We start from the raw sequence: 56,181 nt of genomic DNA on the forward strand, positions 1-56,181 counted from the left end.
CAGCCGCTCCAACAGCAGCGTGTTCGCCCGCTTGTCACCGGCCGCGCCGAGCGCCTTGGGGTCGTCGAACCCGATCTCGGCACGCACCTGCAACAACAGCTGTCCGGCGTCGTGGGCAAGTTCTGCGGCAAGTGCGGCATCGGAAAGAGTCACCCGGTCAGTATTACCCGATCAGGATTTGTCACACCCCGTCGGCATACTCGCGCCCATGACCGCCTGCATCCAATACGGAATCGTCCTGACAACGGGAGACGCCGCCGACGTCGCCGAGCTGGCGCCCCTCGCCGAAGAAGCGGGGTGGGATGCGATCTTCGGCTGGGAACCGGTCTGGGGTGTCGACGCCTGGGTCGCACTGACCGCCGCGGCCATGCGCACCAACCGGATCAAGCTCGGCACCATGCTTACTCCCCTGTCGCGCCGCAAACCGTGGGATCTGGCATCGACCACCGCGACGCTGGACCGACTCTCCGGCGGACGAGTCATCCTGTCCGTGGGAATGGGTGCACTGCATGACAATTGGCTGGCCTTCGAGCGCGACCAGGGCCGCACGACCCGTGCCGAGCTACTCGACGAGGGCCTCGACGTCCTGTTCGGGTTGTGGGAAGGCCAACCCTTCAGCTACCAGGGCAAGCACTACCAGGTCACCCCGACGACGCATCTGGTACCAGATCCCCCGGCACAGCGGCCACGCATCACCACCTGGTGTGTGGGTCTGCTCGGAGCGGATAGGTCCATGGCCCGCGCCGCCCGCTGCGACGGACTGCTGCCCAACATCACCACCGCCGACGGACAATTCGACTTCCATCCACCAGTGGACCGCTGGCTCGACGCCGCACGCGAAATTCATTCGCTGCGAGGCGAATTGGGGTACGACAACAACTACGACGTGGTGTACGAGACGACCACCGACTGGAACGATCTCGAGGTCACCCGCGAGAAGGTCGCGACCCTACGCGATGTCGGCTACACCTGGTACCTGGACTCGGATTGGCACGCCGAACACCAGAATCCACTGGCCGCGTTGCGCGCCCGCATCGAGAGCGGACCACCGCGCTAGACGTCAGTGTTTGACGTCAGGGCACAGGGTTTTCGGGGCGATATCCACAATTGAGGCCACTTCCCATCGAGCCTGAATGCCCGGAAACACAGTGGCGGCGGCAATCGCGTCGTCTTTGGACGCCCCCGACCTCAACGCATCACACGCCCGGTAGCCGCTGGCCAGGTATCGGGCAGAGGCACCGCCAAAGATCGCGGTACCCGGCGTGGTGTCGTTCAACATCTGCAGAAACTCAACCTCGCCGTCGGCGTGCGCCGGTGCGGCAAGGCCGATCCCCGCCACGACCGAAGCAGCAAGAAAACCGGCAGCCGAAAGCCGGCGGAAATGTGTGATCATGATGTCCCCTCTGATGAGGAGACGATTTTATGGTCTCGTTCTCCCTGGTGGGAAGCGATTTCCCTAGAGTCGACTGATCCCAGATTCCAAGATCACGGCGCGAATTCGCCCGTACAGATCGCCATCGGCGGATCAGGGAACGCGAAGGAATGAACAACACCGGGCTTGCCCTTGCATTGCGCCGCTTCCTTCGTCCCCTGGATCACGAACAACACCGGGAAAGCCTTCGGTGACTGGCAGGAATCGGCCGCCACGAACACGGTGCTTCCCATCACCACAGCCGTCTGATAGCAGGAGCCGACCCGCAGTTGCGGGGCAATGCAGTAGGAGAAATCACCAGCGGTAAATCCCGTGTACGTCGCTCGGCATTTGCCGCCCGGAACCACTTCGATCACGCGCCATGCCGCCTTGGGGTCGGTACACGCCACCGCCTTGTAGTCCGAGGGGGCAGCCAGCGCGATGCAGTCACCGACGGCGGCCACCTGCCCGGCAGCCTTGGGCGGGCCCGTCGGTGCCGGAGGCGGGACGGGCATCGGCGCGGCAGGCGGCTGCACGGGCGGCGTCAGATATGTCGGCGCGCCACCGGCTGTCGGTAATTCGGGGTTCGCATACGAAACCGTGGTGCTGGTCGGCGAGCTGGCCGACTGCCTCGGATCGCTATCCCTACTCATGATCAGCACCAGGACCAACGCCAGCACGACGACGACGGCGCCCGCGATCGAGGCGATCAGAATCCATGGTTTGGACTGTTTCTGCTGCCCATAGGGGTCCTGCCCAGGAAGTCCCGGATACATCGGCGGAACCGGATACCCCTGCGGGACCCCGTCGTACAGACGGCCGATCGAATCATCCGGGTAGTCCGCGGGTGCGTGGCCGAACTGTTGCTGCGCATATCCGAACTGGTCCGGCGGCGGCGCTGCCTGCCAGTGGTCCTGAGTCGGCTGCTCGGGCGCGCCCCACTGTGCCGCTCCCCCGTACTGGTACGGGTCGTTCGGTCCTGTCATGTCTGCACCCCCGCTAACCCGATCCGCACCGACGCGGTGCGCGCTGTGCCGACCAGGCTAGACGATCGGCAATCAAAAGGCGGGCCACGGTATGGGCCTGTTGCGATCGGGCATCGGCATCGTCGGTTCATCCAGCATCATCGCAGCGCGTTGCCGCAAAGCGGTCACTTCGTCCACAGTGACGTGGGCCGCCAGGGCAGCACCGAATTCCCCGCGCAATACCTCCTCGAGGCGAACCACATCGGCGAGTAACTCGGGTTCGACCGGCTTGCCCGCCCAACCCCACAGGACGGTCCGGAGCTTGTCCTCGGCATGCAGGCAGATGCCGTGATCGACGCCGTAGACGCCGCCGTCGGCGCCCCGCAAGACGTGACCGCCCTTGCGGTCGGCGTTGTTCACCAAGGTGTCGAACACCGCCATCCGGCGCAGCAGCGCGTCATCGGCGTGCACCAACACGATTTCGGCACCATCGGCATCCAGCGCCCGCAAGATCGGCAGGTAGCCCGGCGGCAGGGTATCGGGCAGACAGATGTCGACCAGGTCCGGAACACCGTCGGGCAACTCCGGCTCGTGGATCCACCGCTGCACCATGCCAACCCCGGCCGGGCCGTCGCGAAATACCGTGTACGGCACCACATTCCAGCCCAATTCGGCCGAGATCAAATATGCCGCAACCTCGCGGCCGGCCAGGGTGCCGTCCGGGAAGTCCCAGAGCGGCTGCTCCCCCCGGACCGGTTTGTAGACACAGTGCACGCTGTCCCCCGACTGGGACTGCGTCTCGCACAGAAACGTGGCGTTACTCGCCGACCGGATGCGCCCGATGACGGTGAGCTCACCGTCACGGATCGCGGCGTAATACTCAGGACTCGGTGTCATCTGTCGCCCCGGGCACCGTTCCGCGGCGGTAACCATTGGTACGCACGCAGATGTGTCCGGCCGGATCGAGCGGCTCCTCGCACAGTGGGCACGGGGGCCGGCCCGCGGAAACCACCCTGGTGGAGCGGGTTGCGAACTGTCGTGCCGCTTCCAGCGACAGGAACACCCGAACGGCGTCCGGGCCGTCCTCGGAGTCGTCCAGCACCACTGAGGCATCAAATTCCTGCTCGCTGACGGCAAGCAGTTCGACAACCACCGAATTGGCCTCGGCGTCCCAGCCCAGTCCCATGGTGCCGACCCGGAACTCCGCGTCCACTGGCATCACCAGTGGATTGAGGTCATCAACCACCTCCGGTTCCGGCGGAATCGGGGTTCCGAATCGGCGATTAACCTCCGATAGCAGCGTTCCGATGCGTTCGGCGAGCACCGACACCTGTTGCTTCTCCAGCATCACGCTGACGATCCGGGTTTCGTGGACAGCCTGCAGGTAGAACGTACGGTTCCCCGGCTCCCCGACTGTTCCGGCGACGAAACGGTCCGGGCTGCGGAATACGTGAATCGATCGCGGCATGATGCCTCCAAAAATACCGCTAGTCGGTGGTACCGCCGACTGTCGCGTCGGAGGCCCCCCCGGCGGGCTTCTCGGGCGGCCGGGCGCCCAGCGCGCTGGACAGGTCTTGACCGGTGTGGTTCATGTGCACGACGAAGGGCCGCAGCTCGGTGTAGCGCACCACACTCATCGATGCCGGATCGGCCACGATGCGCTGGAAGGCGTCCAAGTGGGTGCCGAGCGCATCGGCCAACACCGACTTGATGACATCTCCGTGAGTGCACGCCACCCAGACGCAGTCGCCGCCACGTTCCTCGGACAGCTTCCGGTCGTGCTCGCGCACGGCGGCCACCGCCCGCGCCTGAACCTCCGCGAGGCCCTCACCGTCCGGGAACCGCGCCGCGCTGGGCTGCTGCTGGACCACCTTCCACAGGGGTTCGGACAGCAACTCGGCGATCTGGCGGCCCGTCCACTGCCCGTAGTCCACTTCCGCGAGCCGGTCCTCGACGATCGGTGTCAGGTGCAACGCCGCCGCCAGCGGCGCCACGGTCTGCTCGCACCGCAGCAGGGGCGACGTGACGATCGCCTGGACCGTCACCGCGCCCAGGCGCTCGACCACGCCACGGGCCTGGATCTGCCCCTTCTCGTCGAGCTCGACACCGGGACTTCGGCCGGCCAGAGTGTGGGCGACATTCGAGGTGGATCGGCCATGGCGCAACAGGATTACCGTCATGACGCGCTCACCACACCGGTAGCCAGCAGGCCCATCACCGTCAGACCCAGGACCACGCGGTATCCCACGAACCAGTACATGCTGTGGTTACTGATGAACCTCAGTAACCAGGCGACGGCCGCGTAGCCGATGACGAATGCGATCAGTGTGGCCACCAGCAACTGCGGGCCCGTCGCGCTCATGCCCTCGGTGACCGGATGGAAGGCGTCGGGTAGCGAGAACAGACCGGAAGCCAGCACCGCGGGAATCGCCAGCAGAAATCCAAATCGGGCGGAGGCGGCGCGATCCAGGCCGAGGAACAGCCCCGCGCTAATGGTGGCGCCCGACCGGGACACGCCCGGAATGAGCGCCAAAGCCTGTGCGCTGCCGACAATCACAGCGTCCTTCATGGTCAGCTGTTCGGTGTGGCGCACCTGACGCCCGTAGTACTCGGCGGCAGCGATGACCAGCGCGAAGATAACGAGAGAGGCCGAGATCAACCACAAATTCCTTGCACCGGAACGGATTTGATCTTTGAACGCCAGACCCAGAATCCCGATAGGCAGGGTGCCGACAATGACGTACCAACCCATCCAGTAGTCAAAGTTTCTGTGCGCCTTGACGAAAAGCCCGTCAAACCAGGCACGGAGGATGCGCCAAATATCCTTGGCAAAATAGAGCAACACCGCCGCCTCGGTACCCAGTTGACTGACCGCGGTGAAGGACGCACCGGCATCCTCGTGGAAGAACAACCGCGACACGATGGCCAGGTGACCGGACGACGAGACCGGCAGGAACTCGGTGAGCCCCTGGACCACCGCCAGCACGATCACCTGCAACCAGGACATTGCCGCTACAGCCGAATCCACGACAGCGACCGTACTGGACGCGCCGGCAGATCGCCCTAGCCGGCCAGCAGCCGGGCGACCCGGCTGGTGCTCACCGGCTGCGCGTCGGCAACCAGATCGCGCACCGCGGCAACAACGCTGCGTTCATCGGTGACGTCGATATCGGTGATCGGCCGGGTTCCCACCGCCACCACATCGCTGTCGTCGGGAACCAGCTCGGTAAGGAAGGCTCGGTAGATCTCGACACGCAGCAACGAGTCCTCGATGCGGAAAGCGAAGCTACGACCATCGCCTACCTCACCAAACCCATTCGCGTGCACGCCCGTTACCAGGACCTCAACGGTGAAGACCGGACTGTCGGCAAGCGTCATGGTCCTTACGATAGCCCTCAGCTACCGATTGCTAGCACCGAACGCGCCGAGAAAGTCATCTCCTGCTCGGCAATCCCAGGTCAATTGCAATGATGGACACGATGAACCGTTTACGGGGCCGCGATGTGCGCGGTATAAGGGGCACAGTCGTCGCGTTAGCAGCCGTCATGTCGGTGGCCTCGGGCGCCCTATCGGGGTGCTCATCCGGCAGCGATAGCGAAAATTCCACCGATCCGCGCGTCATCACCCCGGCCTCGGCGGCACAGTCACCTCCGGTGACCACAGTTCCGGCCGGGACAGTGCACCGATTCGCCGGCTCAGCCGGCGCCGTGTTGTTCGACACCTCGACCCGCGGGGTGTCGATTCTGACCCATGACGGCCACACAGTGACGCTGTTCACGCGAGAGAACCTGGATGTGCCACGTCACACCGTCGCGCTGCCCTCGCCGGCCACCGCGGCCATCGACGACGGTCGCGGCACGCTGTATCTGTCCACGAAGGGTGGCTACTACACCCTCGATATCGCCTCCGGGCGCGCCGACAAGGTCAACATCTCGGGCCATGAACAGAGCGAATTCTCGGCCATCGCCCGTCGCCCGGACGGCCGAATCGTGTTGGGAGGCGGCGACGGATCCGTCTTCACCCTCGACGCCCAGAACCAGGTCACCGCGCACGCCACAGGTTTCGCGCATGTTGATTCCCTTGCCTACCAAGGGAGTACCGTCGCCGCCCTGGATCGCGCCCAGAGCTCGGTGACCACGCTGACGAACGCCGGTGACGGCACCGCGCACGCGTTGCGGGCCGGCGACGGCGCCACCACGATGCTCGCCGATGACAAGGGGCGTCTGCTGGTGGCCGATACCCGCGGCGGCGCCCTGCTGGTCTTCGGGCTCGCGGATTCACTCATCCTGCGCCAGCGTTACCCCGTGCCCGGCGCCCCGTACGGGCTCGCGTACTCGACCGCGCTGATCTGGGTGTCACAGACGGCGTCAAACACAGTTATTGGCTACGATTTGTCTACCGGCATCCCCGAGGAAAGGGCTCGATTCGCAACTGTGCGGCAACCTAATTCACTGGTCAGCGACGGATCCACGTTGTTTGTGGCGTCCGGCGCGGGTGACGGGATACAGGCGATCGACATCAGGGGCATCGGATGAGCCGCGCCGCGCGTAGTAGCTTTCCGGCGGGCTGGGAAAGCGAATCCGATGATGACTACGACTATTACCCGTTGCGGCTGCCACCGGAAATCACCCGGATCACGGCCTCGTTGCGGTTGTCGATTCAGGCCGAGTTCGGCGGCTGGGAACTCACCCGCGTCCGGCTCTACACCGATGGTAGTCGCCGGGTTCTGTTGCGCCGCAAGAAGTTACGTGGCGCCCTGGCCGGCGCTCCGATGACGGCGCCGGTGTTGTGATGCTGTACACCATCCTGCTGCGGCTGCTCTTTCTGGTGCCGCCCGAACGCGTGCACACCCTGACCTTCGCGGTGCTGCGCGCCGCTGCCGCCTTCGCACCGACCCGGTGGCTGATGGATCGGCTGTGTGCCCCGACCGATCCCATCTTGGCCAGCGAGGTGTTCGGGGTGCCCTTCCCCGCCCCGCTGGGACTGGCCGCCGGATTCGACAAGAACGGCGAAGGCTTGAAGGTGTGGGGCCCACTGGGATTCGGCTATGCCGAGGTGGGCACGGTGACGGCCATCGCCCAACCCGGTAACCCGAAACCTCGGCTGTTCCGGCTCAAGGCCGACCGCGGCCTGCTCAACCGGATGGGCTTCAACAACCACGGCGCGGCGGCGCTGGCACCCCGGCTGGCGGCACGCAAGGTCACGGTGCCCATCGGGGCCAACATCGGCAAGTCGAAGATCGTCGAAGCTGCCTTCGCCTCGTCGGACTACCGGGTGAGCGCCCGGCTGGTGGGGCCCACCGCCGACTTCTTGGTCGTCAACGTGAGCTCCCCCAACACCCCCGGCCTACGCGATCTACAAGCCATCGGGGAACTACGCAAGATCCTCTCCGCGGTTTTGGAGGAGACCACCGCGCCAGTGCTGGTGAAGATCGCCCCGGATCTCTCCGACGCCGATATCGACGAGATCGCGGATTTGGCAGCAGAACTCGGCCTTGCGGGCATCGTCGCCACCAACACCACCATCAGCCGCGCCGGACTGAAGACGCCGGATGTGGCAGACCTAGGCGCGGGAGGGGTTTCCGGAGCGCCGGTGGCCGCACGCTCGCTGGAGGTGCTGCAACGGCTGTACCGCCGAGTGGGAGATCGCCTGGTGCTCATCAGCGTCGGCGGCATCGAGGACGCCGACGATGCGTGGGCACGGATCACCGCCGGGGCATCACTGCTGCAGGGTTACACCGGCTTCATCTATCGGGGTGGCTTCTACGCCAAGCGAATTCACGACGGTATCGCCCAGCGGCTGCGCGCGAACGGATTCCGCAGCCTTCAGGAAGCCGTCGGCACGGCCTCCTGAAGGCGCGAACACCTCAGTGCTGCTCGTAGGTGCCGACGATGACGGCGCGGGCGATCGCGTGCCCGAGCAGGTTGAAATTCAGGAATGCCGGAGTGGCGTTTTCGGGAATCTCCAGCTTGGGGACGTCGACGGCATGCACGGCGATGTAGTAGCGGTGCGGGCCGTGCCCGGCCGGCGGGGCGGCGCCGAGGAAACGCTTGAGGCTGGCGTCATTGGCCAAGGTGATTGCGTCACCGGGCAATCCACTGCCATCTCCGACTCCCGCGGGCAGCTGCGTCGTCGTCGCGGGCAGGTTCACCACCGCCCAGTGCCAGAAACCGGAGACGGTCGGCGCATCCGGGTCATACACCGTGACGGCGAAGCTTTGGGTCTCCTCCGGGAATCCGGACCAGCTGAGCTCGGGTGATTCGTCCTGGCCGCCGGCGCCGAAGATTCCGCTGACCTGAGCATTCGCCAGTGGCTGTCCATCGGTGACACTCTCGGAGGTCAGGGTGAAGGTCGGCAGCGGTGGCAGGGCATCGTACGGAGAGGGCATGGGGATCCTTTCGGGGCGTGATCAGTGATTGAGCAGGAAATGCTGGAGAACCTTGGTGCCGAACGTCAACGCGTCGACCGGCACCCGCTCGTCCACGCCATGGAACAGCGAGGCGAAATCGAGCTCCGGCGGCAACTTCAGCGGCGCGAAGCCGAAGCAACGAATACCCAATCGGGCGAACGCTTTTGCGTCGGTGCCGCCGGAAAGCATGTACGGCACCGTGCGCGCCTCGGGATCGAATTCGAGTACCGCGGCGTTCATCGCGTCGACCAGATCGCCGTCGAACGTGGTCTCGTAGGCCGGGAGCAGCTGCACCCATTCCCGTTCGACATCGGGTCCGATGATCTCGTCGACCTCACGCTCGAAGGCCGCCAACCGGCCGGGCAGCACGCGACAGTCGATGACGGCCTCGGCGGTCGCCGGAATGACGTTGGCCTTGTATCCGGCCTTGAGCATGGTGGGGTTGGCGGTATCGCGCAGGGTGGCACCGACAATCTTGCCGATCGAGCCCAGCTTGGCGACCGTGCCTTCCAAATCCGGTGAGTCCGCGTCGAAGTCGTAGCCCGTCTCCTCGGCCACCGCGGTCAGGAATTGGGTGACCGCCTCCGTCAATACCAGCGGGAACTTGTGCCGGCCCAGCTTGGCGACGGCTTCGGCGACGGCGGTGACGGCGTTGTCCTCATGCACCATCGAGCCGTGACCGGCCCGGGCCTTGGCGGTCAGTCTCATCCACGCAATGCCCTTCTCCGCCGTCTCGAGCAGATACAGGCGCCGTTCTCCGCCCTCCTTGCGAGGCACGGTGAGCGAGAAGCCACCCACCTCACCGATCGCCTCGGTGACACCCTCGAACAGGTCGGGCCGGTTGTCCACGAGCCACTGAGAGCCCCACTTGCCGCCGTTCTCCTCGTCGGAAACGAACGCCCAGACGAGATCGCGGGGCGGGACCGTCCCCGATCGCTTGAAGTGCCGGGCGATGGCGACCATCATGCCGACCATGTCCTTCATGTCGACGGCGCCGCGGCCCCACACGTAGCCGTCGGTGACCGCCCCCGAGAAGGGATTCACGCTCCAATCGGCGGCCTCGGCGGGGACTACATCCAGATGGCCGTGGATGAGCAGGGCACCGCGGTCCGCGTTCGCCCCGGGCAGCCGCGCGAAGAGATTTCCACGCCCGGGCGCACCCGCCTCGACGTACTCACACGTGTATCCAACCTCCTCCAGCTGCTGCTGGATCCACCGTGCGCATTCGGCTTCGCCCTTGGTGGTCTCCAGCTCTCCGGTGTTGGAGGTATCGAAACGGATCAGCGTGCTGACCAGATCGACGACCTCATCCTCGGGCGCCGGGTTCACAGAAGTCACAACTACCTTTCCTACCATCGTCGATAGCGACGCACCGGGCTCCGACGACCGGTTTGGGCTCTGTGCGGGGTTTCCGCTAGCCTATGACGGCGACCACGGGCCATAGTGCCCGCACTTGTCCGAGTGGCGGAATGGCAGACGCGCTAGCTTGAGGTGCTAGTGCCCTATTAACGGGCGTGGGGGTTCAAGTCCCCCCTCGGACACAACACTGAGGCGAGCGAATCGAACTCTCGTGTTCATTTCCGAACCCATGGAGTGTGTTGAGCGGCGAAGCCGCGATCACACCGATCCGTGGCACGCTGCCATCGGCAGCCGTAGACCATCTCAGCTTGCTTTCTGGCTGAACGCGAGAAGCACGAGAAACGAAAGCCGGATGCGTCACCGCGCCGACGTCGTCCTCAGCGCATGCATCATCTGGACACGCCAAATGGGGTCATCAACTCTCGTTCTATGTTTTGGTTGGGTCGCTGTTGCCGATGGTGGTGCCGTTTTTGTCGAGGGCTTGGATTTGGAAATAGGTGCCTGCGGTGGGTGTTGTGGCCGGTATGGGGATGGGTGTGTTGAGTCCGTTCCAGGGGGCAGTTAGCAGGGGTTTGAGCGCATCAGGGGTGGGCCCGGTGAGGACTTTCCAGTGAGTGACTTCGGTGGCGCCGTTCCAGACCGCGTGCAAGGTGGGCCGGGCATTGCTGCTGGTTATGGCCAGTTCTGGTTTCTGGGTGGGGTGTCCGGTCCAGGGCTGCAAGAACGCGCGGTAGGTTCCTACCCCACCACTTCCCACGTTGCCCTCTAGTTTTTGTGGAGCATTTTCGGGTTGGCTGGCGCTCCATACGACTCGGCCGTCGGCGGCGAATTCGGTAATCCGGTTCGCATCACCCCAGCCGGTGAACGTGTTGCCACTAGGAAGGCTTTGCACGCTGCCTTGGGTGAACGTTCCCAGGCTGTCCGGCTGGGTCCACTCGCGGACCAGGGTCGCCGTCCGGGCCTGGTGGTCGAGCCGGATCCATTTGATACTGGACGGGCCGTGACGGGTCCCACCGAGGTCCACGTTGTTGTTGAACAACGTGATCGTGTTTGCGTCCACGAATTGTGGATCGTGCTGGCCTGCGAAGTCCGCCCCAGGGCCGAGCGTGAAGGTCGAGTCTTTCCCGCCGAGTTTCCATTTGACGGCGCCGGTGTGTGCGTCGACGGCGACCAGCTCGTTGGCCGCGCGCACCGATACCAACAGATCACCGTCGGGGTCCAGGGCCACCGAATTGATGTGCAGGGGAGCCACCGCAGCTTGCCCTGGAATGTTGGACAGATCACGGTAACTGAGTGCGCTATCGGTCACCGGGAGATGCTGTGCCGAATCCCATTCCAGCACAGTGTCACCGGATGCGATGTCGACGACATTGACGATGCTGTTGTTGATCTTCCCGTTCTTGGGTCCGCCGATGCCCGTGAGATCAGCATCAATGGTCTTCACTGACGTGATCAACGCCCGCCCGTCAGGGGTGATGCGGAACTCGTGAAAGTCCGACGGCGTACCGTGCGGAGTGATCTTCTTGATGATCTTGTAGTTGGTATCCGCGATGTAATCGGCACCAGCGAGTTTGGTGCCCTGGAACCAGGTCAGAACAGGCTTACCCTGATACGTCTGGACCTGAAAGTTCCCCGCGTCCTGGTCATTCGGGATCTGCAGGAACCAGACCGGCCGGCCTTTCTTGTCCAGAATCTGCGGGCCGGACGCGATTTCGGGGATCCCGTTGCCAAAAAGATTGGCCGCTCCCGCGCCGCCACCATTGATGAACACAAATCCCGGATCCGAACCGGGCGCATCGGCGGTGACAGTCAGCGGCGGCGCAGCCAGCTGTGTCTGCGGGATCGACCCGGCATCCTGCGCGAGTGCACCCGCCGCCTCAGAAGACACCTGGCGTGAAGACGAACACCCTGTCGCCAGCGACACCAGCACTACCGCCCCCACACCAAAACCCCTGACCATCCCCCTGTAATTTGGCAGCCCGCAGTGGTGTAACCGCATCATCTGCGCAAGATTAGACCAATCCTGTGAAGTCTCTGCGAATCGCCCCGGTATGCCCGGTACCCGGAGAATGCTGTGCCGGCGGGGCCTGACTGACGCCCCCTTCATACCGGGGCATACCTTCGCCAGCCAGGGCGTGCGAAAGGAACATTTTGTTCATTTCGCGGCCGATGGGGCCACTCACCTACCGCTTTAGCGAGGCTGAGAGGTATTGCTGACATGCCGATAATGCGGAGGTAGTTGTTCGGTCATCGCAAGCGCCGAATCTCGAGTGATGGCCAGCGCATACACGTTTCTTCAGGGAGTGTTCCCCTTCCACGGCAACGGGCTGGACAAGCCGGAGCTCATCGACGACTCGATGGTTCATGTGGTGCGCTCGGGTGCGGTCGCGCAGCCGTTGTATCTGCGCGGAGGCAACTCGTCTGACGAACTGATCGTGGTCACCTTGACGCGGGACGGACTCCCGATGCGAATGTTTCCGATGGGTGCCCGCGCATCGATCAACGTGCCGCTGCGGGTGGTGGAAGATGTTGATCCCGACACTCGCCTGGAGCTGCGGGTGGCCGCACCGCCGGGGGCATCCGGTGAGGTTGTGATCGACTTCGGGCTGGTGGAGATATGAGCCGTCTAGTCGTCGTGGGCAACGGCATGGCCGGCGCCCGCACCGTCGAGGAGATCGTGAGCCGCGCACCGGAGCTTTTCGACATCACGATGATCGGTGATGAACCGTACGGCAACTACAACCGAATCATGCTCTCGCACGTGCTGGCCGGCGAAGCGTCGGTGGATGACGATCTGATGCTCAACCCCATGAGCTGGTACCGGCAGAACCACATCACCCTGTTCGCCGGCGACCGCGCGGTCACCATGGACAGATTCGGCAAGACCATCAGCTGCGAAAGCGGGCGCGAGCTGGCCTACGACACGCTCATCATCGCAACCGGCAGCAACACGTTCTTCCCTAATATGGACGGGCTGCGCGAAAAGGATGGGCGACTGGGCCGCAACGTGTTCGGCTTCAGGACGATCGCCGACACCAATGGGATGTTGCAGATGGCCCAAGCACGCGACAAGGTAAAAGCCGTCGTGATCGGCGGCGGGTTGCTCGGCCTGGAGGCCGCGTACGGATTGCGAACCCAGGGCGTTGACGTCGACGTTGTGCACTCGCCCGGCCACCTCATGAACCAGCAGCTCGACGAGCGCGGTGGACATATCTTGCGGAGCAAGATCGAATCACTCGGAGTAGGAGTGCACACCGCCAAACGCACGACCGCGGTGCTTCGGGACGACCCCGGCGACGTCGTCGGGGTCGGGTTCCAGGACGGAAGTTCACTGACCGCAGACATGGTGGTGGTAACCGCAGGGATCCGGCCCAATGTGGAACTAGCGCGACGCGCCGGGCTGGTGGTCGAGCGTGGAATCGTTGTCGATGACCAAATGCGCTGCGAAGATGAAGGTTCCATCTACGCCCTGGGTGAATGCTGCCAGCACCGCGGTGAGACATATGGGCTCGTCGCACCGCTATGGGAGCAGGCTGTAGTCCTTGCCGACGTTCTGACAGGGGCGAATCCTCAAGCGGCATACCATGGTTCGCGGCTGACCACCAAACTCAAGGTGGCCGGAGTCGACGTCGCCGCGATGGGCGTCAAGGGACCCGAGCGCGACGATGACGAATTCGTCCAGTTCTACGAGCCCAAGAACGGCATCTACAAGTCCGTCGTCGTACGTGACAACAAGCTGATCGGCGCGACCTTGTTGGGTGACACCAGCAAGATCGGCTTCTTGTCCCAGGCGTTCGACGACAAGGTCGCGCTGCCCGACGAGCGCATCAGCATGCTCTTCGACCTGGGCACCCCATCGGCGGCCACAGGAGCAGCCGAACTGGCAGACGATGCGCAGGTGTGCAATTGCAACGGCGTCACCAAGGGCGACATCGTCTCGTGCGTGCACGGCGGCGCCACCACAGTGGCCGAGGTGGTAGCTAGCACCCGAGCCGGAAAGGGCTGCGGCACATGCAAAGGCCTGGTGACCGACATCGTCAGTTGCGCAGCGGGCGGCACTCTCGCCGAGGACCCGTCGACAAATTGGTACGTGCCGAGCATCCCACTGCCCAAGCCGGAACTGATCGCCACCATCATCGACCGCCAATTGCGCTCCGTTTCAGACGTTTTTACCGAACTGGCACCGAGCGGCGAGACTGCTGGCGACAAAATGGCGCTGGCGTCACTGCTGCGCACCATCTGGGGGCGTGACTGGTTCCAGGAACAGGGGGCGTTGTTCATCAACGACCGGGTACATGCCAACATCCAGCGAGACGGCACTTTCTCGGTCGTTCCGCAGATGAAGGGCGGTGTCACCACACCCGAACAGCTGCGCACGATCGCCGACGTCGCCGATAAATATCGAGTACCTCTGGTCAAAGTAACCGGCGGCCAACGAATCGACCTGCTCGGGATCAAGAAGGAAGACCTGCCGAAAGTATGGGCAGACTTGGACATGCCATCCGGATACGCCTACGGCAAGAGCTTCCGTACTGTGAAAACCTGTGTGGGAAGCGACTTCTGCCGATACGGGCTGGGCGATTCAACGTCTCTGGGCATAGCGCTCGAAGAACTGTTCCAGGGGCTGGAAACCCCGGCCAAGCTGAAGCTCGCCGTCGCCGGCTGCCCACGGAATTGTTCTGAGGCACTGTGCAAGGACCTTGGTGTCGTCAGTATCGGCGATGGCCGCTGGGAGATCTACGTCGGCGGCGCAGCAGGAGCTCATATCCGCAAAGGCGACGTGCTGGCTACCGTGGAATCCACCGACGAAGTCCTCACGCTGGCAGGCAGATTCATCCAGTTCTACCGGGAGAACGCACGCTGGCTCGAGCGTACCTACGACTTCGTCCCGCGGGTCGGGATCGACGAACTCCAACGAATCCTCGTCGACGACGAGGACGGTGTGTGCCCGGAGCTGCAAGAACGCCTACAACTATCGGTTGACAGCTACCGAGACCCATGGAAAGACCGCGAAACCCCAGCATCCCCAGCGCAGTTCGCGCCGTCACTACCGCTGCTGCCACTACCACAGGTGCCGGTGCGGACATGACCGGCGTCATTACCCAACTTGTCGGATCGGTCGCCGACCTGACCCCCGGCGAGGGCAAGACCTACGTCGTCGACGGCAAGCAGATCGCCGTATTCCTGCTCACCGATGGAACATTGCGCGCCGTGGACGCGGTATGCCCCCATCGCGGCGGACCGCTAGCCGACGGACAAGTTGATACCTTGACGCTAATCTGCCCGCTGCACCAATACGCGTTCAGCCTCACGGACGGCACCTGCAGCGCACCCCACATCGACGCCATCAACACCTACCAAGCCGAAATTACCGGCGAGGAAACAATATCCATCACCCTCGCTCAATAGCTTTCCGCGCAGGGCAGCGGTCAACCCGCCGCGTTGACACGCAGCGGCGGACACTGCCCCTCGGCATCCGCGGTCAGCTCGTAGTGCCATTTCTCGTTGGCGAAGACCTGACACAGACCGAACTGTGTGCTGTGCGCCAGCATCCACCCGTAGGCCGCGGCAGGGCCTATGTCGACGGCCTTGCCCTGCACATGATGCGATTCATCGGGGGTGGCTACCCACTGCCGGGCGACTGCCAGACTCCCGTACGTCTGTACCGCATCATCGAGTAACTGCTGCTGGAAGGCCCGCGAACGCCAGCCCGACGTGATCAGAAGTGTCACACCGTCGGCCGCCGCGCTGGTCGCGGCGTCCTGGACCGCACGCAGCAGCGGAGGATCCAATCGGATGACCGCCAAGGACGACGTGTCGAATGGGCTGACGGGAGCCGAAAGTGCGCCGCCGTCGGGCTCCTCGCCGAGCGTGCTGGGCGTCGGTGACGGCGGAACGGTCGCCTGGGCCGTCACCAGCACGATGGTCGCCATAGCCTCCGCATGACTGCCCGTAGCCGGGCCGGCGCCGTGGCATGCCGACAGGGTGAGTGCCGCACCAGCGGCCACGCTCACGAGTGCACTACGTGACATCTAGAGAGAATCCCGTCACGACCGATGCGGCTCGTCTTCGTCCTCGTCATCGACATCGAACTGCTCGTATGTCTCCTCGGCGGAGGGGTGATGATGGGCCGCCGTGGCGGCCTCCTTGAGGCTCACCGCGGCGGCGACGGGGACCGCGTTCTCGGACACCTGCGGAATCACCGACGTCTCGGCGGGATCAGCTTCCGCCACATCGGCTTTCGCGTCGACGCCGGCAACCTCGGCGGAATGATCATCGGAATCCGCGCCGACAGGCTCACCCTCGCGCACCTCGGCGTCTTCGTCCGACTCCTCGTCGGACTCCAGGGCGCCGGCATGCCGGTCCCGGATGGCATCGACGATCATCAGCACCACACCGACAGCGGCCGCGGCGATACATACGAAGGCGAGAACTTCATTACTGGTGACCACCGCTGTCACCAGAGCAGCCAGGCCGACGGCGGCCAACACCAATGCGACGATCAGCATCGCGAATCACTCCTCATACGTGCCGCGAGCATAGACCGATCTAGATCAGTAGTTGTTCCCACGGTTGAACTGGCCGAAACCGGCTTCCTTGGATGCGTTTTCGTTCGAGGCGCCCGCATCGACGGGTGCCGCGGAACCGCGCTGGCCGAGCTCCTCAAGCTGAGACTCGAGGTAGGTCTTGAGCCGGGTGCGGTACTCGCGCTCGAATGTACGCAACTGCTCCAGACGCCCTTCCAGCACCGTGCGCTGCTGGTTGATGGTGCCCATGATCTCCGAGTGCTTGCGCTCGGCGTCGGATTGCAGGGCATCGGCTTTCTCCTGCGCCTGGCGCAGCTGGGTCTCGGAACGGGTCTGAGCATCCGAGAGTAGCGCCTCGGCCTTGGTGCGCGCCTCGGTGACCGTCTTGTCGGCGGTGGCGCGAGCCTCGCCGACAATCTGGTCCGCATTTGCGCGAGCATCGGCGAGCATCTTTTCCGACTCGGATTTGGCGTTCCCGGTCAGACGGTCCGCGGTGTCCTGTGCCAGACCCAGGATCTTGGCCGCGCGCACGTGATGTTCCTCGGTCGACGCTGCGGCCGGAGCGGCCGCCACGACAGGTGCCGGTACCGGCTCGGGCTTAGCGGGCTCGGGCTTCTTCTCCGGCTTGGGCGCCTCGTAGACGGGGGCAGCGCCACCGCCCTTGCGGGCCTCGGCCAGTTCCTGATCCAGCTCCTGAACCCGCTGGCGCAGGTCCGAGTTCTCCTCGATCAGGCGGGCCAGCTCGTTCTCCACCAGGTCGAGGAACGCATCGACCTCGTCCTCGTTGTATCCACGCTTACCGATGGGTGGCTTACTGAACGCGACGTTATGTACATCAGCTGGTGTAAGCGGCATTGCCTGCCCCTATCAAGTCTCGACGTCTGGAATCGTATTGCAGTGTAAAACGAACATGCCGTCTCACTGTAACTGGCGTCCATCCTGTCACATCCGACCCGCCGGTCGCAGCAGAGCGCGTTAAGTATCCCTCTGACGTGCATAAAAATACTCTGAGGCTTTGGATATGACGCGCTTTCGTATCCAGATCGATGTGAGTTGAATACCGAAATTCTGCGTCGCTGGCGGCTTAGCCAGCCGCCATCACGAAGGCCACCTTCATGCCAAAGAATCCGACCAAAAGCAGCAAAGTAATGGACAAATCGAATCGCACCGCACCAAGAGAGAGGGGCGGAATGAGACGACGCAATAACCGCACGGGCGGGTCGGTGATGGTGAAGATGAGCTCCAGAATCACCACCGTGGCACCCCTCGGGTGCCAATCACGGCTAATGGACTGAATGGTCTCGATCACTATGCGCGCGAAGAGCAGCAAACAGAAGAGCAAAAGCGCGTAGCCAATGATCTCAAAGAAGAGCGACAACGGACCCCTCACCGGCCAAGCGTGAACAACCACGCGCGGGCTTCTGATAACAGCAGCCCCAGCCTACCGGCAGGCCCCATCGGACCGCCCGGCGCACAACGAATCCCCTGGACCAAGCGACGCGGCCTCCTTATGCGCAACTAATGGTTGCACATAAGGGGAACAGGCGTTAACGTGAAACGCAACCGATCGTTGCAAATAGGGAGAGACATGTCATACGAACGAATCGAACGGGAGCTTCATATCGAGGCGGACCCAGAGGTCGTCTTCTCCGTCATCAGCCGTCCAGAACATATGAAGCAATGGTGGCCCGACGACGCCGAGTTCGCCCTGGCTCCCGGCGCGAACGGTGAGATCTCCTTCCACGGCGACGAACCCGGACAGATCCACGTCTTCGGGCTCACGCTCGTCGACGTGGATCCGCCGCGGCGATTCTCGTTCCGTTGGTGTTATCCGGAGGGAGATACCGCGAACCCTGAAAATTCGCTGTTGGTGACATTTGTCCTCACACCATCGGGCACCGGCACGCTGGTGCGGATGACCGAGGTCGGTTTCCGGGACCAGAACCACACCGAGGCCGAGGTCATCGAGCAGTACGAGGCGCACGAGGAGGGCTGGGCACGGCACCTACCCCGCCTCACACCGTGTGTGGCCGCACTGGCAGGCCGGTCATGACGGCAGTCATCGACGACGACCTGTGGGCCGCGGTCGGCGACCCAACCCGGCGGCGGGTCTTCGATCTCATCCTGACCGACGGTATGGCCACCGCCACCACATTGAGCGACCGTCTGCCGGTCACTCGCCAGGCCGTGACCAAACACCTCTCCGTCCTCGACAAGGCCGGTCTGGTCCACGCCACCACCAATGGGCGGGAGAAGCAGTATCGCGCCAACGCCGAACAGGTCGCACGCATCGCCGGGCAGCTCACCGCGGTGGGCGCGGCATGGGATCGACGACTGGCACGGATCAAGCAGATCGCCGAGAGCCTGCACAACATCGAGAAGGCCGAATAGATAGGAGGAAACGATGGAGCCAGTGATGAGGACACCCGCGATCGTGTCGGCGCGGGAATGGGACACCGCACACCAGGAGATGCTCGTCGAGGAGAAGGCCTTCACCAGGGCCCGCGACGCGCTGGCCGCCAAACGCCGGCGCATGCCCTGGACGGAGGTTGACGCCTCGTATCGGTTCGAGGGACCCGAGGGCCCGATGAGCCTGCTCGATCTGTTTCAGGGCAGGCGGCAACTCATCGTGTATCGCGCCTTCGTCGACCCGGGCACCGGCGACTGGCCCACCCACGGATGTATCGGCTGCTCGCTGATGGCCGACCACATCGGCAACTTGGCTCATCTGAACGCACGCGACACCACACTGGTGTACGTCTCGCGTGGGTCCCAGGCCGACCTGGAGCGCATCAAGAGCCGGATGGGATGGCAGATCCCTTGGTACACCATGGTTCCCGAGAGCAGTTTCGACCGGGACCTCGGCGTGCACAACTGGCACGGCCACAACGCGTTCATCCGAAACGGTGACCGCGTGTACCGCACCTACTTCATCAACAACCGGGGCGACGAGGCCTTCAACAACACCTGGACCTTCCTCGACATGACCGCACTGGGGCGCCAGGAGACATGGGAGGACTCGCCGGAGGGCTACCCGCAGTCCCCCGCATACGAATGGTGGGCCTGGCACGACGAATATGGCACGCAGGAGCCATCACGATGGTTCGGCGACCCTGATCCCGACGATCCACACGATCCGCGGCCCACCAAGGCGTGCCACTAACGACGAGTGCGAGCCTGGCGCGGGAATTGGTATCGAATTCCGCGCCAGGCTCGCACTCGGCCAAAGCTCTTTACTGGTAGGAGTAGAAGCCGCTCTCGGCGATCCGGCGGCGCTCCTCGGCGCTGACGTCGATATCGGACGGCGACAGCAGGAACACCTTCGTGGCGACCTTGTCGAAGGAGCCGCGCAGCGCGAACGCGAGCCCCGCCGCGAAGTCCACGACTCGCTTGGCGTCGGCGTTGTCCATCGACACCAGGTCCATGATCACCGGGGTGCCGTCGCGGAAACGCTCACCGATGGTGCGGGCCTCGCTGTAATCCTTGGGGCGCAGCGTGGTGATCTTCGACAATGGGCTTCCCTCTTCGAAGATGGCGGCGCGGCGCGGATCCATGGCCAGCGCGCCGCGGGTGGGAGCGCTACCCCGTAGCGAGCCCAAACGCGGTGCCGGACGATCGAATTCGCGCGGTGCCGGATGGCGGGCGGCAAAGCGGTCTTCCTCGGCGTAGCCCGCCGGACCAGCCGGGCGGTAGCCGGGCTCGTCGTAGCCGTATTCGGCATCGTCGGCGAACCGCTCGCCACGACGCGGGTACCGACGGTCCTCGGCGGACGCGCGGCGGGGCGCGGGAGCGTCGACATCGTCGTAGTACTCGTCGTCGTAGTCGTCCATTGGAGCCATGCCGAAGTAGGCCTTGACCTTGTGCAGCGTGCTCATCGCGTGACCTTCCGTGCGTGGGCTAAATGGAGTTCAATTGTTCGCTCGGTCTCTACAGCTGTGTTGCAAATGTGACTGGAGTGACGATCTACCGTGACGTTAGCGGTCGTTGCCCCATCAACGCCGTTCCGACACGCACACAAGTGGACCCATATTTAATGGCGGTCTCCAGGTCGTTGGACATTCCCGCCGATAAGCGACTCGCCTGCGGATAACGCTGCTGGACGCGTTCATGTTCTTGCTGGAGCCGACGAAAGGCCTGGTCGGGATCGGCCTCTCGAGGCGGCAGGGCCATCAGTCCGGCAAGCTCCAGATGCTCGCTGGCGACCACCTGCGTACATAGCTCATCCACCCCGGCGGCGTCGGCGACATCCACACCACCGCGTTCGGTATCACCGTCGAGGCTGATCTGGAGGTACACCTGCAGCGGCTCGCGCTTCTCCCCCGCCCCACGTGCGGTGTCCAACGCCGATACCAGCCGTGAGTTGTCCACCGAATGCACCGAATACGCCCAGTGGGCAACCGATTTCGCCTTGTTACGCTGGAGACTGCCTACCATGTGCCACTCAATATCCGAGTGGCCAACCTCCGTGACCTTCGCCGCGGCCTCCTGATCTCGGGATTCGCCGAAAGCGCGGCAACCCAATCGGTACAGCTCCTCGACGTCTCTGGCAGGGAAAAACTTGGTGACGGGCAGCAATTGGATCTCTTCCGGGTCGCGGCCAGCCGCCTGCGCGGCGCGCTCGACGCGATCCCGCACCGAGGACAGTGCCGCACTCAATTCTTCGGCGCGTGTCATCAGCTGAGCCAGATCACCGAAGCCAGTCGGCCGGTACGCGGCTCCCGGCGATAACTGAACAGATCGGGGTCCTCCGCCGTGCACCGCGGGTCGATATCGATCGCGGTCACGCCCAATCCGGAAAGCTGCCGGGCGATTCCGGCACGCAAATCCAGGCCAGGAGTTCCGGCCGCTGTCGTGGTGCGGCTGCCGGGCAAGGTCTGCTCCACCTCGGCGGCCATATCGACGGGCACCTCGTAGTGACGACCACTCACGGCCGGCCCGAGAAAGACCGATATGCGGCCCACCTGTGCTCCGGCCTCCACCATCGCGTCGATGGTGCGCGGCACGATACCGAGCTGGGCGCCCACTCGTCCGGCATGGGCGCCGGCCACGATTCCCGCGGCGGCATCGGCAAAGAGCACCGGGACACAGTCGGCGCTGAGTACCGCCAGCGCGATACCCGGCTCGGTGGTCATCAACGCGTCGGTCTCCGGAATGACCGACGTCCCGGGTCCCTCCACCCGGTGCACGTGGTCGCCGTGGACCTGCTGCATCCAGATGAGGTGATCGTCGGGTACCCCGATGGCGCCGGCGAGCCGTGATCGGTTGGCTGCCACCGCATCCGGGGCATCGCCGACGTGATCGCCGAGATTGAAGCTGTCAAACGGCGCGCGCGACACCCCGCCACGGCGGGTGGTGGTAACGCGCCGAACTCGAAAACCCATACGTCAGAGCGTAGTTCGTCCGCTACCGACGCATGAAGGGTGGCACATCGACATCATCCTCGTCGCCGCCGCCGAGCGTCACCGTGGACCCGTTGGTGTCCCTGGGCAAGCTCTGCGCATCGATGGTGTCGAAGATGCTGGTTCCGTTGGCGCGCGAGCCGTTGACCTCGCCGGCCTTGCCGGGGGCGACAGTGCCGGGCGCCGCCGTGCCGCTGATCGGCTTGCGGCTGGGTCCACCGGCGTCGAAGCCGGCGGCGATCACGGTGACCCGCACCTCGTCGCCGAGGGAATCGTCGATCACGGTACCGAAGATGATGTTGGCCTCGGGGTGCGCCGACTCCTGCACCAGCGACGCCGCCTCGTTGATTTCGAACAGACCCAGGTCGCTGCCACCGGCAATCGACATCAGCACGCCCTGAGCGCCTTCCATCGAGGCCTCCAGCAGCGGCGAATTGATCGCAGTCTCGGCAGCCTTGAGCGCACGACCGTCGCCGCGCGACGAGCCGATACCCATCAGGGCACTACCGGCCCCGGACATGACGCTCTTGACGTCGGCGAAGTCGACGTTGATCAGACCCGGGGTGGTGATCAGGTCGGTGATGCCCTGGACTCCGTTGAGCAGCACCTCGTCGGCGCTGCGGAAGGCGTCCATGAGCGATACCGCGGCGTCGCCCATCTGCAGCAGACGGTCGTTGGGAATGACGATGAGGGTGTCGCAGCTCTCGCGCAGCGAGCCGATTCCATTCTCGGCCTGGCCGCTGCGGCGCTTACCCTCGAAGGAGAACGGCCGGGTGACCACACCGATCGTCAGCGCGCCCAGCTTGCGGGCGATGCTGGCGACCACGGGTGCACCACCGGTACCGGTGCCACCGCCCTCGCCCGCCGTGACGAAGACCATGTCGGCGCCCTTGAGCAGCTCCTCGATCTCATCCTTGGCGTCCTCGGCAGCCTTGCGGCCCACGTCGGGGTCGGCACCGGCACCCAGACCGCGCGTGGAATCGCGGCCGACGTCGAGCTTGACGTCGGCATCGCTCATCAACAGCGCCTGCGCGTCGGTGTTGATCGCGATGAACTCGACCCCCTTGAGGCCGTGTTCGATCATGCGGTTGACGGCGTTCACGCCGCCGCCACCGATGCCGACGACCTTGATCACCGCGAGGTAGTTGTGTGGAGGCGTCATGGTCGCCTTCCTCCCTGGTTGCTGCCGAGATCTGTCAATTCTGGGGCTCTCTGCAAACTCTCAACCTCTACCTCAGGCTTAGAGTTATGTCAGGTTGTCCCGCTGAAACAGAACGGTAGGGGGCGTCAAGGTTGTCATGCCGCAGGCGCGCCGAGAGCGCATGACGAATTTCCTTGGCTATTTCATGAGTCCCGCGCGGCGAGCATGCTCGAATGTGCCGAATTCCGAACGAAATGGGCACATATCGGCATGCTCGCGCCGAAGGGCCGCCTACTTGACCGTGGGCAGGTCAGGGCTGGACACGTCATAGGTGCGGCCAGGCTGGGTCAGCAGCGCCCCCAGCTTCTCGGCCTTCTCCGCGGTGCGCTCGGTGGTCCCCCACACGATGGTGCGTCCATCGTCAAGGGTGAGCGTGATCGACGACACCGACGGCGCCGCGACCTTGGCGACTTGCCGTGCCAGATCGGGCGCCAAGGAGATGAGCACTTGCAGCGCCGCCTTGGTCGTCGGGTCCTGCGGCCCCGGAGCCACCACGTCCAGTGCCGGGATACCCGGCGGCGGGGGCTCGTTGGCGAAATCCACCCCGTCGCGGTCGATGAGGTGCGTGCCGTCGGCGCCGGTCCATGCCGCGATCGGAACCCGCTCGACGATCGTCACGCGCAGCGTGGACGGGTACTCGCATTGCACCCGGGCGCTGGCCACCCGCCGAATGCTGGCCACCCGGTCCGCGGCCGCGGCGGTGTCGATCTGCAACAACCGAGTTCCCTGCGCGATGTTCAGCGCACCGAGAACGTCTTGCTGGGTGATGACCCCGGTGCCCGTCACCACCGTCTGGCGGACCGACATCAGCGGCGTGAAGTACAGGATCGCCCCCAGGCCCACCGTGATCAGGGTGAGAAGCAGCGCCAGCAGCAGGGTGTGCAGACCCTGCACTTTCCCGCGACCGTCGCCCTTGCCCTGATCGACATATTTGCCCTTGGCCGCGGCCTTCGCCTCGCGCCGGGCCTGCTCCAGTGCGATCGCGCGCCGTTGCGCGTCCCGGCGTTCGGCCCGCTCGCGCCTGGCCCGCATCCGTGGCCCCTCGGCGGACTCGTCCTCGCCGGGCTTGTCGGTATCGCCGGGCTCGGTGGCCTCGTCGCCATCGGCCGGTACCGCCGCCTCCTCGTCCGCACCCTCTGCGGTGTGGTCGGGATCGCTCATCGACCGTTCCCCGGCGGCGGCCAGTCATTGGCACGCGCGCGCAACGCGCGCACAATTTCCTTGCCCTGCAACGTGACATCGCCTGCGCCCATGGTGACCACCAGATCGCCGGGCGCGGTGGCCGCAGCGACCTGTTGGGCCACCGTCGATAGATCGGGCAGGTAATGCACCGGCACCCCGGATATCTGCTCGACGATCAACGCGCCGGTGACACCCGGAAGGGGCGCTTCCCGCGCCCCGTAGACGTCAAGCACGAACACCAGATCTGCGATACTCAATGCCTCGGCGAACTCCCTCGCGAAAGCTGCTGTGCGCGAGTACAAATGCGGCTGGAACACCACCACCGAGCGACCGTGACCCTGCTGCGCCACGATTCCGGAAACCGCTTGTAGCACCGTGCGAACCTCGGTCGGATGGTGCGCGTAGTCATCGAATACCCGCACCGATTCCACCGAACCGACCAGTTCGAACCGGCGGCGCACACCCTCGAAGCCGGCCAGCCCGTCGAGCACATCGTCCACGGATGCCCCGATCTCGGCGGCCGCCACCACGGCGGCCAGCGCGTTCAGCGCCATGTGCCGGCCCGGCACCGACAATCGCATGGTGCGTGGGGCATTCTCCCCCGCCAGCTGGATCTGCGCGGTGGCTCCGGTGTCCTTGAACTGCCAATCCCTCAGCCGCCCGGACACCGGGACATCGCCCGCCTCAGCCTGGTCGACGCTGCCATAGCCCCGCACCCGGATACCGCGCTCATGCGCACGGCGCGCCAGCGCCGCGGAGCCCGGGTCGTCCAGACACACCACCAGAACCCCATCGGAACCAAGGGTTTCGGCGAACTGGTCGAACACCGCGGTGTAGGCCTCGACACTTCCGAAGTGATCCAGATGATCGGCCTCGATATTGGTGACGATGATCAGGTTGGGCCGGTACTGCAGCAGGGAGCCATCGCTCTCATCCGCCTCGGCCACGAACACATCGCCGCTGCCGTGGTGGGCATTGGTGCCGGCTTCGTTGAGCTCACCGCCGACGGCAAAGGACGGGTCGTAACCGCAATGCTGCAGCGCCACAATGAGCATGGAGGTGGTGCTGGTTTTGCCATGCGTCCCGGTCACCATCAGGGTGCGGTATCCGGCCATCAGGTCCGCGAGCACCACGGGTCGTAGCAGGACCGGTATCCCACGCCGATTCGCTTCCACCAATTCAGGATTCGTCTTGGGAATGGCGGCATGAGTGGTGACGACCACCGTCGGACCACCCGGCAGCAGATCCAGCGCGTCACCGTCATGGCCCACGTTGACGACGGCGCCGCGGGCACGCAAGGCCAGCACCGCGCGAGACTCCTTGGCATCGGAGCCGGATACCAGCGCTCCCCTATCCAGCAGAATCCGGGCGATACCGGACATTCCGGCACCACCGATGCCCACCATGTGCACGCGACGCAGGTGCTCTGGGAGTGGACCGACGGTCATCGCCGCGCACCTCGCCCATGGGACCGCCCCGCACGAGCGACCTCGAGCGCCACCTGGGCCACCTGTCGTGCCGCTTCCGGGTGCCCGGACAGTGCCGCGGCCGACGTCATATCGGCAAGCTTGGCCGAATCGGAGGCTATCTCAATCACCATATGCGCCAATGTCTCCGGAGTGAGGTCGCGATCCGCGACGATGACACCGCCACCGGCCTCGACAACCGGAAGCGCATTGAGCCGCTGTTCGCCATTGCCGATGGGCAGCGGCACATAGATGGCGGGCAGTCCCACCGCCGAGACCTCGGCGACGGTCATCGCACCGGATCGGCACACCGCGATGTCTGCCGCGGCATACGCCAGGTCCATGCGATCCAGGTACGGCAGCGCCACATACTTGGGGGCGCCGGGCGCACGCTCGGGCAGCTCGACGGTGTTCTTGGGGCCATGCGCGTGCAACACCGAAACACCGGCAGCAGCAAGGTCATTGGCTGCAGCCGAGACGGCATTGTTCAGGGAGACGGCCCCCTGCGAACCACCGAACACCAAGAGCACCAGGGCGTTGTCGTCAAAACCGTAATGAGCACGTGCCTCGCGCCGCAGCGCGGCCCGATCCAATGACGTGATCGACCCTCGAACCGGAACACCCACCACCTCTGCGTGGCGCAGACCGGAGTCGGACACCGCCGACAACACCCGCTGCGCGCGGCGCGCCCCGACCCGATTGGCAAGGCCTGCGCGGGCGTTAGCCTCATGAATGACAACCGGAACGCGGGGTCGGCGCATCGGGCCGCGGCGAGCTGCCAAATAGGCAGGCAGGGCCACATAGCCGCCGAAACCGATCACCACGTCGGCCTGGACACTGTCGAACACCGCCCGCGTCTGCCGGACCGCCCGGCGCACCCGCAACGGCAGCTTCACCAGGTCGCCCGTGAGGCGCCGGGGCAGCGGCACCGGGACAATCAGCTCCAGGTCGTACCCGCGGGCCGGAACCAGTCGCGTCTCCAGGCCGCGCTCGGTGCCCAGCGCGGTGATCCGCACCGACGGATCGATCTCACGCAGCGCATCGGCGACCGCCATGGCCGGCTCGACGTGTCCCGCGGTACCACCACCGGCCAGCACCACCGAAAGCGGCCGAAGTTCATCACTCACTCCGGGAGCATCCTTTCGGTCTGGCAACGATCAGATATCAGCAGCTATCGATAGCTTCGGGCGCGTGAGCCCCCGGTCCGTGATTGGTCACGAGACCTGCCACTCGCACGCGTCGCGGAGCCCCGGCGCACCTGCTGCACCTGCCTATGATGCCCTGCTTCGCTATCGGTACGTGCACGCGGCTTGCGCTTGGGCCCCTCCACGGACTCCGACTGCCGCTTGCGCTCGGACTGTGATTTGGCGGCCCCGGCGTTCGGTGCGCCCGACTTGGCGCGAAGCCGGTCGCGCGCGGTGTCGATCCTCGGCGGAACATAGGGCTCCGGCAGCGGGAGCCGTAGCAGCCGGTTCATCCGGTCACCGGAACCTGCACGTAGGGCTGCCACCGCTTCCGGTTCGTGACGGGCCGCGTTGGCGATCAAACCTATGAAGAACAGCGCAGTTGCCGTCGCCGTCCCGCCCGAAGAGATGAGCGGTAGCTGAATACCGGTCACCGGGAGCAGGCCGATGACATAGCCGATGTTGATGAACGACTGTCCGATCATCCACAACCCAGCCGTGGCGGTGATCATGCGCAGGAAGGGATCGGCGCTGCGCTTGGCGATCCGCATGGCGGTGTAGGCGAAGACGCCGAACAAGGCGAGCACGCCGAGGCATCCGACGAACCCGAGTTCCTCGCCGATGATGGCGAAGATGAAGTCGTTGTGGGCGTTCGGCAGGTAATGCCATTTGGCCGATCCCTGTCCCAGGCCCTGGCCGAAGAAACCGCCCTGCGCGAGCGCGAACCGGGCTTGCCGGGACTGATATCCCGTCGCCTGCGGGTCTGCGGACGGGTCAAGCCACGCCTTCACGCGGTCGGAGCGATATCCGGCCGACACGGCGAGGATGGCCGCTGCCATCACGGCGGCCACCACCGAGCTGAGGAAGACCTTCAGCGGCAGGCCGGCGTACCAGAGCAGGGCCAGCAAGATGATGCTCAACGAAACCGTCTGCCCGAGGTCGGGCTGGATGACGATCAGCACCAACGCGATCATCGCCGCGGGCACCAGCGGGACCAGCATTTCGCGCATGGTCGCCTGCTCCATGCGGCGCGTGGCCAGCAGGTGTGCGCCCCAGATCGCGAACGCGACCTTGGTGAGCTCGGAGGGCTGCATGGATAGCCCGGCATAGACGAACCAACCGCGAGAACCGTTGGAGTACGTGCCGATTCCGGGAATGAGCACCAGGGTGATCAACACGACCGTGACGACGAAAACCGGGAACGAATACTTACGCATCACCCATACCGGGGTGCGCAGTGCGATATAGAAACCGACAAGGCCCACGCAGACCCACAGCACCTGTTTGCCGAAGATCGTCCAGGCGGATCCGTCGTCGTAATACGACTCGACGCCCGACGCGGACAACACCATGATGAGGCCGAGTGTGGTGAGCAGCGCGGCCGTCGCGACGACAAGGTGAAACGATGTCATCGGCCGGTTCAGCCAGGCGCCCAGACGAGTACGCGCGATCAGCCCATCGGTCTTGGCATCGGGCTTCTTGGCCGGCTTGGAGGAGGCCTTTGATTCTGCGCGCTTCGCGGAGCGGAAAAACCTGGCGAACGGAGCGGTCAGGGTTGACACGAGGCAGTCACCTAACCGGTAAGTGCGTGCACCGCCGCGGCGAATCGATCGCCACGCTCGGAGTACCCGCTGAATTGGTCGAAGGACGCGCCGGCCGGAGCCAGTAGCACGGTGTCGCCAGGCTGGGCCAATGTGCTGGCGTGCCGGACGGCCGCGGCCATGACTCGGGTACCCAAATCAACGCCACCCCCATCCGCCTCATCAGTCACATAAACCACATTTGCCTCTTGCACCTCAGCATCCTCGCGCGTCACAACCGCAACTACGGGTACATCCGGCGCGTGTCGCGCCAATGCCTCAGCAATCAGCCCCCGATCACGGCCGATCAGCACAACCGCACCTAGCCGGTCAGCGGAATCGCGCACCAGGTCATCGACGGCAGCGCCCTTGAGCAGCCCCCCGGCAACCCAGATGACCCGCGGATACGCCGCGATGGACGCCGCGGCGGCATGCGGATTGGTGGCCTTTGAGTCATCCACATAGGCGACGTCGGCAACATGGGCAACCAGCTCGGCCCGATGCCGCCCCACCTGGAAGGCCTCCAACGCCCTGGCAATATCCGCCGCAGGCGTGCCCACGGCCCGGGCCAGCGCGGCGGCCGCCAGCGCATTGAGCACACCGATGGGGCCGGCCACCGGAAGCTTCGATACCTCGATCAGGGCCACGTCGGGGCCAAAAGCCCGATCAACCAGCCAACCGTCCCGCGCCCCGAGCTCGCCCGGTGCGGGCTCGCCGGTGCGAAATCCTGCCTTGACCGGCGCCGCGGCACCGGAAAGTAGCCCGCCGGCCACCGCGTCGTCCAGACCGACGACGGCAACCTCACCGTCGAGCGCGCGGGCCTTGTCCCGCGTATAGCCCTCCATGCCCCCATGCCAGTCGAGGTGATCCTCGGCCACGTTGAGCACCACACCGGCAGCCGGCCGCACCGAAGGCGCCCAGTGCAGCTGGAAACTCGACAACTCCACAGCCAGGAACTCCACATCGCGCTCCAGCACATTGAGCACCGGGTCGCCGATGTTCCCGCAGAGCGCACTGGTGCCGCCCGCCGCCGTCAGCATGTCGTGGACCATCGCCGTGGTGGTGGTCTTTCCGTTGGTTCCCGTGACCACCAGCCACCGCTTAGGCGGACCATACCGGCCGGAAGCATCCAGGCGCCAAGCCAATTCGACATCACCCCAGATGGGCAGCCCGGCCTGCACCGCGGCCAGCACAACGGGTGAGGACGGACCGAACCCGGGACTGACGATCACCAGGTCCTGATCCGACATGCCGCGTTGCGCCTCGGCGGTGGTCAGCGCCCCACGCCCCGCATCGCGATGACGGCGCAGGGCATCCTCGTTGTCGTCACAGACGGTGATGCGCACATCGAACCCGGCCAGTGCAGTGACCACCGCATCGCCGGTGACCCGCGCACCGCAGACCAGGACCCTTGCGCCGCCGACCAATTCGGTGACTTCAGAAGCAGTCATGATCGCCTAGTCACCGATCGTGGCGAGCCACTCGCCATAGAACAGCGCCAGACCCAGGCCGCAGGCGATGGCCGTCAGCAGCCAGAACCGAATGATCACCGTTGTCTCCGCCCAGCCCATCAGCTCGAAATGATGATGGAACGGCGCCATCCGAAACACCCGGCGGCCCGTGGTACGGAACGCGGCGATCTGCAGAACCACCGACACGATCTCGGCGACGAACAACGCGCCCAGCACCACGGCCAGCAGCTCGGTCCGGGTGGTCACCGACAGACCGGCGATGACGCCGCCCAGGGCCAGCGACCCGGTGTCGCCCATGAAGATCTTGGCGGGCGCGGCGTTCCACCACAGGAACCCGATACAGGCACCCGCGGTCGACGCGGCGATCACCGCGAGATCCAGCGGGTCACGCACGTTGTAGCAGGCGATGCCCGGATGCGTCGAGCACGCGTTGCGGTACTGCCAGAAGGTGACGATGACATAGGCGCCCGTCACCATCGCCATACAGCCACCGGCCAGCCCATCGAGCCCATCGGTGAAGTTGACGGCGTTGGACCAGGACATCACCAGGATCACGCAGAAGAGCACGAAGATCACGGCGGGCATGGCGACCGTGGCGATCTCGCGGACATACGAGAGCTGCGGACTGCCCGGGGTCAACCCGTCGGTGTTGCGGAACTGCAGCACCAGCACGCCGAAGACGAGCGCGGACAGGATCTGGCCGACCGTCTTGGAGGTCTTGTTCAGACCGAGGTTGCGCGCCTTGCGAATCTTGATGAAGTCGTCGATGAACCCGACTCCCCCGAGCATCGTCGCCAGCGCCAGCACCAGCAGGCCCGTCGCCGAGGGGCCATCAGACCCGAACGCGATGCCCACCAGGTGCGACCCGAAGTATCCGGCCCACATCCCGGCCAGGATCGCGACGCCGCCCATGGACGGAGTGCCACGCTTCTTCTGATGGTGCTGCGGGCCGTCGTCCCGGATCTCCTGGCCGAAGCCCTGCCGCGAGAACACCCGGATGAGCACCGGCGTGAGCATGATCGAGACCAGGATCGCGATCCCGGCGGCAATGATGATCTGCCTCATGCGTCATCCACCTTCAGCAGCTCATCGGAACTGTCGCCTCTTCGCGCAAGCAGCTCATCGGAACTGTCGCCTCTTCGCGCAAGCAGCTCATCGGCCACGACCCAGAGCCCGGCCGACTGCGATGCCTTGACCAGCACCACATCGCCCGCGGCCAGCTCGTCGGCCAGCAGTGTGGCGGCCGCCGCAGGATCGTCCACCAGCACCGCCTCGGACCCCCACGACCCCTCCATCACCGCACCCGCATGCATTGCCCGCTGTGACCTCCCAGTCCCGACGACTACCAATCGACTGACATCTAATCGCACGGCGGCCCGCCCGATGCGGTCATGCTCGGATATCGCATCGGGGCCCAGCTCGGCCATCTCGCCCAGCACCGCCCAGCTGCGACGGGGCTGCGCTCCGTGGCGGGCCATCGAGACCAGTGCCTTCAGCCCTGCCATCATCGAATCCGGGTTGGCGTTATAGGCGTCGTTGATGACGGTCACTCCGTCATGTCGAGTGCTGACCTCCATGCGGCGGCGCGAGACCGGGCCTGCCTCGGCGAGCGCGGCCGCGACCTGCCCAAGGGTGGCGCCGCATTCCAGCGCTACCGCGGCCGCGGCCAGCGCGTTGCCTACCTGATGCTCACCGTGCACCGCCAGCTGAACCGGCGCGGAACTCTGCCCGACATGCAGGGTGAACCGGGCCCTGGCGAGGTCGTCGACGCTCACCTCGCTGGCCCAGACATCGGCGGGATTATGCGCACTGATGCGCACCACCCGGGCTGAGGTCTTGGCGGCCATTGCGGCCACCGCGGAATCATCGGCGTTCAGCACCGCCACACCGTCAGCGGAAAGCGATTGCGGCAGTTCACCCTTGGTGTCGGCGATGGCCTGCCGCGAGCCGAACTCACCCAGATGAGCGGTGCCGACATTGAGCACGACACCGACCGAGGGCGGCGCGATGGCGGCCAGGTCCGCGATATTGCCGGGACGCCGGGCCGAAAGCTCCAGCACCAGGAACTTTGTCGATTCCGTCGCCCGCAGGACGGTCCAGGGATGACCGAGCTCGTTGTTGAAGGATCCGGGAGGCGCCACCACCTCGCCCAGCGGGCTGAGTACCGCGGCGATGAGATCCTTCGTCGACGTTTTTCCGGACGAGCCGGTCACGCCGACGATGCGTAGTCCCTGGGCCGCCAGCCGACGGGCCACCTCGGCTGCCAGCGCGGCCGTCGCGGCCAGCACCGCAGCACCCGATCCATCTGAATCATGTTCCAGCGCAGAAACTTCGGTCCGCGCTACCCCGGTCGGCGACACCACGATGGCGGGCACACCGACCGGTCTGGCGGCCAGCACCGCGACGGCCCCGGCCTCGACCGCACCCTGGGCGTGGTCGTGGCCGTCGACCCGGGCTCCCGGTAGGGCGAGGAACAGCCCACCGGGCGCCACCTGGCGCGAATCGAATTCGACGGTGCCGGTGACCCGCGTCCGCCGAGCCTCCTGCGCACTGATCCCGTCGAGGCGTCCACCGACGATCTCGGCGATCTCGGCGACGGTCATCTCAATCATCCAGACTCCCAAGTGCCTCTAGGGCGGAGCGCAGCTCCACGCGGTCGTCGAAGGGCACCGTGACATCGCCCGTCTTCTGACCGCTCTCATGCCCCTTGCCCGCGATCAGGACGGTATCCCCCGGGCGCGCCCATAGCGTGGCGAAGTCGATAGCGGCTCGCCGATCGCCGATTTCGATCACCTCGGCATCCGAACCAGCTGTGCCGGAGATGATCTCGGCGCGGATCGCGGCCGGTTCTTCATTTCGCGGATTGTCGTCGGTGACCACCACAAGATCGGCCAGCTCCCCGGCGACCTCCCCCATCTCGGCGCGCTTACCGCGATCGCGGTTACCGCCGGCACCGAACACCACCGCCAGGCGGCCGCCGCGGTGGGCGCGCAGGCTTTCCAGCACAGCACGCAATGCGCCGGGCTTGTGGGCATAGTCGACGACGGCGAGAAATGGCTGACCGGCGACCACCGCCTCCATGCGCCCCGGCACGCCCGCGGGCGCGATCCCCGGCGCGGCAGTCGCGGCGGAAACGCCAAGCATCTCCAAAATAGCCACGGCCACAAGACAATTGGCAACATTGTAGTGACCGGGTAAGGCGATCGCGAGTTCAATGCTGTGCGCCGGACCATTCGCGACGAACCGCTGACCGCCGTCGTGACCCACCGCCACACCCGAACAGGTCCAGTCCGCGGCACCACCGGCACGCGAGCTCACCGTGACGACCCCGGGGCCCGCCTCGCGCGCCAGCGCGGCCATGGCCTGCCCGGCATCATCGTCGACACAGATGACACAGCGCTGCGCTCGCTGAGGCGAATCGCGCTGGAACAACCGCGCCTTGGTGGCGAAGTAGTCCTCCATGTCGGGATGAAAATCCAGGTGATCTCGCGACAGGTTGGTGAAGGCCCCTACCGCGAAGCGCGTGCCGTCCACGCGATTGAGGGCCAACGCGTGGCTGGATACCTCCATGACCACGGTGTCCACCCCGCGCTGGACCATTTCGGCCAGCAGTTCCTGCAGCGCCGGTGCCTCGGGGGTGGTCAGCGCGCTCGGTACGTCCTCGCCATCGATCCGGACACCGACGGTGCCGATGAGACCGACCCGCCGACCCGCGGCCCGCAGCCCCGCCTCGACCAGGTAGGTGGTCGTGGTCTTGCCGGAGGTGCCGGTGACACCGACTACCCGCAGATGGCGAGAGGGCTCTCCGTAAACGGTCGCCGCGAGTTCACCCAGCACCGAACGCGGGAAGGGGTGAACCAATACCGCGATATCCGAGAGCTCCGGGCCCTGATCCTCCAGTAGTCGCGCGCCGGCAGCATCCGTGAGCACGGCCGTCGCACCCGCGGCGACGGCCTCCGAAGCGAACTGCGCACCATGTGTACTGGTGCCGGGCAGCGCGGCGAAGAGGTCACCCGCGCGAGCATCCTGCGCCCTGAGCGTGACTCCGGAGACGGTGGCGGGGTTCTGTCCGCGCAGCTCGGCCGACACCAGTGAGGCCAGATCGGAGACCGGGTGCGGGTGCGTCCGGGGAAGGAACCGGTGGGTTCCGGATGCCGCCACCTGCGATCACCTCCTGCCGTATTTCTGCCGCCCATACCCTCGGGCGTCAAACGACACTACCGGGCGCGCCGTCGTACCCCGATCGGATGAGGATGGGCTCAGGTCGCCTGCAGGATCAGTGGTGGCCCGGGATCAGGTGATAGTGGCACGTTTTCGCGCCGCATCAACCAGGACGCGATGTTGTGGAACAGTGGCGCCGCCGTCATGTGCGCAGAGCCGTCCGAGCCGCGTTTCGGCGCATTCATCTCGATACCGATGACGTACCGGGGATCGTCTGTCGTGGCGATTCCCGCGAAGGTGATCCAGTAGACGTCGTCGAAGTAGCACCCACAGGCGGGATTGATCTGCTGGGCAGTGCCGGTCTTGCCGCTGAGTTGGTAGCCGTCGACCGCGCCGGACGCGCCCGTGCCGTTCTGAATCTGACGCGCGTCCGGTTGCAGCACCGCGCGCAGCATGTTCCGGACGGTGCGCGCGGTTCCCGCGTTGACCACCTGCACGGGCTCCGGGCGTGGCTCCTCTTTTCGGGTGCCATCGGGTGCCGTGATGCTCTTGACGATGCGGGGCGGAATCCGCACGCCGTCGTTGGCGATGGCCTGGTACATGCCTGTCATCTGTAGCAGCGTCATCGACAGGCCCTGGCCGATTGGCAGGTTCGAGAACGTGCTGCCGGACCACTGCTCGATCGGCGGCACGATACCGGCGCTCTCACCTGGAAGGCCGACTCCGGTGCGCTGGCCCAGCCCGAATTTGTCCACCAAATCCATGAAGCGTTCCGGGCCCACCCGTTGGGCCAGCATGAGAGTGCCGACGTTGGAAGACTTTCCGAAGACACCGGTGGTGGTGAATGGCACCGTCCCGTGGGCCCACGCGTCCCGGACGGTCACCCCACCCATATTGATGGAGCCCGGAACCTGCAGCACCTCATCGGGATTGGACAGATCATTCTCTATCACAGCCGAAGCGGTGATGACCTTGTTGACCGATCCTGGCTCGAACGGCGAGGAGACCGAGAGATTGCCCATCTCACGGTTGCCCTGCTTTCCGAGGTTCTGCGACGGGTCAAAGGTGTTGTCGTTGGCCATCGCCAGGACCTCACCGGTCTTGGAATCGAGCACGACCGCGGAAACGCTGCGCGCATCGGACAAGTCCCTCGCCTGCTGGACCTGCTGCTGCACGTAGAACTGAATGTCGTTGTCCAGGGTGAGCTCGACCGTGGACCCGTTGACGGCATTGTGCTGGTCGCGGGTGCTGCCGGGGATCACCGCACCGTCGGAGCCGCGGTCGTAGGTCACGGACCCGTCCTTGCCTGCCAGCGAACTGTCGAGGGAATCCTCAAGGCCGAGAAGGCCGTAACCCTCCCAGTCGATGCTGCCGACGATATTGGCGGCCAGCGAGCCACCGGGATACTGGCGGATGTCCTGCCGCTCGGCGCCCACTTCCGGAAATTCCTTGACGATCTCGGTGGCGATGGCCGGATCGACCGAACGCGCGAGGTACGCGAAGGTGTCGTCGCTGCGGATCTTCTTCAACAGGCTCTTGGCGTCAGGCTTGTTACCCAGCTTGGCCGAGACTCCAGCTGCGATGTCCTGCAGCCGCCGCTCGGGTTCGACGGCGCGTGTCTTCGCCGCCTTGGCCTTATCGGCATCGCTCTTACCGGGGTCCTTGAGGATCTGCTCGCTTTTCTCCCAGGCCTTGTTGAGTTGTTCGCGAATCTTCTTGGGCTGGAAGGTGAGAGCGCGGGCCTCGATGGTGAACGCCAGCTTGTTGCCCGCGCGGTCGACGATGGTGCCGCGCAGCGCCTTCTCGGTGTCGGTGACCTTCAGCTGCCCCGCAGCCTCCGCGCGCAGCCCCGCGGCGCGCGGTCCTTGGAGAGTGAACAGCTGAATGGCCGCGATGGCCAACACCACGAAGATGACGATGTTGCCCGTGCGGTGACGAAAGGCGAATCCTGCCGTCCGTGAAATGGCAGCCGCGGGCCGTCGAGTGCGACGGGCACCGACCGGCCGGGACGGATCCTGCCGGTTCACGCCGTCGGGTGGGGACTCGTTGTTGCCACGGGATTGAATTGTTCCCCGGTTACTGGAGAATTCGTGATATTTGATGCTTGCGGCGCGTCGGCCACGGGGGGCGGAACCTCGAGCACGGGTGCCGGTGGCGCCGGCGGCACGGCCGCGGGATCCTGCCCGACGGGAGCTTCGACTACGGGCACGGGTGGAACCGCCGCCGGCGGGGCCATATGCGGTACGAGAGCCACCGGGGGCGGTACCGGAGGCAATTGCACAGGTACCTCGACCGAATTACCGGCCTTCGGAACGGCATCGGCGTCATCCGGGATCACGGAGTTCAGGGGTGCCGGTGCAACACCTTCGGCGGGCTTGGGGGCGCCCACCAGCAGCCAGTTACCCTGCGGGTCACGCACCAGATGCGCGATATCGCGGGACGGGATCATGCCGAGATCGCGCGCCGAATCGGCCAGCGCGGGCGCCGATTCCGCACGCAACACATCGCGTTCGAGGGCTTCCTTGCGTTGCAGCAACTCCTCGTTGGTGCGCCGCTGGCTACCCAGCTGATAGGAGCGTTCCGCGGCGTCTGTCGACAACCACAGCGTGATGGCCAGGCCGACACCGAGGGCGCCGATCACCAACACGACGAAGGGGACTTTGGTGACCCAGACATGCGGTCGCAGGTCCACCTCGGACAGGCGGGTGAGAATTCGCTCACGCAGTGGTATCCGGATGACCTTGGGGGCCTTGGCCTTGCGTGCCTTTGCCCGAGCCTTTGCCTGTCGCGTGCTGGCGGCGGGGCGGATCTTCTCCGGAGCCTGACGCTGCACCGGGATCGGCATGGTCTGCGGAGCAGAACGTCGCGGACGTGCCGAGGGACCCACCGAGGCAGCCTTGGATGCCCCGGTTCGACGCTTGGCGGGCTTGGTCTTCTTGGGCGCCTCGCCGACATTCTTGCGCACACCGATCATGACTTCCTCCTATCCCCAACTCGTTCGACTGCCCGCAACCGCACTGGTGCACTGCGCGGATTGACTTCTATTTCTGCTTCGTCGGCGCGCTCCGCGCCACGGGTGATCGCCCTGAACTCCGGTGCATCACTGGGCAATTCGACCGGTAGGTCGATAGGCGACCGAGACGCGGTGGCAGCGGTGAACTCCGCCTTGACGATCTTGTCTTCCAGCGACTGGTACGCCATGACCGCGACGCGGCCGCCCGGGCGCAGCGCGGCCATCGCGGTAGGTATCGCCCCCGCAAGGGATTCCAGCTCGGCGTTGACCGCGATCCGGAGCGCCTGAAAGGTCCGTTTCGCCGGGTGGCCGCCGGTGCGACGAGTGGCCGCCGGGATGGTCGCGTACAGCAATTCGACCAACTGCCCACTGCGCGTGAAGGGTTCCGCGTCCCGACGCCGGACGATCTCGTCAGCGATTCGGCGCGCGAAGCGCTCCTCACCGTATCTGCTGAGCACCCTCGACAGCTCCACCGCCGAATAGGTGTTCAGGATATCGGCGGCGGTCAGCTCGTCCTGCGCATTCATCCGCATGTCGAGCGGGGCGTCCACGGAGTAGGCGAATCCACGTTCGGCTTGATCGAGCTGCATGGAGGACACACCCAGGTCAAAAAGCACCGCGTCGACCGAAGACGTTGCGCGGTAACCCAGCCCGTCAAGAGCATCGGCCATGCCGTCGTAACGGGTATGCACGCCGATGAAACGCGACCCGAAGTGCGCCAGTCGCGCCCGGGCGATATCAAGAGCATTGGTGTCGCGATCGAGGCCGACAACCGTCAGGCCCGGCAACATGGTGAGGAAATATTCCGTATGCCCACCGGCACCCAGCGTGGCGTCGACCAGAACGGCGCCCGACCCGTCAGCGGAGCTGACGGTCAGTGCCGGAGCAAGCAACTCATAGCAGCGGTCGCGCATGACCGGAATGTGACCAAATCGAGAATCGTTGTCAGACACGGCGATACCCCTCCGGGAGCGGGAGATGCAGCGGAGCCGCGCAGCCCGGTCCCTGCCCGATGGTGCGAACCTGGCGTCGGGGAAGTACGCCAGGGTCGTATCGGACAGAGGCCGCGCTGCACGGATCCGCTCAGAAAATGCCATTGAGAGATTCATCGCTGGCCGTCGAGAAGTTCTCTTCGTGTTCCTCGAGGTACTGCTGCCACTTGGTGGCATCCCAAATCTCTAGGTAGTCAACGGATCCGATGACGACACACTCCTTGGACAGATCCGCGTACCGCCGATGGTCGGCGGACAGGGTGATGCGGCCCTGCGCGTCCGGATGCTGTTCGTCGGTGGCCGCCGCCAGGTTGCGCAGAAAGGCACGAGCCTCCGGGTTGCTCCGAGAAGCCGCGGCGGCCTTGCGTGCCAGCTGCTCGAACTCGGCCCGTGGATACACCGCGAGGCTGTGGTCCTGGCTTTTGGTAACCATCAACCCTCCCGCTAGTGCGTCCCGAAACTTGGCGGGCAATGTGAGCCGCCCTTTGTCATCGAGCCTGGGCGTGTAGGTACCGAGAAACATCCCGACACCTCCCTGCCCAAACCCTTCGGAGCTACCCTTCCCTCCGATGTCCGCCACTTTACCCCACAATCCCCCACTTTGAATCTGATTTGCCGCGTGTCTCCCCACCGTGCACCCACGATGAGGCTGAGGAGCGCCGTCGACGCACTGTTTACGCAGGTAAACCCAGTGGGGATGAGTGGGGCGCCGTTACCCAGGCGAGTTGATAACGATTTGGCCTGCCCGTCCGGCCGGGCTTGCGCGCGGTCACTCCACGACGCGCAGTGGTGAGGATGAGTGGGTCAAGCAGCAACGCACATAGCAACAGACCCGCGCTGATCGCGCGGGTCTGTGTTTCGTGACCGGTTTAGAAGGTGTTTGTCAGTTGTCGAAGCGGCGGCGGAACCGCTCTTCCATGCGTTGTGCGAACGACCCGGCTGCGCGGGGCTTACGGGCACGGCCGCCGGCCCCACCCTGTCCCCCCTGACCGACCGGGCTGGCCTCGGAGCGCCGGCTTCCGATGATCGCGAAGACCGCCGCGCCAAACATGACCACAAATCCGATGACGCTCAGGACCGGGAAGTTTCCGATCTGCGTGGCGGGTACCGCGACACCGATCACCAACATCGCCAATCCGATGCAAAACAGCGCCGCGCCCTGCAGGCGGCGGCGGCTGGAGGTCGCACCCAGCCGTCCTCCGCGCACACTCGACGCAAACTTGGGATCCTCCGCGTACAGCGCGCTCTCAATCTGGTCGAGCATGCGCTGCTCGTGCTCGGAGAGTGGCATCTGTCCCTCCCTCTGGCGCACCGCTACCGGTTGGCTATGTCGTGTCGGCATCAACGCCGGGGAGCGCTGACACTCAATATCTGTTGATGTCTATTTATCAAGGGTGCCGTGGTTACAACACCCTCACGTTCATAATACGAGGTGAATACCCGCCATACCACCCGGTTCACCCACCAATCTCACAGCCACCGCCCACCGGGCAACACCGCACCACGGCGCGCCGACGGACCCGGCGAAAGCCGCGACAGCACCCGGGAACCCGCCGCGCGTGATAGACCCGGGCAGTACACGAAGCCCAACCGGAAACCCGAAGGACGCACGTTGACGACATTCCTGGCCGATCTGTCGCAACGCGATATGCAGCGCCGGCTCAGCGAAGCGCTTCGTGTCTACGTCATCGCCATGGGCTACCCACACGGCACCGAGGATCAGCGCGCGCCCATGTGGCTCGAGCACAGTCGCAGGCACGGGTGGCAGGCAGCGGCCATTTTCGATGCTCCGGCCTTCCCGCCGGACCAGGGCGCCCCGCCCGTTCTGGACCCTGAGCAGGCCCGCATGGTCGGAATCGCGTACGGCTACCGCGGCGCCGCCGACCAGTGGTGGCATCAACAGGTCAGCCAGGGTCTGCGCAAGTCGGGACGACCGCGCGACCAGGTGAATACCCTGCTCGAGCAGTACTTCGAGCTGACCGAACTGCATGTCGATCCCCAACTACAGGGCCACGGTTACGGCGAGGCATTGGCACGGCGGCTGCTCTCGCGTCGCACCGAGTCGCATGTCCTGCTGTCCACCCCGGAAATCACCGGCGAATCCAACCGCGCGTGGCGGTTGTACCGCCGACTGGGATTCACCGATGTCATCCGGCAACACCAGTTCGCGGGAGATCCCCGGCGATTCGCGGTGCTTGGCCGCCCTTTACCGCTGGAGCCCGGATATCGACAGCCGGACATGTCCGCCGTCTGGCACGATAATCCGCGATGACTAAACGAGGGCGGGTGGCGCGGATCACCGCTGTGCTGTTGTTGACGACGCTGCCGCTGCTGTCGGGATGCGTGCGCGTCAAGGCCTCGATGACCGTCACCACCGACGATCACGTCTCCGGCCAACTGATCGCCGTCGCCAAACCGCAGGGCAAGAACGACAAGGGCCCCCAGCTCGATCGCAACATGTCCTTCGCCCAGAAGGTTCAGGTGAGCGATTACGAAGAGAACGGCATGGTGGGGTCCCGGGCCATCTTCAACGACCTGACCTTCGCGGAGGTCCCTCAGCTGGCCGGGATGAACAAAAACGCCGCCGGGTTCGACCTGACCCTGCGACGCAATGGCGACGCGGTCGTCCTGGAAGGCCGTGCCGACCTCACCGCACTGGGCGACAACTCAAACGCCGATGTGTCGCTGGCCGTGTCCTTTCCCGGTGATATCGAATCCACCAACGGGGAAATGCTCGGCTCCGACGCCGTGCAGTGGAAGCTCAATCCCGGTGTGGTCAGCACCTTTACCGCTACAGCTCGCTACACCGACCCCAGTACCCGCTCGTTCAACGGTGCCGCGATCTTCGTGTCGATCGCCGCGCTGCTGGTCGGGGCGCTCGTCGCCTCCATGGCCTGGCTGGCCCGTGACCAGTCGCCGCGGTTTACGCCCGACCAGTTCCCGGAGTAACCCGCACCCCGAGGTTCTCCAACACCTCGGATGTCGCCCGGGCGAAGTTGAGAGTCATGAAGTGCAGGCATGGCACACCCTCGGCGAGCAGCCGGGCGGCCATCGCGGTGGTGACCTCGACACCGACCTTGCGCACCTCGTCGCGGTCCTCGTCCGGACCGTCCCCGGCGGCCCTGAGTAGCCGTTCCTCCAAGGCGGCGGGCAGCGTCGATGAGGAAAGCTCCACCTGCCGGCGCACCGAACGCAGTGAGGTGATGGGCATGAGCCCCGGGATGATCGGCTTGGCGCCCTGCTCCGGGTCGGTCGCGATCACCCGGTCGCGCAGCCGCAGATAGTCGTCGACATCGAAGAACATCTGGGTGATGGAGTACTCGGCTCCCGCGCGGAGCTTGTTCACCAGATTGGCGGTATCGCTTTCCAGGTCGATCGCCTGCGGGTGGCCCTCGGGGAAGGACGCCACGCCGACATGGAAATCACCGAGGTCCCGAACCAGTTGCACCAGTTCCGTCGCGTACGTCAGCCCGCCGGGGTGAGGAATCCATTCCGCATTGACATCTCCAGCCGGATCGCCGCGCAGCGCAAGGATATTGGTGATCCCACGATCCACATACGCCCCCACCATGGCGCGCAGCTCATCGACGGTGTGTCCGACGGCGGTCAGGTGCGCGACCGGCAACAACGTGGTGTTCTCGGCGAGCTCGCCGGTCACCCGCACCGTACGGTCCCGGGTGGAACCACCTGCACCGTAGGTAACCGAGACGAACACCGGCTGATACCGTTCGAAAACTCTTGCCGCCCGCCACAAACGAGCCTCAGCCGCCTCGTCGCGGGGCGGCATGAACTCGACCGAGAACGGGACCTCGCCGGGCTGAACCGCGGCCAGTCGATCGGCGATCGACCCCGGATCCTGCAGCTCGGCGACCGGTCCATCACGGTCGAGCGGGTGAGTTGTCACTTGTCCAGGATAGGTGGGATTAGGCTGAGTTCACTCCCGGAGACCCTGCACGCATCCGGGACCCAGTTACGCACCGTGAAAGGACTCCCCCGCTGAGCGTCAATGTAGCCGCTGCCAACGCCCGGCACCTGACCGATGCGGTGAGCGACCAACTGAGCCAGTTCCTGGCCGAATGCCGTGAGCACACCGCGCATATCGGGCAGAACTACGAGCACGCCATCACCGCCCTGGACCAGTTTGTGCTGCGCGGCGGCAAGAGGCTGCGTCCGGCGTTCGCCTACTGGGGCTGGCGCGCGATCACCGACGACCCGGACCCGTGGAACCCCGAAGTGCTGCGGGTGTGTGCCGCGCTCGAACTGCTACACACCTGTGCGCTCATCCATGATGACGTCATCGACAGCTCCGCCACCCGGCGCGGCGAACCCACCATCCATGTCGAGTTCGCGGCCATGCACCGCGAGAACGGCTGGTCGGGCTCCCCCGAGCAGTTCGGAATATCCGCCGCGATCCTTCTCGGTGACCTGGCACTCACCTGGGCCGACGACATGGTCGTCGGCGCACAGCTCTCCCCGCAGGCTCACGCACGGGCACGAGGCATCTGGTCGATTCTGCGCAGCGAGGTCTTGGGCGGCCAGTATCTGGACATTCTGTCCGAATCCTCCGGTGACGAGTCCGTCGAAACCGCCCTGCGCGTGATCCGATTCAAGACCGCCGGCTACACCGTGCAGCGTCCCTTGCAGCTAGGTGTCGCGATCGCTGCCGAGAACCCGGAAATCTCACAACTTCTCGGCGATGTCGGACTGGATATAGGCGTCGCGTTCCAGCTTCGCGATGACGTGCTCGGCGTATTCGGCGACCCGAAGGTGACCGGGAAACCGGCCGGGGACGACCTCCGCTCGGGCAAACGCACCGTGCTGCTGGCCGAGGCCCTGCAGCTGGCGCGCCGAAGCGATAGCGCCGCCGAGGATCTGCTGCACTCCTGGATCGGCACCCCGCTCACCGATCAGCAGGTCGCCGAAATGTGTTCGCTCATAGTCGACTTGGGCGCACTGGCGGCGGTGGAATCCCGTATCGAGGAGCACACGCACCGCGCCCTGGACCAGTTGGCGAGCGCCGATATCGCCGACGATGCCCGCGACGCGCTATCTGACCTGGTCCGATTGGTGTCCAACCGGAGCGCATGATCACGTGAGCACATCGTCAAAGGCCGTGGAGCCTCCCCTGGAAAGCGCCGGATGGGTGTCGTCCTTCCTGCGGTCCGCCGCCGGACGCGCGGCCATCACCGGATTCGGTGGTGCTGTTCTCATCGCCATCGGCGGCCTGGGCGCGGGCAGCACCCGCCAGCACGACCCGCTACTGGAATCCGCGGGGCTGTCCTGGTTACGCTTCGGCCACGGCCTGGTGGTGTCCTCGGTCCTCATGTGGCTCGGGGTTGTGCTGATGCTGCTGGCTTGGCTCGGACTCGGCCGACATGTCATCGCGGGCAAGGTAACCAAAGAGTCCCTGATGATCGTCATCCCGTGCTGGTTGCTGCCGCTGCTCACCTCGGTTCCGGTGTTCAGCCGGGATGCGTACTCCTATCTCGCGCAGGGCGCCCTGCTCCGCGACGGGTTCGACCCCTATGTAGTGGGCCCGGTCGAAAACCCGAATCCATTGCTGGAGAACGTCAGTCCGATCTGGTCCACCACCACGGCACCGTACGGGCCACTGTTCATCCTCATCGCGCGGTTCGTCACCCAGGTAATCGGCGACGATGTGGTGGCGGGAACCATGCTGCTACGCCTGTGCATGCTGCCCGGCTTGGCATTGCTGGTGTGGGCCACACCCCGAGTCGCCCAACACCTCGGCGCCAACGCCAGCAAGGCCTTGTGGATCTGCGTCCTCAACCCGCTGGTGATCATCCATCTCATGGGTGGCGTGCACAACGAGATGCTGATGGTCGGCCTCATGATGGCGGGCATCGCCCTTGTCCTTGAGCGACATCACGTTTGGGGTATGTCGGTGGTGGCCCTGGCGGTCGCCGTCAAGGCCACAGCCGGCCTGGCCCTACCGTTTTTGGTGTGGATCTGGATGCGCCGACTCATCGACCACACCGATGAGGGGCCGCCACAAGAAAAACGGCGGAGCCCGATAGCCGCGTTCGTGATGGCGTCGGCGGCCTCGGTCGCGATTGTCGTCGCGGTGTTCGCGGTGCTGTCCTGGATCGCCGGAGTCGGCCTGGGATGGCTGACCGCGCTGGCCGGTTCGGTGAAGATCATCAACTGGCTGACCGTGCCGACCGCCGTCGCCAACATCATCAACGTCGTCGCCGGATTGTTCGTCACCGTGAACTTCGACGCGCTACTGGAGATCACCCGCATCATCGGTGTCATCGTCATAGCCGTCAGCCTGCCGGTGGTGTGGTGGCGGCATCGCCACAACGACCGTGACGCGATGTGCGGGATCCTGTGGTCGATGGTCATCGTGGTACTCATGGCACCGGCCGCGTTGCCCTGGTACTACACATGGCCGCTGGCGATCGCGGGGCCACTGCTGCAATCGCGCGCCGCGATCGCCGCGATCGCCGGGTTCTCCACCTGGATCATGGTGATTTTCAAACCCGATGGCTCCCACGGCATGTACGTATGGATCCATGTGCTGATCGCCGCCACGTGCGCGGCCGTCGCCTGGCGGATGATCAATACCGCGCCGGAACCGCATGATCCGGAACCGGCCGTAGCGCCAGCCCCGGCGCCCGCCGCCTAGTACGCCATGGCCTGCGCCCGCCGCAGCACTTCGCGTGCCTGGTGGCCGTGCAACGCATCAACCGGGCGGGCCGCCTCGATTCGTTCCGTGGTGCCGTCCCGGCTCACGGTGAGCGACTCATCGCCGGTGAACAACCAGCGCATGATTTCGGGCTCGTGGAATCCCCCGTCCCGCAGCACGGACAGCAACCCGGACAAATGTTTCACGACCGGCCCCTCCGGGCTGAAAAAGATGACGGGAACCTTGATTTCACCATCGCGCCGCACCGCGATCAGCTCTCCGTCGCGCAGATATTGCTGGACCTTGCTCACCGTTACCCGTAGACGCACCGCCACCTCTTTGAGAGAGAACAGTGGCTCATCGGCGTCAAGTGTGTCGGCGACGTATGGAATTGCGCTCATGACGAATGACGCTAGTCGTCCGCCGCGTCACCGTCGCCCAAAAGTGTCCTCCGGGTGTGGTGACACGCGTAACCTTCGGACGGTGACGAGTTCCGGCGATCCGACATCGGTCACCCACAGTGAGTACTACCCCTACCCCGTCGAGAAGGTCTGGGATGTCCTCATCTCCTTAGAGCTCACCGCCTCACAGGTGAAAGAAGTGAACGATGCACCGGTTGAGGTCGGCGCGACGCGCGTCCTCATCACCCATCCCCAGCCCACGGTGGGATTCGATGGGGTGCTCCGCACCACCTACACCAGCGTGGTGCCCTGCGACCACATCGAACAGGTGCTGACCGCCCCTGGCATCGAAGTGACCTCGCGGTGGAATCTGCTCCCCGAGCCCGGCGGCACCCGGCTCCGCGTGACGTACAGCCGGTTCGACCCCGCCATCCCCCTGCACCGTCAATGGCGGACCATGCTGTTCTCCGGGGCCGGGCCAATGCTCAACTCCGTCCGCGAAATGCTCGACAAGCGACATTGACGGCGGGGTGTCCTCGCATCACTCGATACGATCGATGCGATGACATCGCCCAAGTCCCCGGCCAGCCGTCTCGATCCGATGATCGGCACGGTGCTCGACGGTCGGTATCGCATCGAGGCTCCGATCGCGACGGGCGGTATGTCGACCGTGTACCGCGGGCTCGACACCCGACTGGACCGCCCGGTGGCCGTGAAGGTGATGGACAGTCGCTACGCCTCCGACAGCGGATTTCTCGCACGATTCCGGCTCGAGGCGCGGGCGGTGGCACGGCTCCGTCACCCGGGCCTGGTCGCCGTCTTCGACCAAGGCATGGACGGTAAGCACCCGTTCCTGGTGATGGAGCTGATCGACGGGGGCACCCTGCGCGAGCTGCTGCGTGAACGCGGGCCCATGCCGCCACACGCGGTGGCCGCGGTGTTCAACCCGCTGCTGGGTGGTTTGGCGGTCGCACACCGCTCGGGCCTGGTGCACCGCGACGTCAAACCCGAGAACGTGCTGATCTCCGATGACGGCGAGGTCAAGCTCGCCGATTTCGGGCTGGTGCGCGCCGTGGCCGAAGCCGGAATCACCTCAACCAGCGTGATCTTGGGTACGGCGGCGTACCTGTCCCCCGAACAGGTGCGCACCGGATCCGCCGGCCCGCGCAGCGATGTGTACTCGGCAGGCATCCTGATGTACGAATTGCTCACCGGTGTAACACCATTCACCGGTGATACCGCATTGGCGCTGGCCTACCAACGCATCGATCGTGACGTGCCCGCGCCCAGCGAGACTATCGACGGCGTACCGGAGGAGTTCGATGAGCTGGTGCTGCGCGCCACCTCCCGCGACCCGGACGCGCGTTATGCCGATGCCGCGCAGTTCGGCGCCGAACTGGACGCCATCGCCTCGGAGCTGCGGCTGCCACCCTTTCGGGTACCCGCGCCCAAAGATTCCAAACAGCACGTCGCCGAGCAGCTCTACCGCAGCCGACTGATCGACGCCGGCGGTAGTACCACCGGCAACCTCAGCGCCCCCGACAAGTTCGAAGCGGCCGACGCCGCCTCGGCCGCGGCGGCCCTGGGCGTTTCACCGCGCCCGGGCACCTCGGCGCGACCCAGGGTGCCCAATCCCACGCGGATGATGGACCCGGTGCCCTCCTACGACCCCGAATACGATGAATACGATCGGGAATTCGACAGCGAGGCAGACGACTCGGCATTCTTCGCCGGCGTCGACGACTCCGACTACCGATACGAACGCCAACAGAGCCGGCGCGCGATCTTCATCTGGCTGGTGATCGTCTTGATCCTCACCGGGTCCGTCGCGGCGGGATGCTGGTCACTGGGTGCCAACATCACCCACCTGTTCTAGGCGCGGCCTCAGTCCCTGAGCATCTCCGCGACGAGGAACGCCAACTCCAGCGATTGCTGGGTGTTGAGCCGCGGATCGCATGCCGTCTCGTAGCGACCGGCCAGGTCGTCATCCGAGATGTCTTGTGCGCCACCGAGACACTCGGTGACGTTCTCACCGGTGATCTCGACGTGGATACCGCCCGGGTGGGTGCCGAGTGCGTTGTGCACCTCGAAGTAACCCTGCACCTCGTCGACGATCCGATCGAAATGCCGTGTCTTGTAACCACTGGGCGACTCGTGGGTGTTGCCGTGCATCGGGTCGCACTGCCAGACGACCTGATGGCCGGTGGCCTGCACCTTCTCGATGATCGGCGGAAGCAGATCGCGCACCTTCGAGTTGCCCATCCGCGAGACGAACGTCAGGCGGCCCGGCTTGTTGTGCGGGTCAAGGCGTTCCACGTATTCGACGGCCTGATCGGGCGTGGTCGTCGGACCGATCTTCATACCGATCGGGTTGGCGATGATCTCGGCGAAGGCCACATGCGCGTGATCGAGCTGCCGCGTGCGATCGCCGATCCACAGGTAGTGGGCCGACAGGTCGTAGAGCGCGGGCTCACCGTTCTCGTCCTCGGCCAAACGCAACATCGCCCGCTCGTAATCGAGCACCAGCGCCTCGTGACTCGCGTAGATCTCGGCGGTGTCCAGGTTGGAATCCGCCACGCCGCACGCGCTCATGAACTTCAGGCCGCGATCGATCTCGGATGCCAGCGCCTCGTACCGCGCACCCGCAGGCGAGGTGCGGACGAATTCGCGGTTCCAATCGTGCACCAAGGCCAGCGACGCCAGTCCCGAGCCGGTCACGGCACGCACCAGGTTCATCGCGGCGCTGGCATTGGCGTACGCGCGCACCAGCCGCGACGCGTCGTGCTCGCGCAGCGCGGCATCGGGGGCAAAACCGTTGACCATGTCACCGCGGTAGGACTTCAGCCCCAGCGCGTCGGTATCCGAGCTGCGTGGCTTCGCGTACTGGCCGGCGATGCGGGCCAGCTTCACCACCGGCATGCTGGACCCGTACGTCAGCACCACCGCCATCTGCAGCAGCGCGCGAATGTTGGCCCGGATATGCGGCTCGGTGTTGTCGGCAAAGGTCTCGGCGCAGTCGCCGCCCTGCAGCAGGAATGCCTCACCACGGGCCACCTGAGCCAGCTGGCCCTGCAAACGCTGAATCTCCGCGGGAACGGTGATCGGCGGCACGCTTTCCAGCACCGTCCGCATGGCTGCGGCCTGATTCGCGGGCCAGCTTGGCTGCTGAGCAGCGGGTTTGGCCAACGCAGCGGCGAGGCGGTCACGCAGATCAGCCGGGAGCGGCGGCAGCTCCGGCAATTGGTCGATAGGGACGTCGACTGTCCAGTTCACCACACCATCTTAACCGGCCCTCACCAGCGGATTTTTACCCGCCGTCGGGAGCCATCGCGCGGTAGCGGACCAGGTTGTATCGGGCATCGACCAAGGCATCGTGCGAGTCGGCAGGGCGTTTCGGTACATCCGGCCGGCCCAGGTCCTGCCACAGCTGCTTGAGCTCCAGGGTGAACCGCGGAATCGGGCGCGGGAGCGCCGTCATGGGCCCCCACAGCTGACACAACGCGACGTGGTCGTAGGCACCCACCCAGGCCCACAGCTCTATGGGGTCGGCCGGTCCGCCACCGTTCAGTCCGAGGAATTCGGCCAGCTCGTCGCGGATCTGCCCACGAGAGCGCCACAGTGGTGATGAGAGCGCCGGGAGTTTGGGCAGCACGTGCTGACGCACCCATGGGCCTGCCTGCTGCGGATCGAAGGCCGTGGATACCGCGTAATACTCGCGGCCGTCCTCACAGACCATCCCGATGGAGATGAGCTCGATGGTGCGGCCGTCGTCGATGAACTCGGTGTCGTAGAAATAGCGCACGCACGCCGCCTAGTTGTGTGCCGGAGTCGCCGGCGTCAGCTCATCGGCCCGCACTGATTCATCTTTCCGCACAGCCTCATTCGCCTCCCCTGGGTCTCTCCGCAGCCAGATCCAACTGGTCACGAGCACCCCGAGATGGACAAACACGTACAAGCTGGGAATCACGTCGTTCAGGACGCCTCCCGGCCGTAATGTCAGCGCACCGGAGTCCGGTGTCTTTCCACTCAGACTGGTGAACCAGGCCGCGAACACCACGCAGAACACCCACATGGTGACCACGGATGCCCGCTTGCCCAGCACGTAGCCGCGGTAGCCCAGGTGCACGACCAAGGGCACGAACCACACCCAGTGATGGCTCCAGCTGAACGGTGAGGCGGCCGCCGATGCCATGCCCACAATCGAGATCGCCAGCAACAGCTGGTTTCGCCGGTATGCCACGGTCGCGACCACCAGGCTCACCACGATCACCAGCACCGACAAGGCCGTAGCGGTCCCAGCAGACAGGTTCAGTCGCAGGAACAGCCCACTGATGCTGGTGCTGGCGGTGGGATCGCGGGTGATGCGGCTGATCTTTTCGAAGGAACGGTCCACCCAGTAGTAATGCGACGCCGACGGCAGGAATATGAAGCCCAGGCCGATGGTGACGATCAGCGTCACGGTGGCGACGACGGCCGCGCGAATCCGTCCCACCACGAAGAGGAAGACGATGAAGATCATCGGGGTCAACTTGATGCCGGCGACAATGCCGATGCCGACCCCGGCCAGTCTCCACCGTTTGGGCGCCAAGATGTCCGTCACCACCACGGCGAGGATGAGCAGGTTGATCTGCCCCAGCTGAATGGAGAGCCGCACCGGCTCAAGCCACGAAACCAATCCGATCAGCAGCGCCAGCAGCCCCCATAGCCCCGCCTTGACCGAGACGTTGAGCCAACGCAGCATGCGCCACACCGAATAGACCAGCAGCGCCGGGAAGACCACGAGCGACAGGACCTGAGCCGTGAAGTCGGTGATGAAAGCCAATGGGGTGAAGACCAGCGCCGCGAATGGGGTGTAGGTGAACAGCAGATCGTCGATCTCGCCGTTGCGTCCGATCGAGTACAGATCCAGCCCGTCCAGCACCCGCGTGCCGCCAAATCGATAAACCAGCACGTCGATCTGCAGCGCGTACGTCGGCCAGTGAATGAAGACGATCGCGTGCAGCAAGAGGGCGATCGCGAGGACGAGCGGGCCACCCCACGCAATCCATCCGGCGACTCGACGAGTGGAGCCGCCGGCCGCGATGGTGGTTTCGTCTATTGAATTCGGCACGGCCCTCGCATCTCTCAGTTCTCCCGCCGGTGGGGTCAAGAGTAGCGGTACCGGCACGGATAGCTGACCCACGCCCCACGACGAGGCGCCACCTCAGATGCAGGGAAGATGTGCCGACCCCGAATTAACCGGCAGCGCTCTCCGGCATGCGATCGGGTTGCTGAGCAGGGTCGGCGGGCTTCGGCTTGTCTGCTGCGTCTTTCTTGAGGGAGGCCGCGTAGATGTCGACGTACTCCTGCCCGGACAGCTGCATCAGCTCGTACATCACCTCGTCGATGACCGCACGTTCGATGAACCGGTTGCCGGCCATCCCGTCGAACCGCGCGAAGTCGAGCGGCTTGCCGATCTTGACGGTGACCTTGGAAAAGTGCCAGCGAGCGGTTCCCGGCGGGTTCATGACATTGGTGCCGACCATGGCGATGGGGATGACCGGCACGCCCGTTGCCAGCGCCATGCGCGCCAGTCCGGTCTTGCCCTTGTACAGACGTCCGTCCGGTGAGCGGGTGCCCTCGGGATAGATGCCCAACAGCTTGCCCTCACCCAGCAGCCGCTTCGCGGTGCCCAGCGCATTCTCGGCGGCGTCGGCACTGGTTCTGTCGATCGGCACCTGTCCTGATCCGCCGAAGAAGACCTTCTTGAGCCAGCCCTTGAAACCGGACTCAGTGAAGTACTCACTCTTCGCCAGGAACGTCACCCGACGCGGGGAGACCAGCGGAAGAAAGAAGCTATCGACCACGGCGAGATGGTTACCGGCCAAGATTGCCGGCCCGGACGATGGGATGTTCTCCAGACCTTCCACCTTCGGCCGGCCCATCAGCTGCAGGATCGGCCCCATGAAGATGTACTTCAGCAGCCAATAGAACATCGCCCATCCTCTCCCGATCCCCATCCCGAACTCCCATGGGGCTGGCGCCGAGCTTACCCTCGGCGACGGCGAAACTCCGTGGAGTGTTTAAGGTCCCGAAAAAATGGGACGTCATGTCCCAGAACAGACACGGATGCGCACTACTCGTCGATGTCAACCGGAATTGGTTGGTAGCCAGTCGATTGCGAGCTGGGCGGCGGGGGCGGGAAGGGACTGCGGTACTCGGGACCGGGCGCGCCGCCGTCGGGACCGTCCGGACCGCCCGCACCCTCGGCCTCCAGCATCGCCCGCACCACCATGACCAGTGCCAGGCTGTGTTCGGCGATCGTCGCCAACAGCGGATGGTGCTCACCCTCGACAAGGGCCGCCAGTGCGCACACCGGGCAGAACAGCTGATTGCATTTCCCGGGGGTGCCACCATCGGCGGCGGCACGTGCGGCCTGACGCAGCGCCGGATCAAGCTTGTCGAGGATCGAGGTGGCCAACGCCCGCAGCTCGGGGCCGAGCTCCGGATGGGTACCCGTCACGTAGGCCACACCTCCGGATCCGCTCTAAACCGTATGGTCAGCTCGCCACTGACGAGCCGGGCGTCGACAACCACACAGCGCCGCAGCACGGAGGCCAGCCGGACCCGCCGGCGCATCCCGTTTGCGCCGATGACCAGGTCATCTCCTACCCGGCCGAGGCTCAATGTGGCCGGGTCGATCTGCGGTAACTCTAGCCGCAACCGATAAACGGCGTCCGCGCCGGATCCGGATTCGTGTTCGACGACGGTGGCCAGCGGGGCCGGGGGCTTGGCGCCATCGCGGCGTCGCACCGCCTCGGCCAGTTCTCCGAGCGCATCCGGACCGATGGGCTCACGCGGCAGGTGCGGCACCAACAACATCTCGACATCCCCGATCGCCTCCCCCATCTCGTCGAGAACCGCCGACTGATCGGTGATGCGCTGCATGTACCAGCCAAAGGCCGGATGGTCAGGAAGATTGTGGTATTCGTACGAATCATCTTGAATAAGAACCTGATTGACGATCACCTGGTCGATGCGCACACCCATGAGCGCCAGCGCTCCCACGGTGCGGACAGCTTCCGCCACCACCACGCGTTCCGGTGTCAACACCAGATGCGCCCCCACCCGCTCGGGATCCGAGAGCAAGCCCGCGAGCCGATCCGCCGACGCCGCAACGCGTTCCAGCAGTTCGGCCAGTATCAGGGCGCGCGGCGAGCCGATACCGCCGAGCCGGCGATGCCGCGGCCAGGCGCGTTCGAGATACATCGCGAAGGTTCCGGGCAGGGTCAGCATCCGCAACGCGTCGGCCGTCGAGGCACAGTCGACCACGACGACATCCCATTCACCCGTCTCGGCGAGCTGCTGGACCTCATGCAGCCCAAGCATCTCCTGAACGCCGGGCAACGCGGAAAGCTCCTCTGGGGCAAGCGATCCGATATCCGATTCGGGATACTGCGCGGCGATTGTCCCGGCAATGTCTGCCCAACGCCGCTCCAGCAGGCCCAGGGTGTCCAGCGCCATGACGTCGAGCTGGCCCCCGTACGGATCCTCGATCACCCGCACGCAGTGCGCACCCGGGGACGGATCGACACGAACGCCGAAGACATCGCCCAGCGAGTGCGCCTGGTCGGTGGAAACCGCCAGCACCCGCCGGCCGGCACGCGCGTACCGCACCGCGGTGGCACCGGCCAGCGTCGACTTGCCCACGCCTCCCTTGCCAACGAAGAGGCCGATGGTGGCTGTCAACGGCGCGTGGACTTCGGGGGCGACGTCTTCGGGACGGGACATGAGCTCCTCCCCGACGTCGCTAGCGGTCAGATTCGACTCGCTTCTTCAGATCCTTGAGCGCGGAATCGGTGATCTTGCGTTCGGCCTTGCGCTTGAGCATTCCGATCATCGGAATTTGAAGGTCGACCGCGAGCTCATAGGTCACCTCGGTTCCAGACCCTTTGGCCGCCAAGAGGTATGTCCCCTCCAGCGAACGCAACAGGGAGCTTTCCGCCAGGGTCCAGCTGACCTTTCGGCCATCCGGGGACCACACATACTCCAGGACCTGGGTGTCCTTGAGAACACCGGCGTCCAACACCAACCGGGCCCGTTTGACCCTGCCCTCCGAATCGGTGTCGAGCACCTCGGTTTCCTTGTACTCCGACACCCATTCCGGGTAGGCGCCGATATCGGCGATCACCGCCATCACCTTGCCGGGCTCGGCATCGATGGCAATCGTTTGGGTAGTCTTCTCAGCCACCTGACAGACGCTACCCTTCTCGTTGGCGCTCGGATACTCCCATCCTGGCAATTCGCTGCGGCCCCACGAAGGAGAGACGCCCATGAGCCGTCTGGTGGCGAAGGTGCTCGGTGTGCACCAGCAGATCTACATCGCTTCGAAAGGCTATCTGGGTCATCGCGTTCCGGGGATGGCGCCGAGCCTGCTAGTGACCTCGATCGGCGCCAGGACCGGAGCGCAGCGGATCAACTCGCTGACCTATGTGCGGGACGGTAACAATCTCGTCATCGTGGCCTCGAACGGCGGCGCTCGGCGCAATCCCGCGTGGTATCACAACCTCAGGGCTCACCCCGATGTGCAGGTGCAGCTGGGCAGGGATAAGCGCCGGGTCCGGGCCAGCGCCCTACTACCCGGCGACGCCGACTATGAGCGGCTGTGGAAGTTGGCCGACACCAACAACTCTGGGCATTACAGCGCGTATCAGCGGGCAACCTCCCGCCCCATCCCGGTGGTCGTGCTCGCCCCAGCCTGATCAGGCCTGGGGTACCCACGACTCACCGATCGGCCGGCCGGCCTCGAGCTGCTGCTTGACCCCGAAGGCGAACCGTTTCCCGGCGACACGACGGGCATGATTGAGCTGGGCCAGATTCAGCTTGCGTGCCTGCGCGGCATTGGCGCCGGCAGGCTCCGCATGCAGGAAGTAGTGCAGGATCGCCCCGTCGAGGACGGGCTCCAGCCACACCTCCATCGTGCCGGTGAGCGGCCCGGCGACCGTCCAGCGGATGCCCTTCTCGCCGCGCTCCTCGACAACATTGAGCTGCAGGTCAGGCCACCAACGGCGCCAATCCGCGGGGCTGGAGATGGCGCGGCCGATGTCCGCGGGATCTGCGGCGATAAAGGTCTGATCGGCGACCTGGATGCTGTTCATCGCCGACAAGCTTAAGCCCCGCCGTCGAGGGAAATACGGCAACGCCTTCGACGATCTTGAGGCCACGACTAGTCTAGGCGGGTGCGAGAGTTCAGCGTTCCTGCCCCATTCACCGTCGAAGACAACGCATCGGTTGTTCATGCCGTCTACGACTACGAGCGTGAAGACCCCAACCAGGCGGCGTTCTCCCGTCTTGTCGACGGCACCTGGACGCCCGTCACCTACGCGGAGGCCGCGGCGGAGATCCGCGCGGTGGCCAATGGCCTCATCGCCAAGGGCGTGGCGCCCGGCGACCGCGTGGCCCTGATCTCCGCGACACGATACGAGTGGACGATCATCGACTACGCGGTGCTGTCGATCGGTGCCATCACCGTGCCGATCTACGAGACATCCTCGGCCGATCAGGTCCGCTGGGTGCTCCAAGATTCCGCCGCGGTGGTGCTGTTCGTGGAATCCGATGCCCATGCCAAGATCGCCGAAGAACTGGCACCGGAACTGCCCAACCTGCGCACCGTGTTTCACATCGCCAACTCGAGCGCACCCGCAGCCCTCGACGAGCTCGCCGCGGCGGGCACCGGGGTGGACCCCGCCGAACTCGACGGCCGGCTGGCCGCCATCAAGGCGACCGATCCGGCGACACTCATCTATACCTCCGGCACCACCGGACGCCCCAAGGGCTGCCAGCTCACCCATTCCAACCTGGTGTACGAAACCCGTGGTGCGCGTGCGGTTTTCCCCGACTACCTGCAAAAGGGCAGCCGAACACTGATCTTCCTGCCGCTGGCTCACGTGTTGGCACGCGGCATCGCGATGGCCTGCTTCCAGTCCAAGGTCAGCGTCGGATTCACCAGCGATATCAAAACCCTGGTGCCGACGTTCGGGGTCTTCAAGCCGACCTTCATCGTCTCGGTCCCCCGCATCTTCGAGAAGGTCTACAACACCGCTCGCCAGAACGCCCAGAACGACGGCAAGGGAAAGATTTTCGATGCCGCCGCCGATACCGCCATCGAATACAGCGAGGCGCTGGACAAGGGCGGCCCGGGCATCGTGCTGCGCGCCAAACGGGCCGCCTTCGACAAGCTGGTCTACGGCAAGCTGCGCGCCGCGCTCGGCGGCGAATGCGTGGCGTCGATCTCCGGCGGTGCCCCGCTGGGCGCCCGGCTGGGTCACTTCTACCGCGGCGTCGGCCTGACAATCTACGAGGGCTACGGCCTCACCGAGACGACGGCCGCCTGCGCGGTGAACGTCATCGGTGGTCTCAAGATCGGCAGTGTCGGAAGGCCATTGCCCGGTAACGCCGTCAAGATCGCCGAGGACGGCGAGCTGTTGATATCCGGTGGCGTGGTGTTCAGCGGTTACTGGAATAACGAGACCGCCACCAGCGAGTCGCTCGTGGATGGCTGGTTCCACACCGGCGATCTGGGGGCCATCGACGAGGACGGTTTCGTCACCATCACCGGTCGCAAGAAGGAAATCATCGTCACCGCCGGCGGCAAGAATGTCGCACCCGCGGTGCTGGAGGACCAGTTGCGCGCTCACCCGCTGATCAGCCAGGCCATGGCGGTGGGCGACAAGCAGCCCTTCATCGGCGCTCTCATCACCATCGACCCGGAGGCCATCGACGGCTGGAAACAGCGCAACGGCAAGCCTGCCGACGCCACCGTCGCCGACCT

The 56,181-nt window shown here is 65.2% G+C and carries 60 protein-coding genes and 1 tRNA gene (2 of these 61 running past the window's edge); 19 read left to right on the plus strand and 42 right to left on the minus strand.

Annotated elements, in window-relative coordinates:
• Positions 1 to 153 carry the beginning of a 3'(2'),5'-bisphosphate nucleotidase CysQ gene (locus B4393_RS16215; RefSeq protein WP_078334961.1) on the minus strand. Its footprint begins 624 nt before the window's first position, so only the first 153 of its 777 coding nucleotides appear in the window; it begins with the start codon at positions 151 to 153; the stop codon falls past the left edge of the window.
• 55 nt (positions 154 to 208) lie between these two features.
• Between B4393_RS16215 and B4393_RS16220 the strand changes: the two genes are divergently transcribed.
• Positions 209 to 1,057: an LLM class flavin-dependent oxidoreductase gene (locus B4393_RS16220; protein WP_078334962.1), complete on the plus strand. Its 849-nt coding sequence runs from the start codon at positions 209 to 211 to the stop codon at positions 1,055 to 1,057.
• Positions 1,058 to 1,060: 3 nt separating this feature from the next.
• Here B4393_RS16220 and B4393_RS16225 read toward each other — a convergent pair whose 3' ends face one another.
• The 7 genes from B4393_RS16225 to B4393_RS16255 form a co-directional block, all read right to left on the minus strand.
• On the minus strand, positions 1,061 to 1,393 hold the full coding sequence (locus B4393_RS16225) for a DUF732 domain-containing protein (protein ID WP_078334963.1): 333 nt from the start codon (positions 1,391 to 1,393) through the stop codon (positions 1,061 to 1,063).
• A gap of 92 nt (positions 1,394 to 1,485) precedes the next feature.
• Entirely contained in the window at positions 1,486 to 2,397 is a 912-nt protein-coding gene (locus B4393_RS16230; RefSeq protein WP_078334964.1) for an LppU/SCO3897 family protein, read from the minus strand.
• 72 nt (positions 2,398 to 2,469) lie between these two features.
• Positions 2,470 to 3,273 (minus strand): SCO1664 family protein, encoded by an 804-nt coding sequence (locus tag B4393_RS16235; protein ID WP_078334965.1) that lies wholly within the window; start codon positions 3,271 to 3,273, stop codon positions 2,470 to 2,472.
• Positions 3,257 to 3,844, minus strand: coding sequence for a DUF3090 domain-containing protein (locus B4393_RS16240; RefSeq protein ID WP_078334966.1), 588 nt, complete (start codon positions 3,842 to 3,844; stop codon positions 3,257 to 3,259). Before B4393_RS16240 ends, B4393_RS16235 begins: the two co-directional genes overlap by 17 nt.
• A gap of 19 nt (positions 3,845 to 3,863) precedes the next feature.
• Complete coding sequence (locus B4393_RS16245) at positions 3,864 to 4,556, minus strand: histidine phosphatase family protein (protein ID WP_078334967.1); 693 nt, start codon at positions 4,554 to 4,556, stop codon at positions 3,864 to 3,866.
• Entirely contained in the window at positions 4,553 to 5,383 is an 831-nt protein-coding gene (locus tag B4393_RS16250) for an undecaprenyl-diphosphate phosphatase (RefSeq protein ID WP_078334968.1), read from the minus strand. Before B4393_RS16250 ends, B4393_RS16245 begins: the two co-directional genes overlap by 4 nt.
• A gap of 56 nt (positions 5,384 to 5,439) precedes the next feature.
• The gene (locus tag B4393_RS16255; protein ID WP_078334969.1) at positions 5,440 to 5,754 is read right to left on the minus strand and encodes a hypothetical protein; all 315 of its coding nucleotides are present in this window, start codon (positions 5,752 to 5,754) and stop codon (positions 5,440 to 5,442) included.
• 89 nt (positions 5,755 to 5,843) lie between these two features.
• On the opposite strand from B4393_RS16255, the gene B4393_RS16260 reads away from it, so the two are divergent.
• From B4393_RS16260 to B4393_RS16270, 3 genes are read left to right on the plus strand one after another with little or no spacing between them, the layout of a single operon-like run.
• Positions 5,844 to 6,911, plus strand: coding sequence for a YncE family protein (locus B4393_RS16260; RefSeq protein WP_078334970.1), 1,068 nt, complete (start codon positions 5,844 to 5,846; stop codon positions 6,909 to 6,911).
• A complete protein-coding gene (locus B4393_RS16265) occupies positions 6,908 to 7,168 on the plus strand; it encodes a DUF5703 family protein (protein WP_078334971.1) in 261 nt (86 codons plus the stop codon). Before B4393_RS16260 ends, B4393_RS16265 begins: the two co-directional genes overlap by 4 nt.
• Positions 7,168 to 8,229: a quinone-dependent dihydroorotate dehydrogenase gene (locus B4393_RS16270; RefSeq protein ID WP_078334972.1), complete on the plus strand. Its 1,062-nt coding sequence runs from the start codon at positions 7,168 to 7,170 to the stop codon at positions 8,227 to 8,229. Before B4393_RS16265 ends, B4393_RS16270 begins: the two co-directional genes overlap by 1 nt.
• Positions 8,230 to 8,242: 13 nt before the next feature.
• Here the strand turns inward: B4393_RS16270 and B4393_RS16275 are convergent, their stop codons facing one another.
• Positions 8,243 to 8,764, minus strand: coding sequence for a YbhB/YbcL family Raf kinase inhibitor-like protein (locus B4393_RS16275; RefSeq protein ID WP_078281462.1), 522 nt, complete (start codon positions 8,762 to 8,764; stop codon positions 8,243 to 8,245).
• Positions 8,765 to 8,785: 21 nt separating this feature from the next.
• Entirely contained in the window at positions 8,786 to 10,114 is a 1,329-nt protein-coding gene (locus B4393_RS16280; RefSeq protein WP_191988866.1) for a M20/M25/M40 family metallo-hydrolase, read from the minus strand.
• Between the two features lie 126 nt (positions 10,115 to 10,240).
• Here B4393_RS16280 and B4393_RS16285 point away from each other — a divergent pair.
• A tRNA-Leu gene (locus B4393_RS16285) sits at positions 10,241 to 10,326 on the plus strand.
• Positions 10,327 to 10,571: 245 nt separating this feature from the next.
• On the opposite strand, the gene B4393_RS16290 is transcribed toward B4393_RS16285, so the two are convergent.
• A complete protein-coding gene (locus tag B4393_RS16290; RefSeq protein WP_236743178.1) occupies positions 10,572 to 12,032 on the minus strand; it encodes an arylsulfotransferase family protein in 1,461 nt (486 codons plus the stop codon).
• 385 nt (positions 12,033 to 12,417) lie between these two features.
• Here B4393_RS16290 and B4393_RS16295 point away from each other — a divergent pair, with 385 nt between their 5' ends.
• From B4393_RS16295 to B4393_RS16305, 3 genes are read left to right on the plus strand one after another with little or no spacing between them, the layout of a single operon-like run.
• Positions 12,418 to 12,765 (plus strand): molybdopterin oxidoreductase, encoded by a 348-nt coding sequence (locus B4393_RS16295; RefSeq protein ID WP_078334974.1) that lies wholly within the window; start codon positions 12,418 to 12,420, stop codon positions 12,763 to 12,765.
• Complete coding sequence (gene nirB / locus B4393_RS16300; RefSeq protein ID WP_078334975.1) at positions 12,762 to 15,233, plus strand: nitrite reductase large subunit NirB; 2,472 nt, start codon at positions 12,762 to 12,764, stop codon at positions 15,231 to 15,233. The genes B4393_RS16295 and nirB overlap by 4 nt, the downstream gene beginning before the upstream one ends.
• Positions 15,230 to 15,553 (plus strand): Rieske (2Fe-2S) protein, encoded by a 324-nt coding sequence (locus B4393_RS16305; RefSeq protein ID WP_078334976.1) that lies wholly within the window; start codon positions 15,230 to 15,232, stop codon positions 15,551 to 15,553. Before nirB ends, B4393_RS16305 begins: the two co-directional genes overlap by 4 nt.
• A gap of 20 nt (positions 15,554 to 15,573) precedes the next feature.
• On the opposite strand, the gene B4393_RS16310 is transcribed toward B4393_RS16305, so the two are convergent.
• From B4393_RS16310 to B4393_RS16325, 4 genes are all read right to left on the minus strand, one after another.
• Positions 15,574 to 16,176, minus strand: a complete 603-nt coding sequence (locus B4393_RS16310) for a M15 family metallopeptidase (protein WP_078334977.1) — start codon at positions 16,174 to 16,176, stop codon at positions 15,574 to 15,576.
• 15 nt (positions 16,177 to 16,191) lie between these two features.
• On the minus strand, positions 16,192 to 16,653 hold the full coding sequence (locus tag B4393_RS16315) for a hypothetical protein (protein ID WP_078334978.1): 462 nt from the start codon (positions 16,651 to 16,653) through the stop codon (positions 16,192 to 16,194).
• Positions 16,654 to 16,698: 45 nt separating this feature from the next.
• A complete protein-coding gene (gene wag31 / locus B4393_RS16320; RefSeq protein ID WP_070935018.1) occupies positions 16,699 to 17,526 on the minus strand; it encodes a DivIVA-like cell division protein Wag31 in 828 nt (275 codons plus the stop codon).
• Positions 17,527 to 17,755: 229 nt separating this feature from the next.
• Positions 17,756 to 18,049: a YggT family protein gene (locus tag B4393_RS16325; protein WP_070936748.1), complete on the minus strand. Its 294-nt coding sequence runs from the start codon at positions 18,047 to 18,049 to the stop codon at positions 17,756 to 17,758.
• 210 nt (positions 18,050 to 18,259) lie between these two features.
• Between B4393_RS16325 and B4393_RS16330 the strand changes: the two genes are divergently transcribed.
• Genes B4393_RS16330 through B4393_RS16340 form a run of 3 tightly spaced genes read left to right on the plus strand, consistent with a single transcriptional unit; the run spans position 18,260 to position 19,834 of the window.
• The gene (locus B4393_RS16330; protein WP_078334979.1) at positions 18,260 to 18,724 is read left to right on the plus strand and encodes an SRPBCC family protein; all 465 of its coding nucleotides are present in this window, start codon (positions 18,260 to 18,262) and stop codon (positions 18,722 to 18,724) included.
• A complete protein-coding gene (locus B4393_RS16335) occupies positions 18,721 to 19,062 on the plus strand; it encodes an ArsR/SmtB family transcription factor (protein ID WP_078334980.1) in 342 nt (113 codons plus the stop codon). The genes B4393_RS16330 and B4393_RS16335 overlap by 4 nt, the downstream gene beginning before the upstream one ends.
• 25 nt (positions 19,063 to 19,087) lie before the next feature.
• Entirely contained in the window at positions 19,088 to 19,834 is a 747-nt protein-coding gene (locus tag B4393_RS16340) for a DUF899 domain-containing protein (RefSeq protein WP_078335123.1), read from the plus strand.
• Between the two features lie 70 nt (positions 19,835 to 19,904).
• Here B4393_RS16340 and B4393_RS16345 read toward each other — a convergent pair whose 3' ends face one another.
• The 17 genes from B4393_RS16345 to B4393_RS16425 all read right to left on the minus strand — a co-directional run bounded on the left by B4393_RS16345 (position 19,905) and on the right by B4393_RS16425 (position 39,612).
• Positions 19,905 to 20,546, minus strand: coding sequence for a cell division protein SepF (locus B4393_RS16345; protein ID WP_070935026.1), 642 nt, complete (start codon positions 20,544 to 20,546; stop codon positions 19,905 to 19,907).
• An 88-nt stretch (positions 20,547 to 20,634) separates the two neighbouring features.
• Positions 20,635 to 21,345 (minus strand): YggS family pyridoxal phosphate-dependent enzyme, encoded by a 711-nt coding sequence (locus B4393_RS16350; RefSeq protein WP_078334981.1) that lies wholly within the window; start codon positions 21,343 to 21,345, stop codon positions 20,635 to 20,637.
• The gene (gene pgeF / locus B4393_RS16355) at positions 21,345 to 22,052 is read right to left on the minus strand and encodes a peptidoglycan editing factor PgeF (protein ID WP_078334982.1); all 708 of its coding nucleotides are present in this window, start codon (positions 22,050 to 22,052) and stop codon (positions 21,345 to 21,347) included. The genes B4393_RS16350 and pgeF overlap by 1 nt, the downstream gene beginning before the upstream one ends.
• 22 nt (positions 22,053 to 22,074) lie before the next feature.
• Complete coding sequence (ftsZ, locus tag B4393_RS16360) at positions 22,075 to 23,232, minus strand: cell division protein FtsZ (protein WP_070935032.1); 1,158 nt, start codon at positions 23,230 to 23,232, stop codon at positions 22,075 to 22,077.
• Positions 23,233 to 23,502: 270 nt separating this feature from the next.
• The gene (locus B4393_RS16365; protein ID WP_078334983.1) at positions 23,503 to 24,432 is read right to left on the minus strand and encodes a cell division protein FtsQ/DivIB; all 930 of its coding nucleotides are present in this window, start codon (positions 24,430 to 24,432) and stop codon (positions 23,503 to 23,505) included.
• Positions 24,429 to 25,901, minus strand: coding sequence for a UDP-N-acetylmuramate--L-alanine ligase (gene murC / locus B4393_RS16370; RefSeq protein ID WP_078334984.1), 1,473 nt, complete (start codon positions 25,899 to 25,901; stop codon positions 24,429 to 24,431). The genes B4393_RS16365 and murC overlap by 4 nt, the downstream gene beginning before the upstream one ends.
• Entirely contained in the window at positions 25,898 to 27,046 is a 1,149-nt protein-coding gene (gene murG / locus B4393_RS16375) for an undecaprenyldiphospho-muramoylpentapeptide beta-N-acetylglucosaminyltransferase (protein WP_109558550.1), read from the minus strand. Before murG ends, murC begins: the two co-directional genes overlap by 4 nt.
• A 44-nt stretch (positions 27,047 to 27,090) precedes the next feature.
• Positions 27,091 to 28,665, minus strand: coding sequence for a putative lipid II flippase FtsW (ftsW, locus tag B4393_RS16380; protein WP_078334985.1), 1,575 nt, complete (start codon positions 28,663 to 28,665; stop codon positions 27,091 to 27,093).
• Between the two features lie 11 nt (positions 28,666 to 28,676).
• A complete protein-coding gene (murD, locus tag B4393_RS16385; protein ID WP_078334986.1) occupies positions 28,677 to 30,134 on the minus strand; it encodes a UDP-N-acetylmuramoyl-L-alanine--D-glutamate ligase in 1,458 nt (485 codons plus the stop codon).
• Between the two features lie 6 nt (positions 30,135 to 30,140).
• Positions 30,141 to 31,220: a phospho-N-acetylmuramoyl-pentapeptide-transferase gene (gene mraY / locus B4393_RS16390; protein WP_070935042.1), complete on the minus strand. Its 1,080-nt coding sequence runs from the start codon at positions 31,218 to 31,220 to the stop codon at positions 30,141 to 30,143.
• Positions 31,217 to 32,767: a UDP-N-acetylmuramoyl-tripeptide--D-alanyl-D-alanine ligase gene (locus B4393_RS16395; RefSeq protein ID WP_078334987.1), complete on the minus strand. Its 1,551-nt coding sequence runs from the start codon at positions 32,765 to 32,767 to the stop codon at positions 31,217 to 31,219. The genes mraY and B4393_RS16395 overlap by 4 nt, the downstream gene beginning before the upstream one ends.
• Positions 32,760 to 34,316 carry a UDP-N-acetylmuramoyl-L-alanyl-D-glutamate--2,6-diaminopimelate ligase gene (locus tag B4393_RS16400; protein WP_078334988.1) on the minus strand — a complete coding sequence of 519 codons (1,557 nt, stop codon included), beginning with the start codon at positions 34,314 to 34,316 and terminating at the stop codon, positions 32,760 to 32,762. Before B4393_RS16400 ends, B4393_RS16395 begins: the two co-directional genes overlap by 8 nt.
• Before the next feature lie 98 nt (positions 34,317 to 34,414).
• Positions 34,415 to 36,343, minus strand: coding sequence for a peptidoglycan D,D-transpeptidase FtsI family protein (locus tag B4393_RS16405; RefSeq protein WP_109558549.1), 1,929 nt, complete (start codon positions 36,341 to 36,343; stop codon positions 34,415 to 34,417).
• Entirely contained in the window at positions 36,340 to 37,290 is a 951-nt protein-coding gene (locus B4393_RS16410) for a cell division protein FtsL (protein WP_078334989.1), read from the minus strand. Before B4393_RS16410 ends, B4393_RS16405 begins: the two co-directional genes overlap by 4 nt.
• Positions 37,287 to 38,282, minus strand: a complete 996-nt coding sequence (gene rsmH, locus B4393_RS16415; RefSeq protein WP_078334990.1) for a 16S rRNA (cytosine(1402)-N(4))-methyltransferase RsmH — start codon at positions 38,280 to 38,282, stop codon at positions 37,287 to 37,289. Before rsmH ends, B4393_RS16410 begins: the two co-directional genes overlap by 4 nt.
• Before the next feature lie 130 nt (positions 38,283 to 38,412).
• Positions 38,413 to 38,844, minus strand: coding sequence for a division/cell wall cluster transcriptional repressor MraZ (gene mraZ / locus B4393_RS16420; protein WP_078334991.1), 432 nt, complete (start codon positions 38,842 to 38,844; stop codon positions 38,413 to 38,415).
• 360 nt (positions 38,845 to 39,204) lie between these two features.
• Complete coding sequence (locus B4393_RS16425; RefSeq protein WP_078334992.1) at positions 39,205 to 39,612, minus strand: DUF3040 domain-containing protein; 408 nt, start codon at positions 39,610 to 39,612, stop codon at positions 39,205 to 39,207.
• Between the two features lie 321 nt (positions 39,613 to 39,933).
• Between B4393_RS16425 and B4393_RS16430 the strand changes: the two genes are divergently transcribed.
• Complete coding sequence (locus B4393_RS16430) at positions 39,934 to 40,593, plus strand: GNAT family N-acetyltransferase (RefSeq protein WP_078335126.1); 660 nt, start codon at positions 39,934 to 39,936, stop codon at positions 40,591 to 40,593.
• 14 nt (positions 40,594 to 40,607) lie between these two features.
• On the plus strand, positions 40,608 to 41,270 hold the full coding sequence (locus B4393_RS16435) for an LppM family (lipo)protein (RefSeq protein WP_078334993.1): 663 nt from the start codon (positions 40,608 to 40,610) through the stop codon (positions 41,268 to 41,270).
• Here the strand turns inward: B4393_RS16435 and metF are convergent.
• Positions 41,245 to 42,225 carry a methylenetetrahydrofolate reductase [NAD(P)H] gene (gene metF / locus B4393_RS16440; protein WP_078334994.1) on the minus strand — a complete coding sequence of 327 codons (981 nt, stop codon included), beginning with the start codon at positions 42,223 to 42,225 and terminating at the stop codon, positions 41,245 to 41,247. The genes B4393_RS16435 and metF overlap by 26 nt on opposite strands.
• A 140-nt stretch (positions 42,226 to 42,365) precedes the next feature.
• On the opposite strand from metF, the gene B4393_RS16445 reads away from it, so the two are divergent.
• Both B4393_RS16445 and B4393_RS16450 read left to right on the plus strand, forming a co-directional pair.
• On the plus strand, positions 42,366 to 43,409 hold the full coding sequence (locus B4393_RS16445; protein ID WP_078334995.1) for a polyprenyl synthetase family protein: 1,044 nt from the start codon (positions 42,366 to 42,368) through the stop codon (positions 43,407 to 43,409).
• Positions 43,410 to 43,464: 55 nt separating this feature from the next.
• The gene (locus tag B4393_RS16450; protein ID WP_078335127.1) at positions 43,465 to 44,970 is read left to right on the plus strand and encodes an alpha-(1->6)-mannopyranosyltransferase A; all 1,506 of its coding nucleotides are present in this window, start codon (positions 43,465 to 43,467) and stop codon (positions 44,968 to 44,970) included.
• On the opposite strand, the gene B4393_RS16455 is transcribed toward B4393_RS16450, so the two are convergent.
• The gene (locus B4393_RS16455; RefSeq protein ID WP_078281483.1) at positions 44,967 to 45,371 is read right to left on the minus strand and encodes an Rv2175c family DNA-binding protein; all 405 of its coding nucleotides are present in this window, start codon (positions 45,369 to 45,371) and stop codon (positions 44,967 to 44,969) included. The two genes, B4393_RS16450 and B4393_RS16455, sit on opposite strands and share 4 nt — an antisense overlap.
• 82 nt (positions 45,372 to 45,453) lie before the next feature.
• Between B4393_RS16455 and B4393_RS16460 the strand changes: the two genes are divergently transcribed.
• Both B4393_RS16460 and B4393_RS16465 read left to right on the plus strand, forming a co-directional pair.
• Positions 45,454 to 45,894, plus strand: coding sequence for an SRPBCC family protein (locus tag B4393_RS16460; RefSeq protein WP_070935063.1), 441 nt, complete (start codon positions 45,454 to 45,456; stop codon positions 45,892 to 45,894).
• 39 nt (positions 45,895 to 45,933) lie between these two features.
• Positions 45,934 to 47,247, plus strand: a complete 1,314-nt coding sequence (locus B4393_RS16465) for a protein kinase domain-containing protein (protein ID WP_078334996.1) — start codon at positions 45,934 to 45,936, stop codon at positions 47,245 to 47,247.
• Between the two features lie 8 nt (positions 47,248 to 47,255).
• Here the strand turns inward: B4393_RS16465 and B4393_RS16470 are convergent, their stop codons facing one another.
• The 7 genes from B4393_RS16470 to B4393_RS16500 all read right to left on the minus strand — a co-directional run bounded on the left by B4393_RS16470 (position 47,256) and on the right by B4393_RS16500 (position 53,601).
• Positions 47,256 to 48,644, minus strand: coding sequence for a class II 3-deoxy-7-phosphoheptulonate synthase (locus B4393_RS16470; RefSeq protein ID WP_070936753.1), 1,389 nt, complete (start codon positions 48,642 to 48,644; stop codon positions 47,256 to 47,258).
• 34 nt (positions 48,645 to 48,678) lie between these two features.
• Positions 48,679 to 49,173 carry a polyadenylate-specific 3'-exoribonuclease AS gene (locus B4393_RS16475; RefSeq protein ID WP_070935067.1) on the minus strand — a complete coding sequence of 165 codons (495 nt, stop codon included), beginning with the start codon at positions 49,171 to 49,173 and terminating at the stop codon, positions 48,679 to 48,681.
• A 9-nt stretch (positions 49,174 to 49,182) separates the two neighbouring features.
• Positions 49,183 to 50,481 (minus strand): glycosyltransferase 87 family protein, encoded by a 1,299-nt coding sequence (locus tag B4393_RS16480; RefSeq protein ID WP_078334997.1) that lies wholly within the window; start codon positions 50,479 to 50,481, stop codon positions 49,183 to 49,185.
• 124 nt (positions 50,482 to 50,605) lie between these two features.
• On the minus strand, positions 50,606 to 51,346 hold the full coding sequence (locus B4393_RS16485; protein ID WP_078334998.1) for a lysophospholipid acyltransferase family protein: 741 nt from the start codon (positions 51,344 to 51,346) through the stop codon (positions 50,606 to 50,608).
• A 140-nt stretch (positions 51,347 to 51,486) separates the two neighbouring features.
• A complete protein-coding gene (locus B4393_RS16490) occupies positions 51,487 to 51,873 on the minus strand; it encodes a hypothetical protein (protein ID WP_078335128.1) in 387 nt (128 codons plus the stop codon).
• Complete coding sequence (locus B4393_RS16495) at positions 51,870 to 53,141, minus strand: ArsA family ATPase (protein ID WP_078334999.1); 1,272 nt, start codon at positions 53,139 to 53,141, stop codon at positions 51,870 to 51,872. The genes B4393_RS16490 and B4393_RS16495 overlap by 4 nt, the downstream gene beginning before the upstream one ends.
• Before the next feature lie 19 nt (positions 53,142 to 53,160).
• Positions 53,161 to 53,601, minus strand: coding sequence for an SRPBCC family protein (locus B4393_RS16500; protein WP_070936755.1), 441 nt, complete (start codon positions 53,599 to 53,601; stop codon positions 53,161 to 53,163).
• An 82-nt stretch (positions 53,602 to 53,683) separates the two neighbouring features.
• Here B4393_RS16500 and B4393_RS16505 point away from each other — a divergent pair, with 82 nt between their 5' ends.
• Complete coding sequence (locus tag B4393_RS16505; protein ID WP_078335000.1) at positions 53,684 to 54,112, plus strand: nitroreductase family deazaflavin-dependent oxidoreductase; 429 nt, start codon at positions 53,684 to 53,686, stop codon at positions 54,110 to 54,112.
• Here the strand turns inward: B4393_RS16505 and B4393_RS16510 are convergent, their stop codons facing one another.
• On the minus strand, positions 54,113 to 54,508 hold the full coding sequence (locus tag B4393_RS16510) for a polyketide cyclase / dehydrase and lipid transport (RefSeq protein ID WP_078335001.1): 396 nt from the start codon (positions 54,506 to 54,508) through the stop codon (positions 54,113 to 54,115). It abuts the gene before it with no gap.
• An 81-nt stretch (positions 54,509 to 54,589) separates the two neighbouring features.
• On the opposite strand from B4393_RS16510, the gene B4393_RS16515 reads away from it, so the two are divergent.
• On the plus strand, positions 54,590 to 56,181 hold the 5' portion of the coding sequence (locus B4393_RS16515) for an AMP-dependent synthetase/ligase (RefSeq protein WP_078335002.1). 220 nt of this gene lie beyond the right edge of the window; the window shows 1,592 of its 1,812 coding nt (coding positions 1-1,592); it begins with the start codon at positions 54,590 to 54,592; its stop codon lies beyond the right edge, outside the window.

Source organism: Mycobacteroides franklinii (assembly GCF_002013895.1).
Classification (GTDB): domain Bacteria; phylum Actinomycetota; class Actinomycetes; order Mycobacteriales; family Mycobacteriaceae; genus Mycobacterium; species Mycobacterium franklinii.

What these genes read in the sequence shown, in the direction of transcription:
- B4393_RS16220 (WP_078334962.1), top strand. Translation starts at nt 209, where the DNA reads ATGACCGCCTGCATCCAATACGGAATCGTCCTGACAACGGGAGACGCC.
- B4393_RS16225 (WP_078334963.1), bottom strand. Translation starts at nt 1,393, where the DNA reads ATGATCACACATTTCCGCCGGCTTTCGGCTGCCGGTTTTCTTGCTGCT.
- B4393_RS16230 (WP_078334964.1), bottom strand. Translation starts at nt 2,397, where the DNA reads ATGACAGGACCGAACGACCCGTACCAGTACGGGGGAGCGGCACAGTGG.
- B4393_RS16235 (WP_078334965.1), bottom strand. Translation starts at nt 3,273, where the DNA reads ATGACACCGAGTCCTGAGTATTACGCCGCGATCCGTGACGGTGAGCTC.
- B4393_RS16240 (WP_078334966.1), bottom strand. Translation starts at nt 3,844, where the DNA reads ATGCCGCGATCGATTCACGTATTCCGCAGCCCGGACCGTTTCGTCGCC.
- B4393_RS16245 (WP_078334967.1), bottom strand. Translation starts at nt 4,556, where the DNA reads ATGACGGTAATCCTGTTGCGCCATGGCCGATCCACCTCGAATGTCGCC.
- B4393_RS16250 (WP_078334968.1), bottom strand. Translation starts at nt 5,383, where the DNA reads ATGTCCTGGTTGCAGGTGATCGTGCTGGCGGTGGTCCAGGGGCTCACC.
- B4393_RS16255 (WP_078334969.1), bottom strand. Translation starts at nt 5,754, where the DNA reads ATGACGCTTGCCGACAGTCCGGTCTTCACCGTTGAGGTCCTGGTAACG.
- B4393_RS16260 (WP_078334970.1), top strand. Translation starts at nt 5,844, where the DNA reads ATGATGGACACGATGAACCGTTTACGGGGCCGCGATGTGCGCGGTATA.
- B4393_RS16265 (WP_078334971.1), top strand. Translation starts at nt 6,908, where the DNA reads ATGAGCCGCGCCGCGCGTAGTAGCTTTCCGGCGGGCTGGGAAAGCGAA.
- B4393_RS16270 (WP_078334972.1), top strand. Translation starts at nt 7,168, where the DNA reads ATGCTGTACACCATCCTGCTGCGGCTGCTCTTTCTGGTGCCGCCCGAA.
- B4393_RS16275 (WP_078281462.1), bottom strand. Translation starts at nt 8,764, where the DNA reads ATGCCCTCTCCGTACGATGCCCTGCCACCGCTGCCGACCTTCACCCTG.
- B4393_RS16295 (WP_078334974.1), top strand. Translation starts at nt 12,418, where the DNA reads ATGGCCAGCGCATACACGTTTCTTCAGGGAGTGTTCCCCTTCCACGGC.
- nirB (WP_078334975.1), top strand. Translation starts at nt 12,762, where the DNA reads ATGAGCCGTCTAGTCGTCGTGGGCAACGGCATGGCCGGCGCCCGCACC.
- B4393_RS16305 (WP_078334976.1), top strand. Translation starts at nt 15,230, where the DNA reads ATGACCGGCGTCATTACCCAACTTGTCGGATCGGTCGCCGACCTGACC.
- B4393_RS16310 (WP_078334977.1), bottom strand. Translation starts at nt 16,176, where the DNA reads ATGTCACGTAGTGCACTCGTGAGCGTGGCCGCTGGTGCGGCACTCACC.
- B4393_RS16315 (WP_078334978.1), bottom strand. Translation starts at nt 16,653, where the DNA reads ATGCTGATCGTCGCATTGGTGTTGGCCGCCGTCGGCCTGGCTGCTCTG.
- wag31 (WP_070935018.1), bottom strand. Translation starts at nt 17,526, where the DNA reads ATGCCGCTTACACCAGCTGATGTACATAACGTCGCGTTCAGTAAGCCA.
- B4393_RS16330 (WP_078334979.1), top strand. Translation starts at nt 18,260, where the DNA reads ATGTCATACGAACGAATCGAACGGGAGCTTCATATCGAGGCGGACCCA.
- B4393_RS16335 (WP_078334980.1), top strand. Translation starts at nt 18,721, where the DNA reads ATGACGGCAGTCATCGACGACGACCTGTGGGCCGCGGTCGGCGACCCA.
- B4393_RS16340 (WP_078335123.1), top strand. Translation starts at nt 19,088, where the DNA reads ATGAGGACACCCGCGATCGTGTCGGCGCGGGAATGGGACACCGCACAC.
- B4393_RS16345 (WP_070935026.1), bottom strand. Translation starts at nt 20,546, where the DNA reads ATGAGCACGCTGCACAAGGTCAAGGCCTACTTCGGCATGGCTCCAATG.
- B4393_RS16350 (WP_078334981.1), bottom strand. Translation starts at nt 21,345, where the DNA reads ATGACACGCGCCGAAGAATTGAGTGCGGCACTGTCCTCGGTGCGGGAT.
- pgeF (WP_078334982.1), bottom strand. Translation starts at nt 22,052, where the DNA reads ATGGGTTTTCGAGTTCGGCGCGTTACCACCACCCGCCGTGGCGGGGTG.
- ftsZ (WP_070935032.1), bottom strand. Translation starts at nt 23,232, where the DNA reads ATGACGCCTCCACACAACTACCTCGCGGTGATCAAGGTCGTCGGCATC.
- B4393_RS16365 (WP_078334983.1), bottom strand. Translation starts at nt 24,432, where the DNA reads ATGAGCGATCCCGACCACACCGCAGAGGGTGCGGACGAGGAGGCGGCG.
- murC (WP_078334984.1), bottom strand. Translation starts at nt 25,901, where the DNA reads ATGACCGTCGGTCCACTCCCAGAGCACCTGCGTCGCGTGCACATGGTG.
- murD (WP_078334986.1), bottom strand. Translation starts at nt 30,134, where the DNA reads ATGACTGCTTCTGAAGTCACCGAATTGGTCGGCGGCGCAAGGGTCCTG.
- mraY (WP_070935042.1), bottom strand. Translation starts at nt 31,220, where the DNA reads ATGAGGCAGATCATCATTGCCGCCGGGATCGCGATCCTGGTCTCGATC.
- B4393_RS16395 (WP_078334987.1), bottom strand. Translation starts at nt 32,767, where the DNA reads ATGATTGAGATGACCGTCGCCGAGATCGCCGAGATCGTCGGTGGACGC.
- B4393_RS16410 (WP_078334989.1), bottom strand. Translation starts at nt 37,290, where the DNA reads ATGATCGGTGTGCGCAAGAATGTCGGCGAGGCGCCCAAGAAGACCAAG.
- mraZ (WP_078334991.1), bottom strand. Translation starts at nt 38,844, where the DNA reads ATGTTTCTCGGTACCTACACGCCCAGGCTCGATGACAAAGGGCGGCTC.
- B4393_RS16425 (WP_078334992.1), bottom strand. Translation starts at nt 39,612, where the DNA reads ATGCCACTCTCCGAGCACGAGCAGCGCATGCTCGACCAGATTGAGAGC.
- B4393_RS16455 (WP_078281483.1), bottom strand. Translation starts at nt 45,371, where the DNA reads ATGAGCGCAATTCCATACGTCGCCGACACACTTGACGCCGATGAGCCA.
- B4393_RS16465 (WP_078334996.1), top strand. Translation starts at nt 45,934, where the DNA reads ATGACATCGCCCAAGTCCCCGGCCAGCCGTCTCGATCCGATGATCGGC.
- B4393_RS16485 (WP_078334998.1), bottom strand. Translation starts at nt 51,346, where the DNA reads ATGTTCTATTGGCTGCTGAAGTACATCTTCATGGGGCCGATCCTGCAG.
- B4393_RS16495 (WP_078334999.1), bottom strand. Translation starts at nt 53,141, where the DNA reads ATGTCCCGTCCCGAAGACGTCGCCCCCGAAGTCCACGCGCCGTTGACA.
- B4393_RS16505 (WP_078335000.1), top strand. Translation starts at nt 53,684, where the DNA reads ATGAGCCGTCTGGTGGCGAAGGTGCTCGGTGTGCACCAGCAGATCTAC.
- B4393_RS16510 (WP_078335001.1), bottom strand. Translation starts at nt 54,508, where the DNA reads ATGAACAGCATCCAGGTCGCCGATCAGACCTTTATCGCCGCAGATCCC.